Annotated in this window: 50 protein-coding genes; 45 read left to right on the forward strand and 5 right to left on the reverse strand. The window is 42.8% G+C overall.

Going from position 1 to position 57,671, the window contains the following annotated elements:
* Positions 1 to 153 precede the first annotated feature (153 nt).
* Positions 154 to 2,256 carry an ATP-binding protein gene (locus ACRD62_RS09100; protein ID WP_430819823.1) on the reverse strand — a complete coding sequence of 701 codons (2,103 nt, stop codon included), beginning with the start codon at positions 2,254 to 2,256 and terminating at the stop codon, positions 154 to 156.
* A 2-nt stretch (positions 2,257 to 2,258) separates the two neighbouring features.
* Positions 2,259 to 3,470: an SIR2 family protein gene (locus ACRD62_RS09105; protein WP_430819824.1), complete on the reverse strand. Its 1,212-nt coding sequence runs from the start codon at positions 3,468 to 3,470 to the stop codon at positions 2,259 to 2,261.
* A gap of 957 nt (positions 3,471 to 4,427) precedes the next feature.
* Between ACRD62_RS09105 and ACRD62_RS09110 the strand changes: the two genes are divergently transcribed.
* From ACRD62_RS09110 to ACRD62_RS09335, 45 genes are all read left to right on the forward strand, one after another.
* Complete coding sequence (locus ACRD62_RS09110; RefSeq protein WP_430819825.1) at positions 4,428 to 5,675, forward strand: tyrosine-type recombinase/integrase; 1,248 nt, start codon at positions 4,428 to 4,430, stop codon at positions 5,673 to 5,675.
* 212 nt (positions 5,676 to 5,887) lie between these two features.
* Entirely contained in the window at positions 5,888 to 6,868 is a 981-nt protein-coding gene (locus ACRD62_RS09115) for a hypothetical protein (RefSeq protein WP_430819826.1), read from the forward strand.
* A gap of 222 nt (positions 6,869 to 7,090) precedes the next feature.
* Positions 7,091 to 7,393, forward strand: a complete 303-nt coding sequence (locus ACRD62_RS09120) for a helix-turn-helix transcriptional regulator (protein WP_111446900.1) — start codon at positions 7,091 to 7,093, stop codon at positions 7,391 to 7,393.
* 177 nt (positions 7,394 to 7,570) lie between these two features.
* A complete protein-coding gene (locus ACRD62_RS09125; RefSeq protein WP_430819828.1) occupies positions 7,571 to 7,906 on the forward strand; it encodes a DUF4406 domain-containing protein in 336 nt (111 codons plus the stop codon).
* A gap of 71 nt (positions 7,907 to 7,977) precedes the next feature.
* Positions 7,978 to 8,271: a hypothetical protein gene (locus ACRD62_RS09130; RefSeq protein WP_319401698.1), complete on the forward strand. Its 294-nt coding sequence runs from the start codon at positions 7,978 to 7,980 to the stop codon at positions 8,269 to 8,271.
* Positions 8,272 to 8,273: 2 nt separating this feature from the next.
* Positions 8,274 to 11,384 carry a DNA primase gene (gene dnaG, locus ACRD62_RS09135; protein WP_430819898.1) on the forward strand — a complete coding sequence of 1,037 codons (3,111 nt, stop codon included), beginning with the start codon at positions 8,274 to 8,276 and terminating at the stop codon, positions 11,382 to 11,384.
* Positions 11,385 to 11,846: 462 nt separating this feature from the next.
* Complete coding sequence (locus ACRD62_RS09140; protein ID WP_430819829.1) at positions 11,847 to 12,065, forward strand: helix-turn-helix transcriptional regulator; 219 nt, start codon at positions 11,847 to 11,849, stop codon at positions 12,063 to 12,065.
* Positions 12,066 to 12,077: 12 nt separating this feature from the next.
* The gene (locus ACRD62_RS09145) at positions 12,078 to 13,670 is read left to right on the forward strand and encodes a site-specific DNA-methyltransferase (RefSeq protein ID WP_430819830.1); all 1,593 of its coding nucleotides are present in this window, start codon (positions 12,078 to 12,080) and stop codon (positions 13,668 to 13,670) included.
* A gap of 12 nt (positions 13,671 to 13,682) precedes the next feature.
* Positions 13,683 to 14,786 carry an AAA family ATPase gene (locus tag ACRD62_RS09150; protein WP_111446951.1) on the forward strand — a complete coding sequence of 368 codons (1,104 nt, stop codon included), beginning with the start codon at positions 13,683 to 13,685 and terminating at the stop codon, positions 14,784 to 14,786.
* On the forward strand, positions 14,783 to 15,439 hold the full coding sequence (locus ACRD62_RS09155; protein ID WP_430819831.1) for a DUF4276 family protein: 657 nt from the start codon (positions 14,783 to 14,785) through the stop codon (positions 15,437 to 15,439). The genes ACRD62_RS09150 and ACRD62_RS09155 overlap by 4 nt, the downstream gene beginning before the upstream one ends.
* 21 nt (positions 15,440 to 15,460) lie before the next feature.
* On the forward strand, positions 15,461 to 18,142 hold the full coding sequence (locus ACRD62_RS09160; protein WP_430819833.1) for a DEAD/DEAH box helicase: 2,682 nt from the start codon (positions 15,461 to 15,463) through the stop codon (positions 18,140 to 18,142).
* Positions 18,143 to 18,368: 226 nt separating this feature from the next.
* Entirely contained in the window at positions 18,369 to 18,782 is a 414-nt protein-coding gene (locus ACRD62_RS09165; protein ID WP_430819835.1) for a Fur family transcriptional regulator, read from the forward strand.
* 71 nt (positions 18,783 to 18,853) lie between these two features.
* Complete coding sequence (locus ACRD62_RS09170; protein ID WP_146260766.1) at positions 18,854 to 19,252, forward strand: DUF6769 family protein; 399 nt, start codon at positions 18,854 to 18,856, stop codon at positions 19,250 to 19,252.
* Positions 19,253 to 19,316: 64 nt separating this feature from the next.
* A complete protein-coding gene (locus ACRD62_RS09175) occupies positions 19,317 to 19,775 on the forward strand; it encodes a hypothetical protein (RefSeq protein WP_282592280.1) in 459 nt (152 codons plus the stop codon).
* 36 nt (positions 19,776 to 19,811) lie between these two features.
* Positions 19,812 to 24,155, forward strand: coding sequence for a CusA/CzcA family heavy metal efflux RND transporter (locus ACRD62_RS09180; protein ID WP_430819838.1), 4,344 nt, complete (start codon positions 19,812 to 19,814; stop codon positions 24,153 to 24,155).
* An 18-nt stretch (positions 24,156 to 24,173) separates the two neighbouring features.
* A complete protein-coding gene (locus tag ACRD62_RS09185; RefSeq protein ID WP_319401706.1) occupies positions 24,174 to 25,481 on the forward strand; it encodes an efflux RND transporter periplasmic adaptor subunit in 1,308 nt (435 codons plus the stop codon).
* A gap of 131 nt (positions 25,482 to 25,612) precedes the next feature.
* Positions 25,613 to 25,942 (forward strand): P-II family nitrogen regulator, encoded by a 330-nt coding sequence (locus tag ACRD62_RS09190; RefSeq protein ID WP_107823859.1) that lies wholly within the window; start codon positions 25,613 to 25,615, stop codon positions 25,940 to 25,942.
* 57 nt (positions 25,943 to 25,999) lie between these two features.
* On the forward strand, positions 26,000 to 26,797 hold the full coding sequence (locus ACRD62_RS09195; RefSeq protein ID WP_319401707.1) for a cation diffusion facilitator family transporter: 798 nt from the start codon (positions 26,000 to 26,002) through the stop codon (positions 26,795 to 26,797).
* Between the two features lie 12 nt (positions 26,798 to 26,809).
* Complete coding sequence (locus ACRD62_RS09200) at positions 26,810 to 27,706, forward strand: cation diffusion facilitator family transporter (RefSeq protein WP_319401708.1); 897 nt, start codon at positions 26,810 to 26,812, stop codon at positions 27,704 to 27,706.
* A 9-nt stretch (positions 27,707 to 27,715) separates the two neighbouring features.
* On the forward strand, positions 27,716 to 27,910 hold the full coding sequence (locus ACRD62_RS09205) for a GDCCVxC domain-containing (seleno)protein (protein WP_111446937.1): 195 nt from the start codon (positions 27,716 to 27,718) through the stop codon (positions 27,908 to 27,910).
* Positions 27,911 to 27,992: 82 nt separating this feature from the next.
* Positions 27,993 to 28,361 carry a hypothetical protein gene (locus ACRD62_RS09210; RefSeq protein ID WP_430819839.1) on the forward strand — a complete coding sequence of 123 codons (369 nt, stop codon included), beginning with the start codon at positions 27,993 to 27,995 and terminating at the stop codon, positions 28,359 to 28,361.
* A gap of 227 nt (positions 28,362 to 28,588) precedes the next feature.
* Positions 28,589 to 28,942 carry a DnaJ domain-containing protein gene (locus tag ACRD62_RS09220; protein ID WP_430819840.1) on the forward strand — a complete coding sequence of 118 codons (354 nt, stop codon included), beginning with the start codon at positions 28,589 to 28,591 and terminating at the stop codon, positions 28,940 to 28,942.
* A gap of 100 nt (positions 28,943 to 29,042) precedes the next feature.
* The gene (locus ACRD62_RS09225; protein WP_430819841.1) at positions 29,043 to 31,586 is read left to right on the forward strand and encodes a hypothetical protein; all 2,544 of its coding nucleotides are present in this window, start codon (positions 29,043 to 29,045) and stop codon (positions 31,584 to 31,586) included.
* A gap of 24 nt (positions 31,587 to 31,610) precedes the next feature.
* Positions 31,611 to 32,270, forward strand: coding sequence for a hypothetical protein (locus ACRD62_RS09230; RefSeq protein ID WP_430819842.1), 660 nt, complete (start codon positions 31,611 to 31,613; stop codon positions 32,268 to 32,270).
* A gap of 64 nt (positions 32,271 to 32,334) precedes the next feature.
* Positions 32,335 to 33,177, forward strand: coding sequence for a hypothetical protein (locus ACRD62_RS09235; protein WP_282592290.1), 843 nt, complete (start codon positions 32,335 to 32,337; stop codon positions 33,175 to 33,177).
* A gap of 137 nt (positions 33,178 to 33,314) precedes the next feature.
* On the forward strand, positions 33,315 to 33,713 hold the full coding sequence (locus ACRD62_RS09240; RefSeq protein ID WP_111447049.1) for a hypothetical protein: 399 nt from the start codon (positions 33,315 to 33,317) through the stop codon (positions 33,711 to 33,713).
* Between the two features lie 21 nt (positions 33,714 to 33,734).
* Entirely contained in the window at positions 33,735 to 34,511 is a 777-nt protein-coding gene (locus ACRD62_RS09245; RefSeq protein WP_430819843.1) for a hypothetical protein, read from the forward strand.
* The gene (locus tag ACRD62_RS09250) at positions 34,498 to 34,848 is read left to right on the forward strand and encodes a hypothetical protein (RefSeq protein WP_111447100.1); all 351 of its coding nucleotides are present in this window, start codon (positions 34,498 to 34,500) and stop codon (positions 34,846 to 34,848) included. The genes ACRD62_RS09245 and ACRD62_RS09250 overlap by 14 nt, the downstream gene beginning before the upstream one ends.
* A 7-nt stretch (positions 34,849 to 34,855) precedes the next feature.
* The gene (locus ACRD62_RS09255; protein ID WP_430819844.1) at positions 34,856 to 35,962 is read left to right on the forward strand and encodes a coiled-coil domain-containing protein; all 1,107 of its coding nucleotides are present in this window, start codon (positions 34,856 to 34,858) and stop codon (positions 35,960 to 35,962) included.
* A 101-nt stretch (positions 35,963 to 36,063) separates the two neighbouring features.
* Complete coding sequence (locus ACRD62_RS09260; RefSeq protein WP_170124437.1) at positions 36,064 to 36,240, forward strand: hypothetical protein; 177 nt, start codon at positions 36,064 to 36,066, stop codon at positions 36,238 to 36,240.
* Positions 36,240 to 36,716: a hypothetical protein gene (locus ACRD62_RS09265; protein WP_111447053.1), complete on the forward strand. Its 477-nt coding sequence runs from the start codon at positions 36,240 to 36,242 to the stop codon at positions 36,714 to 36,716. The genes ACRD62_RS09260 and ACRD62_RS09265 overlap by 1 nt, the downstream gene beginning before the upstream one ends.
* 14 nt (positions 36,717 to 36,730) lie before the next feature.
* Positions 36,731 to 37,354 (forward strand): hypothetical protein, encoded by a 624-nt coding sequence (locus tag ACRD62_RS09270; protein ID WP_430819845.1) that lies wholly within the window; start codon positions 36,731 to 36,733, stop codon positions 37,352 to 37,354.
* A 31-nt stretch (positions 37,355 to 37,385) separates the two neighbouring features.
* A complete protein-coding gene (locus tag ACRD62_RS09275) occupies positions 37,386 to 39,740 on the forward strand; it encodes a hypothetical protein (protein ID WP_430819846.1) in 2,355 nt (784 codons plus the stop codon).
* 7 nt (positions 39,741 to 39,747) lie between these two features.
* Positions 39,748 to 41,055: a hypothetical protein gene (locus ACRD62_RS09280; RefSeq protein ID WP_430819847.1), complete on the forward strand. Its 1,308-nt coding sequence runs from the start codon at positions 39,748 to 39,750 to the stop codon at positions 41,053 to 41,055.
* A 3-nt stretch (positions 41,056 to 41,058) separates the two neighbouring features.
* Positions 41,059 to 45,006 carry a strawberry notch-like NTP hydrolase domain-containing protein gene (locus ACRD62_RS09285; protein WP_430819848.1) on the forward strand — a complete coding sequence of 1,316 codons (3,948 nt, stop codon included), beginning with the start codon at positions 41,059 to 41,061 and terminating at the stop codon, positions 45,004 to 45,006.
* Positions 45,003 to 47,042, forward strand: coding sequence for an LPD1 domain-containing protein (locus tag ACRD62_RS09290; protein ID WP_430819849.1), 2,040 nt, complete (start codon positions 45,003 to 45,005; stop codon positions 47,040 to 47,042). Before ACRD62_RS09285 ends, ACRD62_RS09290 begins: the two co-directional genes overlap by 4 nt.
* Positions 47,043 to 47,076: 34 nt before the next feature.
* The gene (locus ACRD62_RS09295) at positions 47,077 to 47,967 is read left to right on the forward strand and encodes a hypothetical protein (protein ID WP_430819850.1); all 891 of its coding nucleotides are present in this window, start codon (positions 47,077 to 47,079) and stop codon (positions 47,965 to 47,967) included.
* 116 nt (positions 47,968 to 48,083) lie between these two features.
* Entirely contained in the window at positions 48,084 to 48,608 is a 525-nt protein-coding gene (locus ACRD62_RS09300; protein ID WP_430819851.1) for a P-loop NTPase family protein, read from the forward strand.
* Between the two features lie 2 nt (positions 48,609 to 48,610).
* On the forward strand, positions 48,611 to 48,943 hold the full coding sequence (locus ACRD62_RS09305) for a hypothetical protein (RefSeq protein WP_111447060.1): 333 nt from the start codon (positions 48,611 to 48,613) through the stop codon (positions 48,941 to 48,943).
* The gene (locus ACRD62_RS09310; protein WP_430819852.1) at positions 48,943 to 49,371 is read left to right on the forward strand and encodes a hypothetical protein; all 429 of its coding nucleotides are present in this window, start codon (positions 48,943 to 48,945) and stop codon (positions 49,369 to 49,371) included. The genes ACRD62_RS09305 and ACRD62_RS09310 overlap by 1 nt, the downstream gene beginning before the upstream one ends.
* Positions 49,372 to 49,412: 41 nt before the next feature.
* On the forward strand, positions 49,413 to 49,979 hold the full coding sequence (locus ACRD62_RS09315) for a glycoside hydrolase family 108 protein (RefSeq protein WP_430819853.1): 567 nt from the start codon (positions 49,413 to 49,415) through the stop codon (positions 49,977 to 49,979).
* Positions 49,980 to 50,122: 143 nt separating this feature from the next.
* Positions 50,123 to 50,254: a hypothetical protein gene (locus ACRD62_RS09320; protein ID WP_262328674.1), complete on the forward strand. Its 132-nt coding sequence runs from the start codon at positions 50,123 to 50,125 to the stop codon at positions 50,252 to 50,254.
* A 98-nt stretch (positions 50,255 to 50,352) separates the two neighbouring features.
* Complete coding sequence (locus ACRD62_RS09325; protein WP_430819854.1) at positions 50,353 to 51,261, forward strand: ABC-three component system protein; 909 nt, start codon at positions 50,353 to 50,355, stop codon at positions 51,259 to 51,261.
* 9 nt (positions 51,262 to 51,270) lie between these two features.
* Complete coding sequence (locus ACRD62_RS09330) at positions 51,271 to 51,507, forward strand: ABC-three component system middle component 6 (RefSeq protein WP_430819899.1); 237 nt, start codon at positions 51,271 to 51,273, stop codon at positions 51,505 to 51,507.
* Positions 51,498 to 53,234, forward strand: a complete 1,737-nt coding sequence (locus ACRD62_RS09335) for a DUF2326 domain-containing protein (protein ID WP_430819855.1) — start codon at positions 51,498 to 51,500, stop codon at positions 53,232 to 53,234. Before ACRD62_RS09330 ends, ACRD62_RS09335 begins: the two co-directional genes overlap by 10 nt.
* A 344-nt stretch (positions 53,235 to 53,578) precedes the next feature.
* Here the strand turns inward: ACRD62_RS09335 and ACRD62_RS09340 are convergent, their stop codons facing one another.
* From ACRD62_RS09340 to ACRD62_RS09350, 3 genes are all read right to left on the reverse strand, one after another.
* Positions 53,579 to 54,832: a DUF4062 domain-containing protein gene (locus ACRD62_RS09340; RefSeq protein ID WP_430819856.1), complete on the reverse strand. Its 1,254-nt coding sequence runs from the start codon at positions 54,830 to 54,832 to the stop codon at positions 53,579 to 53,581.
* Between the two features lie 193 nt (positions 54,833 to 55,025).
* The gene (locus tag ACRD62_RS09345) at positions 55,026 to 55,601 is read right to left on the reverse strand and encodes a hypothetical protein (protein WP_430819857.1); all 576 of its coding nucleotides are present in this window, start codon (positions 55,599 to 55,601) and stop codon (positions 55,026 to 55,028) included.
* Positions 55,602 to 55,763: 162 nt separating this feature from the next.
* Entirely contained in the window at positions 55,764 to 57,386 is a 1,623-nt protein-coding gene (locus ACRD62_RS09350) for an ABC-F family ATP-binding cassette domain-containing protein (protein ID WP_430819858.1), read from the reverse strand.
* Positions 57,387 to 57,671: the final 285 nt, after the last annotated feature.

Consider the following 57,671-nt stretch of genomic DNA (forward strand, 5'->3'; position numbering starts at 1 on the left):
TAGAAGAGCTAATCATTTAATACCCTTCCATCATTCTTATCAATCCCCATAGTCAGCTATTTCTACCCGGTTGTCGGCAACACGCGCGCTCAGCCATTGGTTTTCAACCAGGCAGAACGCTTAGTTGTTAGGCGCTGGGTTTTAATTTTTTATCTATTCTTTTCCTAACCATTTATCACACGTTTCTTTATACGGTATTTCTAAGTTATTTAACCATTTCTCTATATATTTTGGATTGTGACTGTTTGGTGTTGGATTTACATCATCTATTCTAACTTGGATTGGTGTTCTAACGCAATCTCCTGTAATAATTGCGTGTTGCTGCGGTATTATGGGTAATTGGTCTAATATGTCTGCACTTGCACTAGAGACCAGACCTTTTACATATTTCTGGTCTTCTGGATTTTGTAATCTATGAATTATGTACGAATTACATTGAGATAATACTGTCTTTGATAATTCAGATGGTCGTTGACTACATACAATTAATGATATTCCATATTTGCGACCTTCCCGTGCGATACGCTCAAATACTGTTTTAGCAACTGATTCAGATTTCTCAGCAATATAGTTTTGTGCTTCTTCAAGTACAATTACAATAGGATACTGCCCTCTTTGCTCGGGCATAAAGTTTGAAACAAATTCAATTATTAGTCGACCTAACAATGCAGTGATTGTCTCTAAAACTTCAAATGGTAATTGTGATACATCAACGATTGTAATTTGATTTGTTTTGTCGTTGTTTTGCTGAAATCTGATTGATGTGTTATTGTATTCCTTAATAAAGCTTTTTGGGTCTTCTAATTTACCAAAATATCGATTAAAGTCCCCAAGTAAGAATGCAATAAAATGAGAAAGTATGTCTCGATTATCCTTATTGGAATCTTTTAACATCAAAGGAATAGCCATTCTTTTATCGTTAAGAAAGCTATTCATTCGTAAGCGTAATGTCGAAACAAATTCAGAAATGCGATTATTGCCCGTTGATTCTTGAGCAATAGCCGCATCAATAAATTTTTTGCAAAGTTCTTGATAATTGAACCAAGTTGGAATATCAATATTTTGTTCACTAATTATTTGCTGACTTATATTTTCTTGCTGCATTTGTGCAACAAAACTTGAAAGGGCATTGACAACAGCATCAACTTCACTAGGTTTAACTTTTTGATAACTAGAACCATCTCTATTGGGAATTTGTGCCAAAATATCATTCAGTTTAGCCCCATCAAGTAATACAATACCTTTTGATTCCAAATCAGTTATGAGATCTTTATAATTTTTGATTTTCCAATAGTCTTCAGCACTTACCTGTAATTGATTAATAATGTCGTTTATTGAACCAATATATATTTGCGAATGTAAAGGTTTTTGTGTGCTATCATAATCATTTTTTGCTAATCCAATTGCTCGATTAAGCACAGGGGCTTGAGTTCCTTCACTTGGATTAAATAACGATTTTATATCTTCCCAATTCATAAACCAATATGGGACTTGAATTTTATCTATACCACCATAATAATATGCATTTATTTGAGCTAGTTGGGTTTGCTCAGGATCATCTAGTTTTTTATACTTTTCTTCGGCTGGTAAAAAAGCATCTTTATATTCTCCGTTTGTGTCTAAAATGATAAAATGAGCATTTTCTAACTTATTGTCATTTTTATAAGGGAATTTGAATATATTTCTGATAATAGATGTAAATGTGCAGGACTTTCCAGAACCAGTATTGCCAAGAATTGCTGCATGCTTAACGAAAAATTGGTCAGGACAAATTTTTACTTTATAATTAGAAAATGAGGGAGAAGTACCAATAGGTAAATAATAATCACTTTGATAATCAATTGAATTTATTTCCTGTTTGTCATCAAATATATGCCTCAAGTCTTTTTCTGTTACATACCAAACTGGATTATCAAGAGTTGGGAAATTGTAAACTCCTTGTATAAATGTTTCTTCTTGATTATTCTGAGTAATTGTACCCAACATTGTAGCAGAAATATATCTAGCAGATGTTGGTAGTTTTATGCTTGCAGAATTTTTTTCTAAATCAAATTCTTCTTTCATTGTAACTCTTGTAATTAAAGCTACAACACGGTCTGCACCAACTGGAATTATAAGGTATGAATTAATTCTTGCAATTTCATAAATATCTTTGACTCCACTTTTATAAGTACCTCTTAAATCGTCTTCAATTTTTATATAAACACGAAAATTGTCAACAGAAAGGACGCGACCAATTATTTTGTTCTGACTCATAATTAATCCTCCTTAGTTTCTTCTTCAATTGGTTTGCTTCCTTCTAATCCAGTTACCGTAGTTTCTTTTTTATGTTCTTCGGTATATAATTTTTGCATTGTTTCTGTGATTTGAATTTGTTCTTCTTCTTCGTACAAGTCAGGAAGTACATTTTTAACAAAGCCTACAAAAGAAGTTTGTTCTAAGTCTTCTTGGTCAAGGATTATTATTCTACTATCTTCTAATTTTTTTAATTCTTCAATTGGGGAGTCTGGGGCAATTGTCGGAGAATAATTTATAATGATTAACGTAAATGATGGGATTGATAAAGCTTGTTGAATTATGTCATTAATATGCTCATCATAAAACGAATATCCAACACAAAACAGAACAGATTGAGGTTGATTAATTGCTTGTGAAAATTGTCTAAATAATTCTGAATAAGGTAAATCTAATGTGAATGATTTCTTACTTGCACATGGATATATCATTATTTCATTATTCTCATCAGGGGTAAACTTGTCATTTAGTGGAATCTCTTTGATTCCATAAGTATTACTAACCGAGGGCTCTGTATTAACCCAAGATAGCGAACCATGAATTTTAAAATATTTCAGAACTTTTTCAGCCCGATGAACTTTCCCCGTTACACTTTGTCCAGGATAATAAAGGTCATAATCATATACTTCTGGTCTGAAGCATCTATTATGAACACCCATAAATCCATTAATGTAATGTACGCCCAAATTATCTAATGCATAGTCAAATGCCATATCATAATTAGTTGTAAACAAATTTACACGTTTGAGATTATTAGGACGTTGTAATAATTTTTTCAGAAATGCTTCGTGATAATGATAACGATTACGCTTTAACTTTTCATCGTCGGTATAATGTTCATTTATAGTTGTTTTATCTGTATTGCAATTTTTAAAAAGCCATTGTTGCATATTAGTAATTGATGTATTTATGTCTTTAACATCTTCCCCTTTTTTCTCTTTTATAAATCTATCAGCCTGCAAACAGTTAAATAAATCTTCGTATGAAGGATTTTTTCCTTTTCCAAAGTAGGTTTCAATATCTTTCTCACATTTACTCTTTAAACCATCAGGAATACTTCTAATAACAGGTGCTCCTATATGAAAACTTGTTCCAGCTCCTGTTAGAACACTTACATTTTCTAATTCAAGATATTTTTTAATCCTAAGTTTTTCTTTTTGTATTGAATTTTCCATTTAGTCCTGTTTTTTTTAATCAATTTTCAGTATGGTTTGATTATGTTACAGACTTCATTAACCTTGCGCCTAACGTTTGCTGGATGAAGTCGTAGCAGAATCACGGTGATTGCCGTCCGCAGGACGATTAAGCAATTTGCGAGATTCTGTGAAGATCCAGGACCTTGCGCACTGCTATGCTTTATGCCAGCGTGTTGCCTCGCGTTATTTGATCTCGCGTTACACTACGAAATTTAAATTAATATTTTGTCTTGAGTTACGTTTGTCAATCAACATTTAAAAAACTGGATTTTGTCCTTCAAAAATCCGAACTTGAAAAAGGATTTTCTTTCCGCTGTACAAAGGGTCCCTACACATATAAACGCTTCGTTTTTCAATTAATTTCTGCATGCTCTGTCAAGTTATTATTTGTCCGCGTATTCAAATCCTTTTTCAGTAATGACTTTATTTGTTGTCCTCATGCCGGACTGGCATTTACTTTTTTCAGCCATAAAAAAGTAAACAAAAAATCTCCGCTGCATCCCGATTTAGCTAAATTGTTTTGCCCTTCGCTAAAAACAAAGAACTCGTCCTTATAGTCCTTCATTCTTCAGGCCTAACGTTCCTCAAACAGCTTTGTTTTTTATACGCTTCGGTCAATCCAATTCTTAACGCAATCGGCCTGAGGCGGTGTCCCTACAAGATGTTCTCTAGGGTTCTTGCTATTTTGTGCGTTTTGCATAATGCGAGGCTAACGGTTGGCGGTATTAACCGTAGCCCTGTTTTTATTTGTTACCATTTGCTTTGATTTGGTTAGTTTTCAACAGTTTACCGAGATTCTGATTTTGATATAATACCGCATTTTCCTAGTTTTGGGATATAAAAGTATGGCAAATTTCATGGTACATGTTTTGGCGAACAACCATAGAAATCTGCCATACAAAGATTGAATGTATAACCAAAAATTGCTTTTCAGTTATGTCTCACAAAGTTAGCACAGCAATCGTGCTTTTCAAAAAACGGCAGAAGAAAAATGGTAAGTATCCGGCAAAGCTCCGTTTGACGCACGATAGGAAACAGATGTACTATAACATCGACACCAAAGACCGGGTGTATGAGTTCACCGACGAGGAGTTCGAGAAAATCACCTCTCCCAAACCAAGAGGCGAGTACAAGGAGATTCAGATTGAGTTTTCTTTGATAGAGGAAAAAGCCCAGAAGATTATCAAGTCCATGAGGGATTTTTCCTTTGACCGATTCAAGACCCACATCGGTATCACCGGGAGTGATATGAAAAACGTCTATCACTATCTGGACATCAAAACCAAGGCTTTTGAAAAGAACGGCTATGGGGATAAAACCGCAAAGCCCATGAAAAAGGCTTTACAGCAATTCTTCAAAAGAGAAAAAAATCTGGAATTTAAAGAAATCACTGCTACAAAGCTCCGGGAACTGGAGCAATACATGCGCAACAAAGGCATTAAGCCAACCACATATCACCGATACATAGATTCTCTTAAAAGCGTCTTCTTTATGGCACTAAGGGAAAACATGATTTCAATGGACGTGTTCCCCTTTGGCCGGGATAAGGACAAATATCTGGCTCCCCGTGTTGTGACCGTTAAACGGGCGTTGAAACTCAACGAGATTGAGAAAATCTACAACTACCAGCCTGAACCATTTTCACACGAAGACGAGGCTAAAGACTACTGGATGTTCACCTACCTTTGCAACGGCATCAACATGGTGGATTTGTGCAACCTGAAGTACAAGGATATTGGAACGGACTTCATCTCCTTCATCCGGAGAAAGACAGAGCATTCCTCTGCCATCAAACGTCCCATTACCATCCCCATCACCGATGATATTAGGGCAATCATTGAGAAACGGGGAAACAAGGACAAATCACCAGACAATTACGTCTTCCCGGTGATTACCGATGACCTGAGCCACAAACAAAAGGTGTATAAGATTGCTTGGAGGGTGCGCAAAACCAACGTCCACATGGGCAAAATTGGCAAAAAGGTGGGTGTGGATAAGCACATCACCACCTACACCGCCCGGCACAGCTTTGCCACCATATTGAAACGCTCCGGCGTGTCCACCGAGTTCATCAGCGAGAGCTTAGGCCACAAAGATGTGACCATCACGGAGACCTACCTTGATAGCTTTGAGAACGACCACAAACTAGAAATTGCCAAACACCTGACGGCATTTAAGAAATAAACCTGAAAGGCTTCCAAGTAAAAACGGAAGCCTTTCTTTTTCAATCTCTTTCTGTTTTGCCCTATTCATCGGCCATTGATACGAATAAAAGTTATTAACAAAGCCGAAAAAAGTGCGGCTCAGTTACGCCAATTCACCGCTGTTAGAACTATAATCATAAGTGAATATTTTAACATTTTAAAAAAGCAATTAAGCTTATGAATCAAAGAGAAATGACAACAGAGAATTTTGAAAGGGATAGCCTTACAGCATTTGAGAAGATGCTGCAAGGCTACAAAAAAGCGAAGCAATCATTGGTGTGGGAATCGAACATGGATGACCTGATTGAGAGAATGACCCATCTGCCAACGGCTCCGTTTCCCACCGAATTGATGAAACTTTTCGATTACAACTATTTGGTATTATCCGATGACATCAGCACCCTTGTCCAAAAAGCCCTGCAAATGCGTGAACAGATGCAGCACACGCAGCGATTTGTCCACATCGAGGAGAAATACTACTCGCTGCCCTTTTTGCCCAAAAACACCTTCCTGAAGAAACTGAAAGTCTTTAACAATGAAGGCGAACTGTGCTACCAACAGATTGGCAAGCTATACATCCGCTTTAACAGGTTGCTAATTTGGGTTCTTCCCGGAAGAAAGTCATTTTCCTTCCACGACATCTTCACCTTCAAGCAGAAATCCATACAGCTCCGTGATTTAGAAATCTACTATTACTCCCCTTTTCTGGATTTGACCACGACAGACCCCCAATGCTACTACGACTTCTTTTGCGACTACTACGGCAAAACCCAATTCCTCAAATATTTCAACACCAAGGACATTATCAGCTTTGCCCTCGATAGCTCATTTGACAACACCCTGCACAACACACCCAAGGCACTGGAGGAAATCCTTAAACTCACCAGCTCCCAGCAAGTACTTTGGGCATACTTCCTGTTCCGGCTCATGGGCATGAAACTCAGGCTGCATATTGATGCGGCCATGATGACACGATTCCTGCTAATTGTGAACCGGAATGACCTTGAGGACTACAAAAAATCCTATTTCTACAAATTGGTATCCAAAGCTCCGTTCGTGAAAGAGGACAAAAAACTGTTGGCCGATTTGGAGACCATCCGGCTCCATTTCCAAAAGAGCAAATTGCCCACCGGGGACATCGACAAAGAGATACTGAATTTGATTACCAATTAGCAATTTCAAAGGCCAATTACCATTTATTGCTATTTGGTGCAGTTTTCATTATCCGACACTTTTCAGGAAAATCGGGTTTTGAGGCTCAAAAGACCATTTGTATAAATCACAATATCAAAAGGATATGATTTTTCTTTAAAATATCGGACAGTCCGACGACGGAAATTACTGCATTGGTGACTTAAAATTGTCCCAGAATTTGGTTCACAAAACACATCAAATATGGACGAACAAAAGAACATCAATGCAGCGGCTTTAAGGAACCTTGAACTACTCAACAAACAGGTAGCGGAACTTCTTCAGGTGCAACGTAAGGCGGTTTCAGGTTACGACTACCTAAACGCAAATGAGCTGGCCGATTTATTAGGCGAAAGTATCAAGACAATTTATGCAAGGGTGCATAATAGACAAATCCCCTTTTACAAGCCGGGTGGAAAGATTCTGCTTTTCAAACTGGACGAAATACGGGAGTGGATAAAATCCGGTCGTCATGCGACTATGGATGAACTGCGTCAGAACGTGTAATTGGTCTTATAGCACCAAATCTATGAAAAAAGCGCAGAAACTAGGGGAGGAAAAAGACGGCAAACAGATAGTAAGGCTTTCACTGGTAAAGCTCTTTATGAAAAAACGGTCGCACATTCAGGCAGTACCGGAGAACAAGTTTTGCAGGTTTTTAAATCTAACAAAATAGCATTGATTATGGCAATAGTTTATATCTGTGGGGTTGTCAACCCCGATGATGAAAAGGATAGCTGTGTTGACACCGAAAAAGTAAAAGCCCGGCTCAAATCGTTGAAGTGTGCAGTGGTAAACCCATCGGAAATGGCTTTTTCTAAGATGAGCTGGTCGGATACCCTAAGCAACCGGGTAGAACTGCTTAAAAAGAGCCATGCCGTGTATGTCCTGCCCAACTGGAGGGACAGCATCATGGCACGCATCGAGCTGACCGTGGCAATGGATTTAAAGCTGCAAACCTTCTTTCATCCCATCAGCAACAAGGAATTAAAACAATTAGTAACCTCCCTTGACGGATAGCAATGGTTCCGGTGGGGCTGTACAAGGGCAGCCCCACCACTTTTTTTGTACTCAAACTTAGATTGACAATTATGGCAACAACATTGCATCCAAATACGGTCTCAAAGCTTTATTATCTCGACAACAGGATAAAAAGCTTCTATGAAAAAAACGGTTATTCATCCATCCCTTTCGATGGCCGGAAAGTGCAGGAAATGATTCAGGCATCGCAAAAGGAGCTGGCCGAATTGTTCCTCAAAATATGGGGAAAGAGCATGGGCGCACATCTGCTCGATAAGTTTTACGATAACCGGGGCAATGTGCTGGATTTCTACATGAGCCTTGATGGCCAGAACCGCCAGCTCTTATCACAAAAAGATTGGTGATGATGGATGCAACCCAAGTAATAGAACACATCAACGGAGAGATAGTCAGTGTCATCTCCAATTTTGTGGAGATGAAGAAAGCCGGAACCAACTTTTCGGCTCGATGTCCTTTTCACAACGAAAAGTCGGCTTCGTTCCATGTGAACCCGGCCAAAGGGATTTACAAGTGTTTTGGCTGTGGCAAAGGTGGCGATGCGGTAAGCTTCATCAAGGAACATGAAGGCGTTGATTTTAAACAGGCCGTTGAGATTGGGGCGAAAAAGCTCAAGATTGATTTTGAGTGGAAGAAAAGCAAGGACTTTGACCAAGCCAAATACCAGCACCGGGAAAGCCTGCACATTGCCTGCAACATTGTGGAGCGGTTCTTTGCCGAAAAGCTTTCCCATCCCGAAGCCCAGAAGTACCTCCAAGGCCGCAGTATCATTAACCCCTCACACGGTAGTTTTGAGTTGGGTTACGCCCCTAACGGCAATGAACTGCTGGCCTATGCCCGGCAAAATGGCCTCAAGACCGAAATACTGGAGGAAATCGGGGTTCTAAAGAGCAGTGATAACGGGTTGTATGATTTTTTTCGGAACCGTTTAATCTTCCCCATCTCCAATTCACTAGGCCAGACCATTGCTTTTGCCGGAAGGGATTTAACCGATAACTCCAAAGTCAAGTACCTGAACACGCCCGAAAGCAGCATTTACATCAAAGGAAATGAACTCTATGCCCTGAATGCCGCCCGGATGGCCATCAAAAACGAAGACCGGGTGTATATTGTGGAGGGCTATACCGATGCGCTGCGGATGCACGCCATTGGCATCACCAACACAGCGGCCACCTGTGGGACTGCCCTGACAAATGCCCAGTCTTTGTTATTGAAGCGGTACACAAACAAGGCCACATTAATCTTTGACGGGGACAATGCCGGACAACGGGCTACCGAGCGCAATGCCGAAATATTGATTAAAAACCAGTTCCATGTATCGGTGATGGTTCTGCCAGAAAAGCACGACCCAGATTCGCTGTTTACCACCAAGGAGCTGTTTCTCCAGCACAACAAACAGCAGACCGACTACATCATCTTCAAAACTCAGCAATTGGCTGAAAAAGCAGCTTCCGACCCGGTTTACAAGTCCGAGGCCATCAAGCGCATCTCCAAGCTGATTGCCAACTACGACAAGACCAAGCAGGAGGTTTACACCGAGTTTGTGGCCGAACACATTAAGCCCAAGAAGGCTTGGGTGGATGCCATTAAGGAACTGTCACAAAACGAAGCACAACCCACCCACCGCTACACCATTCCCCAGCATGTTAGTCTGAATGATTTTAACCGATGGGGTTTTTATGTAGAGGACAATTGTTACGTGTTCCGGAACAAGAAAGGCGATGACTTTGTGACCCACTCCAATTTCGTGATGGCACCCTTGTTTCACATCGAAAGCCCCATCAATGCCAAGCGACTTTACGAAATCAAAAACCGTCACAATCTGGTGAAGATTGTGGAGCTGCCCCAACGGGATTTGGTGAGCATCACCAACTTTAAACTACAAATAGAATCCTTGGGTAACTTCCTGTGGACAGGAGGAGAAAGCGAACTCAACAAACTGAAAGCATGGCTTTATGAAAAAACCAAAAGCTGCAAGGAAGTGGTTCAGATGGGATGGCAACGGGAAGGCTTCTTTTGTTGGGGAAACGGCATCTTTGACGGGGAACAGTTTATCAAGGCCGACAAGTACGGGATTGTGCAGCATAACGAACGCTATTACTACATCCCGGCCTGTTCCGAAATCTATGCCAGTGATGACAGCCTGTTTGAATTTGAGCGGCACTTCATCCACAACGAGGGCAACATCACCCTTTACGAATACGCCCAGAAATACACGGCTGTATTTGGCAACAACGGCATTATTACCTTGTCCTTTTTCTTTGCCAGTTTGTTTCTGGACATCATCTCCAGACGGTTCGATAAGTTTCCCATTCTGAATATGTACGGACAGAAAGGTTCCGGTAAGAACACCTGTGCCGAAAGCATTCTTTACATGTTTGGCCGCAAAGGGAAAGTCCCCAACCTGCACAACTCCAGTAAACCGTCCATTGCCGACCATGTGGCCACCAGCTCTAATGCCGTTTGTGTGCTGGATGAGTACCGCAACGACTTGGAAATGGAGAAACGGGAACTTCTGAAAGGTTTCTGGGACAAGACCGGGCGAACCCGGATGAACATGGACAAGGACAAGAAGAAAGAGACTTCCAAAGTCAATCAGGGCATCATCGTCTGCGGCCAGCAGATTGCTACGGCTGACATTGCTCTCTTTAGCCGCTTCATTGCTTTGGGCTTCTCCAAAACAATCTTCTCCTTTGAGGAAAAGAGGCATTTTGAAGAGCTGGAGCAAATCAACAAACAGGGATTGACCCAGATTACCCACCAACTGCTGAAACACCGGGAGACATTTAAAAAGAGCTACAACAAAACCGTGGATGCTGTCAGCGACCAGTTCCGGGAGCTGTTGGGGACAACTGCCATAGAAACCCGAATTTTCAATAACTGGCTGACGGTAGCCTCTGCCTATGCCACGGTAGCTCACATTGTCGAGTTGCCGTTTAAGTACGACAGCATCATTCAGCTTTTTGTAGAGCTGATGGTAACCCAGAACAGTGAAACGGCCAAGAATGACGACTTGGGTATCTTCTGGAAAACGGTTCAATATCTTATCAGTTCCAACATTCTCTTTCAGGAAGGTGATTACCGGGTGGTATATGCCGATAAGATAACGCACACCTTTAAGGAGAATGGTGAATGGAAGAAAAGTGATATCATTCTGCCAAGCCCTCAGAACATCCTCTATTTATCGGTTAGCCGGGTATTTGGGTTATATAAGTCACAGGCTTTGCGTGAAGGCGACAAGCCCCTGCCGGATGCTACGGTCGAGTATTACCTGAAGAACAGCCCGGCTTTTATTTGCGACACCAAGAAGGTGTACTTTAAAAAGTTCGATGCCAAGAATGGCTATCCCGAATTAGATGAGAAAGGAAACAAGAAATTCACCTATACCTCGGCTTTTGTATTCTATTTGGACAAGCTGAATCTGAGCATTGCCGATGAACATTTAAACGGGGAAAATTGAAAGGGGAAAGAATTAAAAGACGGAAGGGTTTCTGAACAAAAAACAGAAACCCTTTCTTTTTGCACTTGAAACCAAGTTTTACAATGCAAAACTGGTTACTTTAGTTACTTTAATTACTTTATTGAGTGATATTAATTGAATACTAACAGATTAGAAGGTGTTTGCCATTAAAGTAACGTTACTTTAGGTTACTTTAAGTTACTTTAAAAATCGGCTAAAGACGATTAGGGTACTTTAATTGAGGCTAGGGTACTTTAAGAACTTTGTAGAAACACAGGACTTATAAATTTATAAAACAGCAACTTAACCCCATTAAAGTAACTAAAGTAACTAAAGTTCGGGTAATGTAGGTTTATTTAGGATAAAAACTAGCTCCAAATTATTTTGCAGAGTATTTAGTATTTTCATTTTAGTTTTATAAATTAGCCTCATGGTTAAAAAAATACACGTAATTTGCGTATTATGGCTGAACGAAAGCAGATAAATAGGTTGAAAGTTGTTCTGGCTGAGCAGAATAAAACAAATAAATGGTTGGCTGAACAGTTGGGGAAAAGTTTAACCACGGTTTCGAGGTGGTGTACCAATGAATCGCAACCCGGTATTGAAACCATGATTGAAATAGCAGCGAAACTTAATGTTGATGCCAGAGAACTGATTGTATCAACCAAACATGAAAAATAACACGAAGCAACAATGCCAACGCTTAATTGGATAGGAAAAGACAAGGTGATTAACCACCACATGGATGTACCATACAAGATTTTAGACCATGTTTATGGATTCGATAATGGAGAGCAAGCCCCAAAGGAAACCAATTGCGGAAACAAAATCATTCATGGCGACAACTTAGAAGCCCTAAAAGCTTTATTGCCCGAACACGAAGGAAAGATTAAGTGCATTTATATAGACCCTCCATATAATACTGGAAACGAAGGGTGGGTTTATAACGATAATGTGAATGACCCCAAAATAAAAAAATGGTTAGGTAACGTGGTAGGCAAAGAAGCAGAAGACTTGTCTAGACATGATAAATGGCTTTGCATGATGTACCCCCGTTTAAAATTGCTTCATAAATTACTATCAGTTGATGGTGCCATATTTATTTCAATTGATGATAATGAGCAGGCTAATCTTAAATTGATTTGTGATGAAGTGTTTGGAGGTGGGAACTTTATAAACAACATTATATGGCAAAAGAAATTTAGTCCGCAAAATGACGCTAAATACTTTTCAGATAATCATGACTTTATTTTGTGTTATGCAAAATCCAAATCGGACTGGCACATAAACCAGCTAAAGAGAAATGAATCTCATAATGATAGGTATAAGAATCCAGATAACGACCCCAGAGGTGTATGGACTTCTAGTGATTTTTCAGTGAGAACCTATACTCCAGAATATGATTACGAAATTGAATCCCCTAGTGGCAAAGTGATTAAACCTTCAAAGGGTAGATGCTGGCAAACTTCAAAAGAAAACTTTTTAAAACTTCTTGCAGATAATAGAATTTGGTTTGGTCTTAATGGAACAAATGTTCCTAGGATAAAAACATTCTTATCGGAAGTTCAGCAAGGAATTGTACCTCTAACAATTTGGACGCATGACGAAGTTGGGCATAATCAAAGTGCAAAACAAAGTTTGAAAATGATATTTCCTGAGAAACGAACACCGTTTGAAACACCGAAATCGGTTGAATTAATAGCTAAGATAATTCAATTATCTACGCAGGAAAATTCAATAATTCTCGACTCTTTTTCAGGCTCAGGCACAACCGCTCATGCTGTTCTAAATCTGAATAAGCAAGACGGAGGTAATCGGAAATTCATTTTAATTGAAATGGAAGATTATGCCGAAAACATAACAGCCGAAAGAGTTAAAAGAGTTATTAAAGGTTATGGCGAAAATGGTAAAAAAACTGAAGGTACTGGTGGCAACTTTGATTATTACCAATTGGGTAAACCCCTTTTCCTTGAAAACGATATGCTAAACGAAGAGGTTAGCTTGGAGAAAATACGTGAGTATGTATGGTTTTCAGAGACCCGCCAATCATATAAGGCTGTCAACCAAAATGAAGAACATCTTTTAGGAGTAAGCAACTCATCGGCTTATTACTTTTATTATTACAAAGACGAACTCACTACTTTGGATGACAGTTTTTTACGAAAAATAAAAACCAAAGCAGAGCAATACATTATTTATGCCGACAACTGTGTGCTAGATGACAGTTTGATGCAGAAATATCATATTACGTTTAAGAAAATCCCAAGGGATATAACCCGGTTTTAAACCTGAACAGTTATGATTGAATATATTGAAATAAAAGGTTTTAAATCAATAAAGCATTTAGAGTTGGAACTAAAACCAATCAATGTGTTTATTGGAAGCAATGGTGCTGGGAAGAGTAATTTCGTGTCATTTTTTAAGATGGTACATGCCATTTTTAATCAGCAATTGCAACGATATGTGATTGAAGAAAAAGCAGACAACATCCTCCACTTTGGTCGGAAAATAACGGAGACAGTGTTTGGTAAAATGATTTTTACCGAAGATGCGCAAAACAATAATGCTTATCGGTTTAAGCTGGCTCAAACAAAAGATGGTGGATTATTTATTGCCCATGAAGCATCTGGGTATAATGTAGAAAGGACTGATAATTCAAAAGGATATTATGGAACTTCAGATATTCAAGAATCGAATATTCCAAGCTCGAATTCATTTAGAAATAACTATCTGAAAAAGTATTTATCCAATATTCAAATTTATCATTTTCATGATACATCGGCCACATCAATGCTTCGGCGTGAATGCGATATAAATGACAACGACTCATTAAAATCCGATGGACGCAATCTTCCGGCTTTTCTCTACTTTTTGCAAGAGGAACATCCTAAACTGTTTACCCGACTTGAGAAAACGATAAAGTCAATTGCCCCCTATGTCGAAAAATTGATTCTGCAACCTAAAAAACTGAATAAAAACGAAATAGAATTGCGTTGGATTGAGAAGGGCGACCCCAATTCAAGTTTTAATGCTTATCAGTTTTCTGATGGCACATTGCGTTTTATTGCGCTGGCAACGGTATTAATGCAACCGGAGCCGCCCAAAGTAATCGTCATTGACGAACCCGAATTGGGTTTACATCCTCAGGCCATAACCAAACTTGCAGCCCTTATTGAGATGGCATCTGGCAAAACGCAACTAATCATCTCAACCCAATCGGTAAATCTGGTCGATTGCTTTAAAACAAGTGATATTGTTACCGTTGACCGAAGCACCATAGAAAATCAATCCATATTCAAACGCCTAGATGAAGATAAGTTAAAAGGTTGGCTGGAAGAACACACCCTTGGCGAATTATGGGAACGAAATATTATTAACTCTGCTCAACCTTTTTCAAAATGAAGAGAATTATAATAATTGGTGAAGGGCCTACTGAGCAATTATTCTGCAATGATGTTTTGCAACCAGTCTTTAATGCTCATGACATATTTTTGGAAACGCCCAAAATTAAAAAGTCGAAAGGAGGCATAGTTGCTTGGGAGCATCTGAAAAAGCAAGTTGAACTGCACCTTAAAGATACAGGGGTTTATGTCACTACCTTAATCGACTATTATGGCATACATCCCTGTCACGCATTTCCTAAATGGGAAGAAGCAAAAGCAATTGTAAACAAAAGTGATAGAATAACATTTCTTGAGAATTCAATGCTTGAAGAAATTGACGAATCAATTCGATATAGATTTATTCCATATATCCAGTTACACGAGTTCGAAGCATTACTTTTCAGCGACATTACAGTCATAGAGGATAATTTTGAATCCGATGAGTTTAAAGACTATGACTATCTTTTGGAGACTGATAAAGCTTTTAGTAATCCTGAGAATATTAACGATGGAAAAACAACCGCTCCGTCAAAAAGATTGGGTAGAATTATTGATGATTACAGTAAGGTGGTATATGGTTCGTTATTGGCACAGGAAATTGGTCTGGATAAAATTCTGGAAAAATGCCCACGTTTTAACAATTGGATTGAACGGTTATTAACAATTGAATAGTAACGACAAACTCATAGAAAAGTGGAATTAAAACCATATCAACAACAAGTAATCAACGACTTAGACAAGTTTCTTGAATATTTAAACACCTTTCAGGATTCTGCAAAAGCGTTTAATCAATTTTGGGAAGATAAGGTAGGGAAATACCAAGCCAACTTAGATGGCTCCTATTCAGGCATGCGCCCTTACAAAAACAATATTCCGGGAGCTACACATATTGCTATCAAAGTCCCAACAGCAGGGGGCAAAACTTTTATTGCTTGTAATGCACTTCATTCAATTTTCAAGTCGTTTGATGTTACAAGACCTAAAGCAGTCGTATGGTTGGTTCCTTGGTCGAATCTTTTGCAGCAAACAGCCGGACATCTATCAAACCCTACACATCCTTACAGAGAGAAACTGAATGCTCTATTTGGCAATCGGGTCGAAGTCTTTGAAAAAGAGGAATTATTACAGGGCGCCGGATTTAATCCAACCTCGGCAAAAGAACAGCTGAATATTTTTGTGTTCAATTTTAGCAGCATCCGAATTAATTCAACAAAAAAGGATGACCGTAAGGTATATGAGCAAAATGGAGCTTTAGAACAATTTCGGGGTTTTGTTGATAAGGATTTAGTGATTGATGATACCGATGAAACGGCTTTGATAAATGTGATACGGTCATTAAATCCTGTTGTCGTTGTTGACGAAAGCCACAATGCCGAAAGCGTATTGAGCGTGGAGATGCTGAATAATCTGAATCCCTCTGTAGTTTTGGATTTAACAGCAACTCCTAAAGAAAACAGCAACATCATCAGCTTTGTAAATGCAATGGCTCTCAAGAAAGAGCACATGGTAAAGCTTCCGGTAATTGTTTACAATCACCATAAAAAGGAAGAGGTCATTACCAGTGCTTTGCATTTACAACGACAACTGGAGTTGCTGGCCATTGAGGAAGAAAAAGTGACAGGCAAATACATCCGCCCTATCATTCTGTTCCAAGCGCAATCGAACATTAAGGGGAAGGACAACACAACCTACATTCACATCAAAGAGCAATTAACGAAACTGAGGATTCCCGAAGAGCAAATCAAAATCAAAGTGAGTGGTTTGGATGAGTTAAAGGGTATCAATCTGATGGCCAAGGATTGCGAAGTTCGTTATATTATTACTGTCAATGCGCTTAAAGAAGGATGGGATTGTCCCAATGCCTATATCTTGGCTTCATTGGCCGATAAGTCATCAGCAGTGGATGTGGAGCAAATACTCGGTCGTGTTCTCCGCCAACCACATGTAACCAAGCACCAAAGCCCATTGCTTAACCTTTCATTTGTATTATCAGCAAGTTCCAAATTTCAGGAGACCTTAGATAATATTGTGAAAGCCTTACAAGATTCAGGCTTTAGCAAAGAGGACTATTATGCTGAAGAAGAGCCTGAGGTTGAATTGACCAACAATGAGGTACTACAACAAGAGCTATTTGGAACAAGCCCGGTGTCTTCTGGTAATTCAGAAGATGGTAAGGTTCCTGTTGACGAAATTAACATTGAAGAAATTGATTTTGACCCAAATGTCGAGTTGGATTCCAACCAGATAGGAAGTACAACTGATATTGTTAAGCAAATTACTCAAAAGGGCGAATCAGAGGGTAAATCATTCGAGCAAAAAGCAGAGTCCTACACAGAAGATAATACTGACTATTTATTACGGGAAATGGGTAAACAGCCAAAGAAATATAGAATTGAAGACCCTTTTGTTGATGTGGTAAACGACTTGGCAATTCCTCAGTTCTATCGAAAAGTTCCGGCAGATGAACTGCATGACACCATCATGTTTGAGGAATTGAAGCAGGAGGAGCAATTATTGAACCGCAACAGTCTTTTAAAAGGGTTTAAACTTGCTTCAAAAAGCACCGAAATCAATTTCGATGACACAGATACAGAAGTATTTCAGGTGGATTACAACGAATCGAAGCATACTGCAACAAAACAGAAAGTTTCAATTAGAGCAAAAGCCATTCTTGTTGATACAATTCTGTCAAAGCCCAAAGAGACTCAGATTAAAGACATCACACAGCTCATCGTCCGTAAATTGGGTGACATGACCCCTATTTCGCATGAAGACATAACAAAGTATGTGACCCGTGTTTTTGAGGATTTGCACAACGACCAGATACGAGACATTATCAACAATGAATTCTTGTACATCAGCAAGATAAAGGCAAAAGTAAAAGAACTTGAATCGGAATACGCAAGAGAGCAGTTTCAAAAGCTTTTAGACACCAATAATATCTTGGTAAAACCAAGCTTTAAGTTCCCCAATGAATTAACTCAAATAAGCCCAAGCAGTGCCATTGACAAGTCGCTATACGAAGCAGAAGCCTCAATGAATGGGTTTGAGCAGGAGGTAATCATGAATATTGCATCTCTTGAAAATGTTTTGTTCTGGCACCGGAATATTGAGAAACGGGGATTTGCCCTAAACGGATTTGAAAGCAACCATTATCCCGACTTCATCATTTTCACCAGAAATGGAAACCTGATTCTCATTGAAACAAAGGGAGACTATTTGGATAACGATGAAAGTCGAGCCAAAAACCTACTTGGTAAAAAGTGGGCAGAAAAAGCTGGAGATAATTTCAAGTATTTCATGGTGTTTCAAAAGAAGGAAGTGCCCGGTACTTATACGGCACAGTCAATTACAGAGATTGTTAGGATGTTGTAATTTAATCAGCAAAATAATGAGGAACAGAATCTGGGCATAATTAACACAAGCTAAACACAATGCCGAATTTGCTACACTCTATTCAGATAGGCAAAGAACGATTCTTCGCATTTTTAATATTGGAATATTAGCCTTTTCTTCTGCTGGCATTATGGGCAGGAAACTTTGGCAACATTTACCATTAATGGCTTGAATTATTAACTCACTGTTTTTTGTAATCTTGCAAATGAAAGAAGATATTGACAAACAACTCCAAACCCGGAACATCAAACCAACTTCTATGCGACAGTTGGTTTTGCAGGTCTTGAATGAACAAAAAACAGCCATAAGTTTACCGGAGCTGGAAAACAAATTTGAAAAGGCGGACAAGACCACATTGTACCGAACGCTTAAAACTTTTGTAGAAAACAAGCTAATTCACAGCATCGATGATGGCACGGGTTCGGTAAAATATGCTTTGTGCCAAGAAGCCTGTGAATGCCACCCCGAAGACCTTCATGTTCATTTTTTATGTACCGTTTGTGGGCAGACTTATTGCCTTACAGATGTAGCCGTTCCCAAAATTAATTTACCAGCCAAATTTCAACTAGAAAGTGTGAACATGGTAGTGAGAGGGGTGTGTCCCAGCTGCGACAAATAAACTTTGCAACCCGGTTGCATCAACTTTTTTATATCTTTGGCGTTATATAATTGATTAATCTTTAGAAGCAGGTGAATTTTAAAGGACAACATATAGAAAGGATATTTACCTTTTTGGCTGGGCTGATTATATTGGCTCATACTGTTGTGCCGCATCATCACCATTTTGAGATTTCGCACTCATCTGAAGAGGAATCGGCCTGTGAGGTGCCTGTTCATGGGCAAAATCAGGAAAAGCCAGACACACATTGTCACGCATTTAATATTCTGGTATCAGAAAGGACTAGCACCATATCTTTAAACAAGTCTTTATCTGACCATCTCAATTTTTTCACAGCTGGAGTTGTAATTCAAATCGAAACTCCACCTGTAATCGACATTCCCACAACCTTTTTTGGCAACCATGCCATTTTCAAAAAACAATATTTCTATACCGCCCACTTACTTCGGGCACCTCCTGCAATTGCTTAACTTTTGTTTCAATTAACAGGCCGGCAAAACAGCTGGTCTGCATGTTTATCTTAATCTTTTTGACATGAAAAAGAAGAAGTTAAGCAAGCATCAATTACGGGAAAAACAGGAAATCGAGGACAAAAAGTTTAATCGAACACTGATTATCAGTTTTAGCATATTGATAGTTGTCACATTTTCTGTTCTGACTTTCTACACCTATGGCTGCGATACCAGGTTTCTGTATCACAAATGGGCTTGGTATGGTAAGGAAATTCCGGGTGAATGGGCTTGTATGAATGGCAATAATTTAACGATGCATAAATCTTCAAAAGTCGCTTATAATAAAAAGGCATACTATTTCTGTAGCCAGGAATGTTTCAATCACCTAACAAAACACTTTGCAGAAGTTGGGATGGTTCCCGATGCTTTTTCAGGCGATTCAATCAACAAAGCCGATGCCTTAATCGGGTTAAAAGAAAAAGGAAAACCTGAATTGGCTTACTTTAAAAATCAGCAAACATTTAAAAAGTATTATGAGTAGGATAAATAGAGTTTTAACAAATAAAATCAATAAGAAATGATAAACAGAATCATATCTTTTTCAATAAAGAACAAAGCTCTCATTGGTTTAATGACCATAGGGCTTATTATCGGGGGCATTTGGTCAATGACCAAAGTACCATTAGATGCCGTGCCCGACATTACCAACAACCAGGTGCAGGTAATAACCACCGCACCCAATTTGGGAACCGAAGACATAGAGCAGTTTGTAACCTATCAGGTGGAACTTTCGGTGGCTAACTTGCCGGGGGTTACCGAAATCCGCTCTGTTTCACGGTTCGGATTGTCAGTGGTAACAATAGTATTCGAGGACAATATGGGGACATACCTTCCCCGGCAATTGGTAAGCGAGGCATTGGCCGAAATTAAGGAGAACATCCCTGAAGGATTTGCCGAGCCCTTTATGGCACCCATCAGTACCGGATTGGGTGAGATTTACCAATACACGCTGGAAGTACAGCCCGGCTACGATACTCTTTACGATGACATGGAGCTGCGCACCATGCAGGAATGGATTGTAAAACGCCAGATGGCAATGGTCCCCGGTGTGGTTGAAGTAAACTCCTTTGGCGGACGTGGCAAACAATACGAAATTTCCATAAACCCCGATAAGCTTCGCAGCATGAACCTGACCATTGCTGACATTTTTGAGGCTTTGGAAGATAATAATCAGAATACCGGAGGGGCTTACATTGAGAAAAAATTTCAGGCCAACTTTATCCGTGGCGAAGGTTTAATGCGTTCGATTGATGACATTCGAAATACCCCTGTTGCCAATGTAAACGGGCAACCTGTTTTTATACGTGATGTGGCTGAAGTAAAATATGGCAGTTTTGTTCGCTATGGGGCATTTACCAAAAATGGTAAAGGTGAAGCCGTAGGAGGTATTGTAATGATGCTTAAGGGCGAAAACTCCAACGATGTCATCAAGGATGTGAAGGAACGTATGGCCTTAATTCAAAAATCGTTGCCGGAAGGTGTGAAAATTGAATCTTTCCTCGACCGCAGCAAACTGATAAAAAGCACCACATCCACTGTAGCCGAAAACCTTTCACTGGGGGCGCTCATCGTAATCTTTGTCCTTGTCATCTTTTTGGGCAATTTACGGGGTGGTTTGCTGGTAGCTTCTACCATACCGCTTGCCCTGCTCTTTTCGTTTATCATGATGAAAGTTTTTGGTGTTTGGGCAAACCTGATGAGCCTCGGGGCTATCGACTTTGGGATTCTTGTCGATGGGGCGGTAATCATCGTGGAAAGCATGATTTTTTACCTGCACCGGAATGAATTTATCGGGAAAAAACTGGGGCTGCCCCAACGCAACGAAATTGCCTACAATTCAGCCAGTAAAATGATGAACTCCGCATTTTTCGGGCAGCTGATTATCCTTATTGTTTTTATTCCTGTACTGGCATTGCAGGGTGTGGAGGGCAAAATGTTTATACCCATGGCCATGACCTTTGGTTTTGCCGTGTTGGGTGTGATGGTGCTGTGTCTTACCTACATCCCTATGATGGCAGCACTTTTCCTGAAACCTCCGAAAACAGATAAAAAAACCTGGGGAGAGAAATTTATTATAAAGCTTGAAAACCTGTACGAACCGGTAATTGCCTGGGCTTTACGCAAAGGTAAGCTTGTATTGGGAATTGCCTTGGTGCTTTTAATTTCCGGAGGATTCCTTTTCTCACGTATGGGAGCCGAATTTATTCCTCAGTTGGACGAAGGCGATTTTGCTTTCCAGGCTTTTCTGAAGCCCGGAACATCGCTATCTGAGGTAGAAAAAGCCTCTACCCGTATTGAACAGATAGTATTGGAAAATTTTCCAGACGAGATAGAATCCATTCAAAGCCGTATTGGGGTGGCTGATTTACCTACCGACCCCATGCCGATTGATATTGCCGATATATTTGTCATTCTCACACCGGAAGATGAATGGACAAAGGTTGAATCAAAACAGGAACTGATTGATAAGGTAAAAGAAAAGGTAAGTGTTTTGCCCGGTATAAACTACGAATTTACCCAGCCAATCGAGATGCGGTTCAACGAGCTTTTAACCGGAATTCGTGAAGATGTGGCTATTAAATTGTACGGTGATGACCTGAATATGCTGGCTGATAAAGCCGAAGAAATTTCCGGTTTAATTGCAGGTATTGAAGGCATTGAAGGCATAAAAGCCGAAGCAACCCGTGGGCTGCCTCAAATAACGGTAAAATACAACCGTACCAAACTGGGGCAGTACGGGTTAAAAATAAAAGACCTGAATACCGTGGTAGAGACTGCTTTTAGCGGTGGCGTTGCCGGGGTTATCTATGAAGGTGAACGTATGTTCGACCTTGTGGTTCGACTTGATGAAGCACACCGACAGAGTATTGACGACCTTCGGAATTTATTTGTGAATACTCCCGATGGAAATCAGGTTCCCCTAAAGGAAGTAGCTGAAATCAGCTATCAACCCGGCCCGATGCAAATTAGCCGCGACAATACCAACAGGCGTACTTATGTAGGTATTAACGTGGAAGGCAGGGACATTAAATCGCTGGTAGAAGAAATTCAACAGACGCTCGATGAAAAACTGGAACTGCCTTCGGGTTATTACATTCGCTACGGTGGTGCTTTTGAAAACCTCGAACGAGCATCAAAACGTCTTACTCTGGTTGTACCGCTTGCGTTGGCATTGATATTTATGCTTGTTTTCTTTGCCATTAAATCGTTTAAACAAACCCTGATGATTTATGTGGCCATTCCTTTTGCAGCAGTGGGGGGTATTTTTTCGCTTTACCTACGCGATATGCCTTTCAGTATTTCGGCAGGAGTCGGCTTTATTGTACTCTTTGGTGTGGCAGTATTGAACGGGCTGGTTTTGATAAGCGGTTTTAACGAGTTGAAAGAAGAAGGAAAACTCAGTATTGGCGAAATTATTAAACAGGGTTCCCTTCGCCGGATACGCCCTATATTCCTGACTGCATCAACCGATATACTGGGTTTCCTGCCTATGGCTATTTCCACCTCAGCAGGGGCAGAAGTGCAACGCCCGCTTGCCACCGTGGTTATTGGCGGCATGTTAACATCAACACTTCTAACACTGGTTGTGTTGCCCATACTTTACAAGATGGTTGAATCAGGAAAAACCAAACTGAAAGTGCCAAAACTCAATACCACGGTAATAGCCGTTCTGCTCATCATAGTCGGTATTGGTGCTTCAGGCACCCTGAAAGCACAGGAAAATTCAGTTACCCTTGAGCAGGCAATTGAACGGGCAAAAGAAAACTACCCTTCGTTAAAAGCAGCTTCGCTCGATGTGGAGAAACAAAAAGCCCTGAAAGCTACAGCTTACGATTTGGGCAATACGTCCATCTACACCGGTAAAGAGGAAACCGGAAACGGAGCGGTGGGTATTCAAAACCAAATTGGGATAACACAATCGGAAATTGACCTGTTTGGCATACCTGCCAAAACAAAACTGAATAAATCACGTACCGGCCTTGCTGTTTCAAAACTTGAACTGACAGAGAATGAACTGGTCAGAAACGTGAGCCTTGCATGGTACAGGTCACTGGTTGCAAAAAAGCAAACAGAATTGTACAATCAGCTCGACAGTATTTATACCAATTTTCTGAAAGCTGCCGAATTGCGGTTTAAAACCCAGCAAACATCCAAAGTAGAGTACCTTTCTGCCTCGGCTAAATACAAAGAGTTAATGGTGAATATGAAACAGGCTGAGAGCGAATACCTGGCATCGCTGCAAATTCTGAACCAGTACCTGATGTACCCCGGCGGTGTAGAAATTACAGATGCCGGACAAGAGTGGGGTAAATCGATTCATGCTGCCTTTTCAGGTGATTCGTTAAACAATGTTCCTTTATTGAATTATTACAGGCAGCAGCTTGATGTTTCAGAAGCAGAGTGGAAAGCCGAAAAAGCAAATTTTTTACCTAAACTCGATTTGGGGTACTCGCGGCAATCGGTCGATGGTACTTCTGGTTTTTATGGTTGGGAAGCAGGTGTTTCCGTTCCTTTACTGTTCTTTTCCCAGTCGGGAAAAACAAAAGCCGCCCATATAAATTACCAGATTACCGGACAGGAATACAAGCAAAGGGAATTGGAGCTGAATGCCTCTTACAAGGAACTTTTAAGCCGTTACAGGGTAATGAGCGAGGTGCTGGAATATTATAGAAACGAAGCCCTTCCGCTTGCTGCCGAGCAAATTGAAGCTGCAAATCTTGGTTATCGTCTTGGAAACCTCAATTATATCGAGTTTATCCAAAACACCGAATCAGCCATAAAAACAAGGCAGGAATATTTATCACGGCTATCAGATTTCTTCGAAATTAAGGAGCAATTGGAATACATAACAGGTCAATAATTTTAAAAACAGATAAAAATGAAAACGAAAATATTTTTAGCACTTCTTGCAGTAGTAACGCTCATGTCGTGCAACAGCAACAAAAAGGAAAACAGTGAAGCCGGGGAACATGCAGAGCATGAAGGCCCCGAAGGTGTGGTAATGCTGAACGAACTTCAGCGTGAAGCCTTAAATCTGCAATTGGGTAATTTTCAAATGCGAAACCTTACCACACTGGTAAAAACAAACGGACAACTTGAAGTACCACCTGCTGCCAGTGCTGATGTTACGGCCATTATTGGTGGAAATGTAAAAGAAATAAAGGTTTTTCACGGCGATAAAGTAAATAAAGGTCAGGCGTTGGCCATACTGGAGCATCCTGATTATATTGTCCTTCAGGAAGAATTTGCCGAAACAGCCAACAAACTCGAATTTCTTGAACAGGAATATGCCCGTCAGAAAGAACTTTTCGAAAATAACGTGGGTGCAGGTAAAGACTTCCAACAGGTAAAATCGGAATACAACACAGCCAAAGCACGTTACGAAGGTTTAAAATCAAGGCTTCAACTGCTCAATCTTTCGCCCGATAAAGTAAAAGAAGGAAGCATTTCAAACACCATTTCCATACTTTCACCCATCAACGGCTTTGTTAATGATGTGAATATTAAGGTGGGAACCTATGTCGATGCCAAAGACCAGCTTCTTAGCATTACCGACAACCGGGAAATACATGCCGACTTTATGGTGTATGAAAATGATGTACACCTTATAGAAAACGGGCAAAAAGTTGATTTTACCGTTTCCAACCGTCCGGGCGAGGAATTGAGTGCAACCATTTTTGCCATCGGCAAAGAATTTGAACCCAACACCAGGGCAGTACACATCCATGCACGCCTCGATAAAAATCCGGGCAACCTGATTCCGGGCATGTATGTTTCGGGGCATATCCACACCGATGAAAATAACACCCGAACCCTTCCTAACAATGCTGTGGTTGCCGAAGGAACTAAATCCTATATCTTTATTTTGGATGAATCGGTTGAAGCAGAAGAACACGAGGGGCATGAACATGAAGCAGTAGCAGAAAACGAAGAAGGACACGAAGGACACGACCATGAGGCTGAGGAAAACCATGAGGAACATGAGGGCGAAGCAGGACACGAAGACGAAAATGGGGGTCATGTAATGGCTTTCCGCATGGTAGAAGTAATAACCGGAAAGCAAGACGGTGGCTACACCGAAATAAAGTTGCTCAGTCCCTTAGCTGATGATACTCAAATTGTAATGAACGCAGCATACTATCTGCTGGCCGATATGAAAAAAGAAGAAACAGAACACGAACATTAAAAATCAGGATTATGAAACGAACTTAAATTTTCAGCATTCTAAATTCAAAAACAAGAATGATTAAAATTTATGTGAGTTCCTGAATGGATTCAAATTTTTTAAACATTTAGAAATTAAAAAATTTTAAACAGATGAAAGAAATAAAAGCATTTATACGCCCCAATAAAGTGAATGATATTGTTCACCATTTAAAAGATGCAGGTTTTGAGAACATGACCATTTCATCGGCAGAGGGAACGGGAAAGTTGCAGGATGAAGCCGCATTTGTTTCCCAAAAATTTTCAATTACCGACAGCGAGGTGGCCAAACTTGAACTTGTTGTCAATAAAAACGATGTGGACAAAGTAGTACATATTATTTCGGAGCAGGGCAAAACCTTAAATCCCGGCGATGGTATTATTTATGTTTCGGATGTAAACCAAATTTACCGGGTGAAAGATGGTTTGAAAAATGGAAATTAATTAGATAAATAGCCGTGGCGGCTTCCGGGTTGCCACGGTTTTTATAATTTTAGTGCAATGCAAAAATCACATTACCATATTACAAAAATGGACTGCCCCTCGGAGGAGAACCTAATCCGCATGAAACTGGATGGTGTTGACGGCATCCATCAATTGGAATTTGATATTGAAAACCGTAAGCTTTCCGTCTTGCATTTGGGTAAAAATGAAGAAATCACAAAACAACTGGAAAGCCTGAAGCTGGGTGCAAATCTTATTGAATCTGAGACCATAACTGATGCTGACTTTCAACCGGAAAGCACGGGCAGTCAGTCCAAATTACTATGGACGGTGCTGATTATCAATTTCAGTTTTTTTATTATTGAAATTACTACAGGTTTTATATCCGGCTCAATGGGATTGGTTGCCGATTCGCTTGACATGCTTGCCGATGCTGCTGTTTATGGCTTGAGTTTATGGGCTGTGGGGACAGCGGTTGCCCGTAAAAAGAAAGTAGCAACATTAAGCGGATATTTTCAACTGGCACTGGCAGCTATTGGCTTCATTGAAGTCATCCGAAGGTTTATCGGAGTGGAAGAAATACCTGATTTCAGGATGATGATTGGAATTTCGATATTGGCACTTATAGCCAATTCCGTTTGCCTGTACTTGCTTCAAAAATCAAAAAGCAATGAAGCACACATGAAAGCCAGCATGATTTTCACCTCAAACGATGTGATTATTAATACAGGTGTTATCGTTGCCGGGGTTTTGGTATTGCTTACGCAATCGAAATACCCCGACCTGATTATCGGAGCAATCGTCTTTTTGATTGTGGTAAGGGGAGCTTTCAGGATTTTAAAACTAGGGAAATAAATTTAAAATCTTATGGCACATTCACACGGACATTCACATGCAACAAACAAAAGTTACGGAAAAGCTTTTGCCCTGGGTATTGGATTAAATGTAATCTTTATTGCCGTTGAAATCATTTATGGTTTAATTGCCAACTCATCTGCTCTGCTCGCTGATGCAGGACATAATGCCAGCGATGTGCTCGGCCTTGTTTTTGCATGGACGGCCATTTGGCTTGCATCCATCAAACCGCGGGGCAAATACACCTACGGGCTTCGAAAAACAACCATCCTTGTTTCAATTTTAAATGCCCTTCTGTTGTTTGGTGCGGTAGCTGTTATCGCATGGGATGCCATTGGTAAATTTAAAAACCCTGAACCTGTGGCTGGCAGTCAGGTAATGATTGTTGCCGCCATTGGTGTAGTCATCAACACCTTAACTGCTTTGCTTTTTATGAAAGGCCAGAAAGACGACCTGAACATAAAAGGTGCATTTCTGCACATGGCAGCCGATGCCGGGGTATCGCTGGGTGTTGTTGTGGCAGGTTTGTTAATCAACCTCACCGGAAAACAATGGATTGACCCACTTACAAGTTTTCTTATCATTGCGGTTATCGTTTGGGGAACCTGGCGTTTGTTTACCGATTCAGTCGATTTAGCCTTAGATGCCGTACCCAAACATATTAACCTTGAAAAAGTCAGGGAATTTCTGCTGGCACAAAAAGGAGTGGAAAACATTCACGACCTGCACATTTGGGCAATGAGTACTACAAAGGTGGCATTGACAGCACACCTGATAATACCTGAAGGCATTAATGACAATTTTATAGGCGATTTGCAACATGAACTCGAACACGAGTTTGGTATCAACCATACCACGCTTCAAATCGAAAATAAAAGTATAGAAGAAGATTGTGAAATAGATTGCTAAATCTGGCTTATGGAAATAAAATATAAATCAACAATCACTTGCCCCGACTGCGGATACCAAAAAGAAGAAACAATGCCCGAGGATTCCTGTCAGTTCTTTTATGAATGTGAAAATTGCAAAACCATACTAAAACCAAGGCAGGGAGATTGTTGCGTGTTTTGTTCGTATGGTTCAATTATATGCCCAGTATCCACAAAAAAATAAAACATTACTATTTTTCACTTTCGTAGTTTCTATTTTTCTATATCTTAGCTACGCTATCCGTCAAGGGTATAATTGGAAAATTATGCCCCACATACTCGATTATTGCCTGCAAGCAAGTCCTATTTCGGGGCTTTTAGTTGTTTGCATCCACCAATCACACCGAACACTTTCGGTTTTTAGTGCCAATTCCGGCAAAGTCCACCAAAGCATCTCAATTTTCCAACAAAGCTGGATAATTCAGGCTGATTATACCCTTCAAAATCGGGTCTGCCCTAAAAAGCAATTGAATTATCCTCTGGAAGCACCCAAAAGCATTTCGAACATCCTCAAAAGTCCTGAAAAGGAAGAAAAAGCAGTGTCAAAGCACTTGACAAGCCTGCATTTTCAAGCTTTTTCAGGGCTTTTTGCATTGTATTCACCGCTTTATCCGACCGCTTATGACCTTCCGTAGAACCGTATTGAAGCAGGATTTGGTAAAAAAACTGTACCCGGACAGCATTTCCATTAGAAGTGCCTTGCAGTTACTGCGCAATGAAATCGACCTATGCCCGGAACTAAAGGAACGAATCAGCCGGGCTGGCCACATGCGCAAGCACACCTACAATTTTGAGCAGTTGCGGCTCATACTGGAACACTTTAGCCTCACACCCGAAGATTACAACCAACTATAACAGACGAATGAACTATTTTCAGAACATCACCGACTTGGAACAGGCCAAGCAAAGATACCGCACCTTGGCCAAAGAACTGCACCCGGATAAAGGTGGTTCTGCCCTTCGGTTTCAGCAAATGCAAGAAGAATACAAAACCCTGCTATTGGAACTGCAACGCAAGCAAGTAGCCCCTACCGGACAAAACAATCCCCAGCAATCCGATATTATGGCCGAGCTGGGCAAACTGGCCAAAGTCCTCATTCAGAAACAAGTCCCCCAGCGATACCTGCAAGAGAAAATCAAAAAGAGCCAATCCCCAATAGAAAAAAGTCTGTTCTCCAAACTGGTGGATTTTCTCAATGAACTTGAAATTAAATAGCCACCATCGGTAAAAAATAAACCGCTCAAACCATTACCGCACAAGGCCAGCCAATAACGGCCAAACCCTTACGTGCCTGCTGTTTTAAGTTTGCTTCCCTATGGAATCAAGCACAAAGAAAATAGTAGGCACATTGGCCGTTGTGGCAGCCATCGGAGGCGGTTTCTACCTGTTCACCAAAGGCAAAAAGCTACTGGCCGGGGCAAAGATGAACTTCGCCCTTTTGGGTTTCCGCATCCATAAGCTCACCTTACAGGAAGTCCAGTTTGCAGTAAAGCTCCGCTGTTACAACCCCACCAACGCACCCATTACCCTTGCCATCAATCAGGTGGTGGCCAAATACAAGGGTTCCGACATTGCCTATTCCACCCCCGACATTAAAGGATTGACCATTCCAGCCGGACAAACCAAAGAGCCGGAAATCACCTTTCAAGTGCCTTACCTGAACCTCATGGGTAAAGGCTTGTCAACGGCTGTACTCCAAAACACGCAGCAGCTCAAGGCCGATATGACCTTCACGCTCACCCTCAGTATCAACGGGGAAACCATCACCACCACGCAAAACCTAACAGACGAAAATATGAACGGACTAGCATCGGGACAACTCGGTATTGTTTCCGGCCCACGCAATACAAAAGACGGACGACAGTTCAACCACCTGATAAAACGGGCTGCCGGAGCCAGTACCTTTATCAAGAACGGCAGTGTGCTGGAGACGGTGGAGAGCTGCATCAACATCATTGCCGACCACTACCGGGAAGTCGAGGAACTGGCCGCAAACCTAAAAGCGGATTCGGTAAAAGACACCTGCCGCAACATCTTTAATTTTGCCTACACCTACCTGCAATACCAAAAGGACGAGGACGGAACCGAACAGCTCCGCACACCAGCCCGAAGCTGGTTGGACGGGCAGATTAAGTTCCGGCAACAGGGAAACACAGATTCAGGAATCGACTGCGATGATTACAGCATCTTTTGCGGCTCCATCCTCAAATGTCTGGGCATCCCCTTTAAGTTCCGCATCACCAAGTATGACGGCAAAAGCTACTACCAGCACATCTATGTGATTGTTCCGGCACAGGGCGACAGCGAAGATGAGATTGTCATCGACCCGGTACTTTCCAAGTTCGATTACCAGAAGCCATACAGTTATGAGAAGTCCGACTTCAACATGTCGCCGTTGCAAATGCTCGGTGGCCTTCGTGGCATCAACGGACTGACCGGAACGCTGGGGCTGGGCTTGCCCATTTACGCCCTCTCCGGTCTGGATATGGCTGGCGGACGCATTGCCGATGAAGACCACCCCGAACTCATGGCCATCATATCAGGGGTTGACTTTGATGATGCCATCAACGGGCTTGGCAGTGCCGATGATGCCACACTCAACTACCTGACACGCACCCGTGACTTCCTGTTGAAAAGCAAGGAGAACAAGGGCAAGATGTCACACATCCAGAACCCCGATCAGTTCATCAGCATGATTGACCAAGCCATCAAGTTCTGGAACACCCCTCAGCGTGACCAAGTGCTGGACAAGCTGGCGACCATAGAAGACAAGCTGGCCAAGAGCGGCTTTATCAAATACGATTCGGAGGCCATGCAGGGATTGGCTGAGCTTGACAATTTGGACGAAGAACTGGATGGGTTGAACGGCCAAAGAAGCCTTGGCGGCTTTTTCAAGTCCCTCAAACGCATTGGCAAGAAAGTGGGCAAAGGCATTAAAAAAGGAGCCAAAGCCGTTGCCAAAGTCGGCAAGAAAGTGGTGAAAGCCATCGTTCGCTTTAACCCTTTGTCCATTGCCATTCGCAATGGACTGCTGGCTGCCATGCGCCTGAACATGTTCGGCATTGCCAAGAAGTTGCAATATGCCTTTTTGCCAGATAATCTGGCCGCTAAGCACAACATCGACCCACAAAAGCTGGCCGACTTGAAAAAGCGTTACGCCAAGGTACGAAAGCTCTTCGATGGTTTACAGGGCAAAGAGAAGAACCTTCGCTCGGCCATTTTGAAAGGGGCAAAACAAAAAAGCCCGGACTTTTCGGTGAAAGGGGTTCAAGGCATCGTGGCCGGATTGCAGGGCTTGGAAGCCATTGGCCAGTTGGCCGAATTGGGCAGTCTGGGTGTGGCGGCCACCGCAGCATCGGTGGGTGCAGCAACCGGGGTGCTGGCAAAAATCAAGAGCTGGCTCCAGCCAGTTACCAACATCTTCAAAAAAGCCAAAGAGAAGATTGTCGCCCGTAAGCAAGCCAGACAACAGGCAACGCAGGCACAGCCGCAACCGCAAGCATTGCCGCAACCCCGGAACATCATCGACACCAGCGAGGCATTCACAGAGAACCTCACACCAATAATGCCGATTGTGCCAACGGCCAGTTACACCATCCCCAGCCTTAGCCCGGCAAATGCCAACACACCGTATTTGCCATCGCCCACCCCCACGAATATGGCACGCACGCCCACAGCGGTCAGCCCGACCAAGGGCATCAGCAAGGGAGCCAAAGTGGGCATCGGATTGGGACTGGCCGCACTCATCGGAACCGGGGCTTACTTCATGTTCCGGGACAAGGGCAACAAACCCAAGACCACCACTTCCCCCAAGGAAACACCCAATAAGAAATCGTTGGGGCGCATAGAACTCAGTTAAAACCAGTACTTAAATTTTATAAACATGGCAGTAAGAAAAAAGACTTCGAGAACCCCGACCACTTCGGCACGGGCAACCAAGATTGACTTTATGAAAGCCACCAACAACATTGGAAAACCCGTTGCTGCCATAGCAGGGTTTGCCGTTGGCAAGTATGCTTTGAAAAAGTTATCGAAAAGCCAGACCGTAACCGGGCTGATGGGAACAGATATGAAGGATTACATCCTTCCGGCAGCCGTCACGATGGGCGGTTTGATTGGCACACAGTTCACCAAAAACGAATACATCCAGCTAGGCTTGGTGGGTGCGGCAGGTGCAGGCGTGGAAGCCATCATCAAGAAAGCCACCGGGAAGACCATCCTGCAAGGATTGGAGGGCTTAATCGGTGACGATGAAACCCCCGACTTTGAGGATATGAGCGGCCTTCGTGCCTTGAATCCGGTCACCCAAGCACTTCCGGCAGCCGATATTGACATCGAGCGGGAAATCCAACGCTCGGTATCGGGTGCAGCAGACTTCTCCATGTCGGACGAACCCATTGGAAACATCACCACCGATTATTCCATGTCGGATGACCCCATCGGAAATATGGACTATTCGGATGATGTGGTTGGCTCACTGGCCAAAATCAATCCCGACAGCATGGACTTCGACATCTTTTCGGGCGACATGATGGAATCCTGAAGCCTTGGGGCAAAGCAATTCAATACAGTAACTCAATTTTTAAACACAAAAAAAAGTAAAAATCATGGCAGACATTAATGAGCAGAATGATTTGTACCCTTCAATGGAAGAAATTGAAGGTTTGGAAATAGCGATTCTCAACAAGGAAGAGGACGCTTTGGAGAGGGATGAAGACCAAGACGATGCCGTTGAAGGCATTGGTGACTTGGGACGTGCAAGGCGCAAACAAAAACGTCAGGTGCGCAGGGTCAAGCGCAGCGTGAGCCGCAAGAATGCGGTGAAGCGTTCCTATAATGCCGGGGCAAAAAGCACCGCAGTCAAAACAGGTTTGACCCGTGACTTGACCTCCAAAGGCCAGTTTGAGTTGCGCCGCCAGCAGTTGCCCCCTGAAATCCAGAAGGCCTTGAAGGATGCCCGGATGCAGACGGTGGATGCCGCCATCTACACCATTAAGAGCATCAAAGACCGCTCGGACATCGACCTGATGGAGGCATCGGACGACAAGAAGACAGGCCGCACCAACCTGAACCGGGCGCAGTTGGATTCGGGAAAGTATTTCCTGTTGACCGACATCGTGCTGGAATACGCACACGGCTCATCGGAAGACGACAACGACCCGGCTGATTACTCTTTCGGACAGTTCGCCTTCCCTCCGCAGATGATTAACGGAACCTTTGAGATGACTTTGGGAACCAAGGTTATTCTGCCCGAAATCTCCTGTGCCGTGTTCGATGACAGCGACACCAACAAGCGCAAGTTCCTTTACAAGCTGGCCAACCCCAAATGGTTGAAGCCCTCGATGGACATCACGCCCAAGCTGAACATGCCCAAGGCGGTGACCGGGGACAAGGTGTTTAATCCGGCGGTAAAGATTACCCTGTTGGGAACCATGACCGAGAAAGCGTAGAACCATCCTGTTTGCCGTCAGAACCAAGAGCAAAACCATACTAAACTTTGGCTCTGTGATGACCGCAAACGATGCGTCCATAAATCTTCAGGGACGGTGATTAAAGCCGTCCCTTTTTTCTAAAACCAATTCAAGCAATGGAAACAAAAGAGATAAAAACGCCCAGCCCCATCAAGAAGCTTCAGGTCATCAAGTTTGAGGTGAAAAAAGGCCAGACCTATGAGTTTAACGGCAACACCAAGACCGAACACGACCGCATCAAAGGCATCTTCCTTCGTCTTTCCAACCCCAATGCTTTGCAGGGCGCCACGCTCCGGGTATGGATTGATGATACCGAGATTATCCCTGACGATACCGAAGTCGCCCTGCTGCACCACAACGATGACCTCTCCATTCAGGATGTGGCCTTTCCCTTGGATGAGAAAGCCAAGAACAGCCCGGTTCGCATCATCTACAAAGACGACAGTGCCAACCTTGCCGTGGCCGACAGCTACCACGTTAGGGCTTACCTGCTGGCCGAAGTAAGCAAGAAGTAACCTTTCAATCCCCTCCAAGAAATGAAACGATACTTTGTCATCACCCACCAGTCGCAGCACAACGGCCATTTGAACGTGCAGGACTTACTCCCTGCATCGTGCAAACTCATTACCGGGGTGACGGTCGTTGCCACGGTGAAGCAAGCCGGAGAGATGGAAGACACCACCCGTGAATTGGTCTTTCCACAGGCGTTGATTACCAACCTGACCAAACTGGACGGCATTGCCGGGCTGTTCTATTCCTACCTGCGCACCCGCTCCAGTGAAGCGGAAAGCCGTGAGTATTTTGATGCTTCCATCTTACCTGAGATTACCAGCGTGTTGGCTCAAAACATCCTGTACACCTGTTTGGATGCCACTCAACAACAACAGTTGACCGACAACCTTTCGCAGCTCTTTCTGTCCGGGTTTGCCGATTACCTCTACAACGAAGTGGGGCTTTACGAGAAAGGCAAAGGCATGAGCAATACGGACTTTGCCGATTTCATAGCCCAGCACATTTTGATGTTTGCCTACCTGAAAAAGGAAGAGGTTTTCTTTCATACCAAACAGGCATACAAGCAACCCGAACCATACGAGTGTGGCAACATCAGTCTTTTAATCAACGGGAACAGCTTTTTGCTCCGGGATTACATGTTGACGGCCAACCGCAAGGTGCGCAACCTCAAAAAGGAGATTATCCCTTTCCACGAGCCTCTGGAGGTGAACTCCAATATCCACACGGTTTTTAAAAGCAACAAAAACAGCGATGGCAGCACCCTGACCATTAGAATCTATATCGAATATGAACACAAGTGAGTTACTCCATACCATCGCCAAAGACCGCATTGCCGGGCTGAGAACCATCGACAGCTACCAGCTAAAGCCTGTGGTGGTCAATGTAACCAAGGCCGACCAGACCATCGACCTGAAAAACGACATGTGGATTCTCAACACCCAAAGGATTCCGGCATCCATCACCGGGCTGGAGCTGGTCAGCAGCGACAACGTGTTCACGGCCACCCCCGATGAATACGAGTTCATGGATGAGTACCGCTATCAGGTTTTTACCGATTACATCGACATTAGAACCGAAACGGATGAGTTCAAGCCCTTCCGGTTGGAATTTGTAAAGATTATCCCTCACCGCAATTGATTAAGCTATGTTAGATTACAGAGAACAGATAAGCAGCATATACAACTTTTTAAAGCGTTCGGAAGCCGAACAGAAGTACCCTTACGCTTACGAGATAGTCCTTTTAACGGGCATTGATGAGACCGCCCTGACCTCACGCACTTCCGGCAGCAGCAAGTTCAATCAGGACATTGAAAATGCCGTGGAAAAAGCCAAACAGGCTCACGGGATGCTCCGGGTGGACGTGTATGGCGGCAAAAGCCCCAATGCCCGGAAACTCAACACCTACACGGTCAATGTAAGCGGCTTATTGAACCCACCCAAACCAAGTTTGGAGAAGGAAGAAATCCAGAGCCTCATTAAAGCAGAAATCAGCCAGATACCCAAACCACAAAGCGGGTTGGGTGACTTGAACAGCCTATTGGGCATGTTCACCGGGAACAGCGAAGGTTTGCAGGGCATTGAAGGGTTGTTTGGCCTTTTCAATACCATATCGGGCAACAACAAGGAGATGGACAGAATCAGCTACCAAAAGCAGTTGGACGACTTCAAGTTCGAGACCCGGTTCAACACCCTTCAGGAACGCTACGAACAGCTCCGAAGCGAGAATGCCGAACTACGAGTGGAGAAAGAACGCTTCCTGAACGAGAACAAGGAGCTGAAAAGCGAAAAGATAGACCTTGAAAACCGTCTGGCCGGATACGCCCCCAACGAAATCATGAAGCGTGTGGCCATTGGTGCGGTGGCAACCCTTGGCGGACGGCTTCTGAGCAACAGTCCCAAAACGGCAGAACTCCTTGGACTGACGGCCAACGAACTCAAAGGGGCATTGGGCTTTGTGGATGAGCCAACCGACAACACGGGTATGTCACAGACCAATGTGGAAATAAGCGAGATAGGCGCACCCCAATCACCGGAGGACAAGAAGAAAGCCGAAATCATCAAGAACCTTTCCGATGCCCTCTCTACATGGGAATTACAGGACGTGGCCAAGATAGCCAACATCGTGGGCTTGTGCCTCGACCGGGCTGAACTCATCAACAAAACGCTGGCCTTTTTGAGCCAATCCATCAAGGGAACCCCGGCAGGCGAACCCGAACAGGTGGAACTGGAGAGCGAGGAACTGGACAACTAAAAACCCAAGGATATGAAACGAGCCATGAGCAACCCTTGCTCACACAGGAGGAAGATTATTGGCGAGTTCCATCTGGCCGATAAAAATCAAATTACAAACAGATGAAAAAATTCAAAGTAGCCATCACCATCGAAGCCGAAACGCCCGAAACGGTTCAAAAAGTAGGCAACCTCATTCAAAATGCCGTCAACAAGGTGGAGCAAAAGGACATCATCCGACTGCTGGAGAAGGTGTCACAGAATCCGGGCATTGTTAAAACCGCCTTAAAGTTCATCTAATGGATGCAGCGCAAGCAAATAAGGCGGCCATGATAACCACTGGCATCAAAATCGGTGTCCCGGTGGTGGCCATTGGTGTGGGCATTTACCTTATCCGCAGGGCTATCAAAAAGAGAAGCAACCCGGACGGGACTTCCTCACGGGTAGCCCCATCGCTAAAGGATACGGTCATCGAAACGAAAAACCTGACCATCACCCCATCCGATGCCGCCCTGTTTGCCAACACCCTCTATGGAGCCATGCTGGACTTTGGAACGGATGAGAAGACCATTTACAGCACCATCGACAAAATAGCCACCAAGGATGACATGCTGCTGGTGATAAAAGCCTTTGGCATGAAGCAATACCTCTGGGGAACCCGTGCGGCATTCATTGGTCAGGATTACAATCTGGTCGGCTGGCTGCGCTTTGAGTTAAGCGAGGGCGAGCTGGCCAAAATCAAACCCAAGTTCGACCAGTGGGGTATTCCGCTATAAACACCGATACAACTATGGACAAGAAGCACAAGAAGATATTATTTATTTCGGGAGGGGTGTTGACCACCGGGGCAATAGTGACCACCGTTTTGCTGATTCGAAGACGAAACAAGCGCAAACGTGGGCTATTGCCCCCAAGTGGTTCCGATACACGGCCAGCCAATATCCTGACCACCAACAGCAACACCTTGCCGTCCAATTTCCGCAACTGGAACGGTGGCAGTGATTACCTGTCTTCGGCTCCAAGGGGCATCCGCAACAACAATCCGGGCAACCTGATTTTCACCAACATCAACTGGACGGGCAAACTGCCCAAAGAGCAGAACAAGGACAGGCGTTTCGAGATGTTTATCGCCCCTGAATATGGTATCCGTGCCATGATTAAAGACCTGAAAAACGACATCGAAAAGGGTAAGAACACGGTTCCGGCATTGATGACCGAATACGCCCCCCGGTTTGAGAACAACACGGATGCTTACATCCAGATGGTATGCAAGGATTTAAAGGTCAGTGCCACGGCCAAGCTGTTGCCGACCAAGAATACCCTGCGGCTATTGGTTCACTCCATCAGCCGGGTCGAAAACGGGGGCAATTTCATCACCAACGAGCTTTTTGACAAGGCTTATGCAATGATTTGAATTAGAGTATTAACGATTTATCACGACATAAATGGCAACAATAAAGATGTTCAGTGGAGACACGCCTCCACTCTTAAAGCAAGGAGAATGGGCTAGTGACGGCAACTATGCGTATCTGGGGATGGAAAACGGGGAATACAAGGTCTTTCAGGGTGTGTTCGACATGGCCAAAGACCAGAAGGTGACTGGCTTTAAATACAGTCTGGATGAAAAAGCCATCATCATCCCCAAAGGCACGCCCTTTTCAAAGCTCCAGCGATTGTTCAACACCCTGCCCAAAGCCTTGAAGTACCACACCAACGAAAAGGCCAGCATCGACATCATGTTTGAAAACGGAACCTACGTCAACGACTTGGGGACTTGGCTGGTGTTGCGTGACTTCTCTTACCAAATCAACATCAAATCGCTTACCAACAAGATGGACGGCACAGTTGGTTCTTACGTCAAGCCTGTGGTTTTCCAAAGCGATAAGGCCATCGAGGTGTACAACAGTGCCGTCAACTTTGCGGACATACGCTTTGAGTATTTTGATGCGGTCAGCGGTGCAGTGGCCTTCCTGAACAGCACCATCAATATTGACGATTGCTGTTTTGATGCCAAGGTTAACCAGTGTTGTGCCTTAGACCGGGGTTACAACAAGATTGTGTTTTCGGATACCTACTTCAAGATGAACCGGGACGTTCAGGATTCCATTTTGGACAAGGCTTCCGTGGGTTCGTTCATCAACATTGCCAGAAGTAAGTCGGCAGCGGAGTTCCGTCCAAAGACCATTGTGAAATCCCTCAGCGGTGGGATGATTATTGCCGGGAACGTGGAAGACCTTTTGATTGCTGAGAAAAGCCCGGTGTATATGCCCAATGGCGGTGTGGAGATTCACGGTGGATTTGTCACCAACCCCAATGGCAACATCGACATTGCCGTACCTACCAAGCTTTCACAGTTGGAAAACGACCTGAACCTGACCAACGATTACACCCGGCTGGAAAACAGGCCCACTACCATCACCCCGGAACAGGCAACAGCCATCGAAGCCTCAAAAAGCAAAAACAGCTATCCACAAGCTGATGCGCAAAAATTGGCAGGCATTGAAGCCAATGCCACCGTTGGAGCCGATTGGAACACCAATGTGCAAAACAAACCTGTCACCATCACGCCTGAACAAGCAGCGGCCATTGAAGCCAATACCGCAAAAAAGAGTTACCCGGAGGCTGACAAGCAAAAACTGGCAGGGATTGAAGCAAATGCCACCGTTGGAGCGGACTGGAACACCAATGTGCAGAACAAACCTGTCACTATTTCACCCGAACAGGCCGCAGCCATTGAAGCCAACACGGCCAAAAGAAACTACCCGGAAGTCGATGAGCAGAAACTGGCCGGAATCGAGGCCAATGCCACCGTTGGAGCGGACTGGAACACCAACGTGCAGAACAAACCTGTCACCATTTCACCTGAACAGGCCGCTGCCATCGAGACCAACACGGCCAAACGAAACTACCCGGAAGGGGACGAACAAAAACTGGCCGGGATTGAAGCCAATGCCACCGTGGGAGCCGACTGGAACACCAATGTGCAGAACAAACCTGTTACTATTTCACCCGAACAGGCCGCAGCCATTGAAACCAACACGGCCAAAAGAAACTACCCGGAAGCTGACGAGCAAAAGCTGGCAGGGATTGAAGCCAATGCCACCGTGGGAGCTGACTGGAATACCAATGTCCAGAACAAACCAGTCACCATCACCCCGGAACAGGCGGCAGCCATCGAGACCAACACGGCCAAACGAAACTACCCGGAAACGGACGAACAAAAGCTGGCCGGAATTGAAGCCAATGCCACCGTGGGAGCCGATTGGAACACCAACGTGCAAAACAAGCCCGTTACCATTTCACCCGAACAGGCCGAGGCCATCGAGACCAACAGCCAAAAACGAAGCTATCCACAAGCAGACCAAGAAAAACTGGCCGGAATTGAGGAAGATGCAACCGCAGGAGCTGACTGGAATACCAACGTCCAGAACAAACCCGTGACCATCACCCCGGAACAGGCCGCAGCCATTGAGGCGAACACTTTAAAGAACAGCTATCCGCAAGATGACAGGGAGAAGCTTGTCAGCATTGAGCGCAACGCCACCGTTGGGGCAGATTGGAACCAGAACCTTCAGAACATCCCCGATTTTCTGAAAAAGTTCATCCAGATATATGCCGACACTGGCTTTTTTGCCGGGGAAGATTGGGAAGCCAAACTCACCGAGATTCTCAATTTCCAAATCAACTTCATGAAAAACTTCGTGGATGCCGATGTGCAAAGCCTTTCGGTCAACATTGCCGGGAACAACCTGAAGCTGACATTCAAGGATGAAACGGATAAAACGATTACCCTTCAATAAGATTTGAATGGATAAAAATGGCTACATATCCAAGGTTCGGGAAGAACTAAAAGCAGGCCACAGGCATTCCAAGACCACCATTGAAAGCCTTGCCAAGGGGTTTGGTATCACCAACAAAAACTTGGTTAAGGAGTTCACTGAGCTGGCCATTGTGCTGAATGCCCGTGAGATTGCTCACGACAGCTCCCTTACCACCTATGAGAAGTATCTGGATATTGTAGCCCTTTACCAATCACAAGTCAACCTCTCCATGCGCACCAGCATGAGCGTGCTGATGCAGCAATATTCCACGCCTGCACCCATTTCGTTACTGGCTTCCAGCTATGTATTGAAACAAGATGGGCTGAGTGGCTACAAGGCGTTTAAGAACATTGTCAAGGGCGACAAAAACGCCAAGATAGTAGGCAATGCCCATTTGCAACCGGAGCGCAGCCATCAGGAACCACTCTATCTGGAGCCATCGGCAGGAAACGGATTGTTGACCATAGCCTTGCCCTATCACCAGACCTATGTGAACGAGCTGGATGATGTGCGCTTGAGCAATCTACAAGACCAGCCTTTTGCCACGGTCAGCAGTTGGGATGCTTTACAACCTCCCTATGCTTTTCGTCAGAAGTTTGATGGTGTGGTGACCAATCCGCCTTTTGGTGCATTATCTGAACCCATCCTGTTTGGCAACTTCCGGATTAAGCGGATGGAACATGCCATGTGTCTGGCCGCTTTGCGCTGCATGAAGGACGATGGCCGTGCCGCCATCATCATCGGTGGCCACACCACTTGGGACGAGCAGGGACGGGTGACAGCCGGGCATAACCGCATTTTCCTGAACTACCTCTACCATTTTTACAATGTGGATGACATCATTCCCATCAACGGTAAAAAGCTCTATTCCCGTCAGGGGACTTCCATCAACACCAGATTGATTCTTATCAACGGGGCAAAAGACAAACCCGAAGGGGCAGCACCACTTGTAAAGACGCATGGCAATGCGTCTCTAAAAACCGTGGTCAACACCCACGAGGAACTATGGGAACGGGTGGGCTTGGACAAATCAACCAGCAACGACATGACAAAAATGAAACTTCGGGCAAAGGCCATCCTGCTCAAACAGAAACAGCAATCCTTGGGCGGTCTCCGTGCCAGAAAAGATGAGTTCTGGACAGAGGTTAAAGGCGACATCATCCTAGTGAAGAAGCTCCCCAACGGGATGATTGAATACGATGATTTCTTCAAAGGAAAGGTTCGGAACATTCGCATGAAAAGCGAGCTGTTCAAGCGCAAGGCCGATGCCACCAAATATTTTAAACACTCCTAAGCTATGAAGTCGAATATTTTATTTCAAAAGCAAAGCATTACCATCAAATTCAACCAAAAGCCACCCCGACATGTTGGCTCCCGGTTGGTTGAATTGGGCTTTTCGACCAAGGACAACAAGAGCTTTGTCCGCTCCAAGAAGTTGGCGCAAAACGAACATGAATACCTGCAAGGGATGCTTGGTCACAAAGGGTTGGGCATGGCCTATATCCCGGCAGCCGAAAAAGGGTTTATTCTCGATACCACCGTACCTGACAGCATGGGACATGAGATGCACATTGCCATCCGTAAAATCAAAAAGAGCATCGGTCAGCCGCTATTCGATTACGTAGCCGGAAAGTTGGATTATTCCAATGATGAGCTGGTAAAGGCATTGAGTTGTGAGCAGATTGATGCGGTTTCACTGGCTATCTACAATATTGAAAAACGCCATCAGGGTATCATCGTGGGCGACCAGACCGGGATTGGCAAAGGCAGAACCGCAGCCGCCCTCATCCGCTATGGCGTGAAACAAGGCTTGCAGCCAGTGTTCCTTTCCGAAAAGCCCAACCTGTTTACGGATTTGTACCGTGACCTCTCCGACATTGGCAGCTCCGCCCTTGTGCCGTTCATCGTGAATGCCAAGGAGAGCAAGACCAACATCATGGACAAAAGCGGTGAAGTGGTCTATTCAGCACCGGAAAAGCCCACACAGGACAGAATCATCAACAACCAGAACGTGCCGGGCAGTTACAACTTTGTGTGTGCCACCTACTCGCAGTTCAACCAGCCCAAGAAGCCAGCCAAACAGCAGTTTTTGAGTGCCGTTTCCGGTGGTAACATCATCATTATGGACGAAGCGCACAACGCTTCGGGCAGCTCCAATACAGGTGAGTTTATGCAGGACGTGCTGCGCCAAACTAAAGGCGTGTGTTTCCTGTCGGCCACCTTTGCCAAGCGGCCTGACAACATGCCCATCTATGCGCAAAAGACCTCCATGAGCGATGCCAACATGACCAGCGAGGATTTGGTGGAAGCAATCACCAAGGGCGGTGTGGCCTTACAAGAGATATTGGCCGCACAATTGGTTTCAGAAGGTCAAATGATTCGCAGGGAACGCTCCTTTGAAGGTGTGGAAGTCAACTACATTGAGCTGAAAGAGAAAGCCGCCCAGCAAGCCGATACCGCAGATAAGATAACTTCCATCATCCGGGACATCATCGGCTTTCAGGAAAAGTACATCAACAAACAGGTGGAGCAGCTCGATAAGATTGCCGCAGCCGAAAGCAAGGAAGTGGAAACACGCAAAGGAACCGAGAAAGCCGGGGTTGACAACATCCCCTATTTCTCCAAGGTGTTCAACGTGATTAACCAGCTCCTTTTCAGTCTCAATGCCGAAGATGTGGCCGAACATGCCATCAAGCGGTTGAAGGAAGGCAAAAAGCCAGTGATTGCCTTTGCCTCCACAATGGGCAGTTTCTTGGAGGACATGGCCAAGCCGGATGACATTATTAACGGTGATTTCTCCATTGTGCTGGAGAAAGGTCTGGACAGTGTGCTTCGCTACACCGAAAAGGACATTGACGGCCAGAGCGAAGGCAAGACATTCAACATCTCCGACCTTTCGGAAGATGCCCAATTTGCTTACCGGGATATTCTCAAACGCATTGAGAAAGCATCTACAGGAATTACCATCAGTCCATTGGATTTGATTATCCAGAAAATTCGTGAAGCCGGGTATTCAGTTGGTGAGGTGACCGGGCGCAAGCTTTGTGTGCAGTACAACTCCACAAAGAAAGGCAATACCACTGCCTTAGTGTTGAACCGCAAAAAGGAAAACACGGCCAGCCTATTCCGCCAGTTTAACGACAACGAAATCGACTGTTTGCTCATCAACCAATCCGGTTCCACCGGGGCATCGGCTCATGCCATTGTCACCGACAAGGTTCCGGCAGAAAAGGTCAAGCAACGGGTGATGATAATCCTCCAGCCGGAGCTGAACATCAATACCGAAATACAGAAGCGTGGCCGCATCAACCGCACCGGGCAAATCATGAAGCCGATTTACGACTACATCATCTCATCCATCCCGGCACAGAAGCGGTTTATGATGATGCTCAAAAAGAAGCTCAAATCACTGGACGCTAACACCACCTCCAACCAGAAAAACAGCAAGTCGCAACTGGAATCGGATGACTTCCTGAATAAGTACGGAGACAAGGTAGTCCGCCAGTACATGCTGGAAAACCCGGAGCTGAACAAAGCCTTGGACAACCCCTTGAAATTTGAAGGCAAGGACGGTGATGAAACGCCATCCGAAGGCGATGCTTCCAAAGTGACCGGGCGTGTGGCCGTGTTGTCGGTGAAGGAACAGGAGAAGTTTTACGGAGAGGTGATTGAGCGGTACAACGACTATGTGGAGTACCTCAAACAATCTGGCGAGTATGACCTTGAGGTGGAAGTCTTAGACCTGAAAGCAGAGACTTTAGACCGCAGAGTGGTGATTGCCGGGAAAGGTGGCCGTTCGGTATTTGGGAACGATACCTTTCTGGAAAAATGCGAGTGCAATGTTTTAAAGAAACCTTATGGCAAAGCAGAACTGGAAAAGCTCATCCAGAAACATCTGGAAGGAAAAGACACCGATGCCATAGCTGAAGAAATCATCCAAGGCCACGAAAAGCATCTTCAGGCCAAACTCAACGAGGACTTAAAGGAAATTGAGACCAAATACAAGGAGCTGGTTGCGGATATTGTCAATGAAAAGTCGTTCCAGAAGATTCCGGTATTTGACAAGGCCGCCCAGAACGCATACTTGGCCGAACGCACCGAGGAACTTGAAACGGCCAAACAGGAAGCCATTTCCCGGACACATACCCAGAGCGAGAACCGCAAAAACTATCTCAATAGCTTCTTTCGTTTCTTTCGCACCGGGCATGGTTATTTCTACCCGGCATTGAGTTTTGAGGCCGACAGTAGCGACAATTCCTATTGCATCTTCCTAGGCTTCGACATCAATCCCAAACGCAAAAACCCGTATGCACCGTCAGCGGTGAAGCTTCGCTTTGCCATTGCCGACAGCCGTAAATACATTGTCCTTCCGGCTTCGGGTGACACGGCCAAGGAGATTGAGCGCATTCAGGCCAGAAGTTTTCAGCTCACTACCTCCCAAAAGGAAAACCTGATTAACCGTTGGGACGAAGCCATCAAAGCCTACACCTCTGACCGACAAATCCGCTACATAGTTACAGGCAACATCCTGCAAGGTTCGGCTGATTTTTCCGGCAAACTGGTGAGCTATACCACCAAGGGCAAAGGTGTTCAAAAAGGCATCCTGATGAGTGAGGCATGGTCGCCCGACAATGGCGACAGCAAGGCCAATGCTTATGTGGTGGCTCCCATTGCCAAGCTGCAAAAGCACATCATGAGCCTTCGCAGCGGTGCGACCATCAACACCGAGAACAAAATAAGCATCGTGCGCCATTACGATGGGAACTTCCAAGTAATCATGCCCAAGACCAAGAGCCACATTCCCATCTACACCGACAAGGATGTGGTAAAGCTTCTGGTCAATAACCGGGACGGCTTTGAAATGGTCTCCGGCAACATGAAAGCTTCGGTGACGGAAAGCAACATGCCCAAGCTGTTGCAAATCTTTGGGGAACGGTTCAGCCTTTCGGTGAAGATTCCCCGGCATTACTTCGATGAATACCTTGAAAAGGATTCAACCCGAACTGACACCGTGGACAGCCTGACTAAGGAGGCGATGGAACTATTCGAGCTGGATAAAAAGGAGTTTCCTGAGCGGCTGGCCAAGCAAAAGCAGGGTTTTCAGAAAAGCAAAGCGGACAACGAGGATAAGACCAAAGCATTAAAGTTGGTCAAGCTCAGGGCTAAAGCCATCCTGATTCTACAAAAGCAGATGCGCAACGTGGCCGGATTGGGTTCCCATCCTAAAATCAAGACCATCCTATGAGCAAGGCAAAGAAGATTCAGCTCCGCACTGACCGCTTTCCTGAACTTCGTGGCCTGCCTGCCGCTTTGGTAGGTATTGACGATGAAGTGGAAAAAGCCTTACAGGAGAAGCAAAAGAACCGTCAATACAAGGATGCCGGAAAACGGGTGCATGGCTCACGTAAGGAGCAGGCCATGTACAGCAAGCTTATCAGCTCCAGCGACCTGCAAAGCATCGAACAGGACGAGGCCACGGCTATCGAGCTGGTGAAAAAAGACAAGGTTTTCCCAAAGGTTGACCCACAACTGGAAAAGGAAAACGGTACGGATTCAGGGTGCGCTTTCCTGAAGGTAAAGCTTCGTCAGGCATTCCCGGCCACACCCCATGCCAACACCAAGCTGGCACGGGAGCAATACGTGAAAATGGCTGAGGCTTTCAATACCGTCTTCAACGAGGCCGTGACCATTGAAGACTTAAAGAAGCTCTTGCCCATCGCTACCGATGGGCAAATCGTACCTAATACAGACTTCGGGATGCTGTTCGGAAAGCAGCTCCGAAATCTGGTATTCGTGCTATATGGCTATGGCAACGGTGTGGGTGCAGCCAAGCAAACGTTGATTGATGCACGCAGGTATTCAGGCATTTCCAGAGAGAGAGCCTTGCCGCACTACAACAACCTAAAAGCCTATTACGACCGGATTATCGAACGCCAGCAACATTGCATTGATTCGGCCAAGCAGATAATCTCCGAGGCAGACATGAGGCAGCACCGGACAAATGACCTGACCTTTCGGGGCGGTATGCTCAGTAGTGTTCGCACCGTGGAGCAGTACGTCCAGTATGTCACGCAGGTGTGTACCCGGTTTATTGGCGACCACCAAAAGGAGTTCAACCAGAAAAAAGAAGAGTTCCCCAACAAGGAATTTGAACCGGACTGGTCATGGGCGAACATCAAGAAAACAGCAACCACCCAAAGCAGCTCCAAGCCCAAGATGGAGGCCGTACCCTTGGCCTACATCAAGCGCACAGGGGGATTCTTGATTGAGGAAGCGGATGAAAAGACGGTCATCGAAAAGCTGCATTTCAAATCGCTCACATTGGGCAACTATGTGAAGGACAATGAAGCGCAGGAACATATCCGTCATTTTGTGGCTGCCATCGTGGATTTGTGCGAAGTGTTGGACATCAACCTCTCCATCAATGAAAAACTTGCCATTGCCTTCGGGGCTTTTGGCCGGGGCGGTAAAGCGATGGCCACTTATCACCCCACACGCCAGCTCATCAACCTGACCAAGCGCAACGGGGATGGTTCGGTAGCCCACGAATGGGGGCATTTCTTCGACCATTATCTGAATGGTTTTGCATTGACCAAACCAGCCTTGCGCTCCGAGCAGTATTTAGACCTGTTAATGGATAAGTTTGGCAGCAGGCGCAAATACCTGACCAGTTCACGCTCCTCTATGAGCTGGGATTATTTCATCAGTGAGATGGAGTACAACCTGAAAAACCATATCCCGGACAGCCCCCTGCTTAAAAGCATGGCCGGAATGGTAGCCATGCTTCGCTTTGGGTATTACCACATCGAGGGGACGATGGTCAGCTACCATCAGGACGACATCAAAGGCAAAAAGCCAACTGACAGTTTCCTGTATTACCATTCAAAGCTGCAAGGTTCCTATTGGAGCAACATCGCCGAAATGTTTGCCCGGAGCTTTGAGTGTTATGTGGCCGATAAGCTCAAAGAGCAAGGCCGGGTGAACAACTATCTTGTTTCGGGAAGCTTATTTGGCTTCCCGGTCTATCCGCAAGGCAAGGAACGGGCGTGCATCAACAAATGCTTCGACCACCTGATAGCTTCCATGAAAAGTCATCTCTCCGTCAAATCCTTTACCCCATTCACCACCCAACGAGCCGATGAGTACATCGACCTAAACCAAGAGGGAAAGGTCAATAAAGGGGTGATTGTCGGTAAAGAGCGCAAGCTGAAGCTGGCCAAAATACGGGCTAAGGCCATTATCATCAAGCAAAAACAAGCCCTTTCCAAGGGCAGCGAATAATATACAAACGTGTTAGAACTTAATATCATACAGCATGAAACTGACAATAACCAATTACAAGGAAGCCACAAAGAATATTGATTTCAAGAAACTGCCCGAAGCCGCTCAGGAAGCGCACAAGGAGTTCAGCTCCTTTGCCGAGTTCTACAACGATGACAAGGACATCAAGGAGATGCTGGATAACCACTTCCGCATTGTGGAACCCTTTCTGAAAGATGCACCCAAGAAGGCTTCGGACAAGAAGAAATCCACGGCTTCCAAAAAGTCGCCAAAGAAAGCCTCTCAAAAGTCTGAAAGCAAGAAGACGGCTTCCAAGTCACGCCAGAAAAAGACTGCAACCCGGAAAGCGACAGCCCGGAAGAAGGCCGCACCCAAACAAATCAAGCGCAAGCCTAATGAGGTAGCGTTAATGCCTTTGGAGATAAAAATCATCAAACGCTATCTGTCCATGCACGGGCAAAAGGTCTCCGAACGGCAGGTGTCGCTTCTTTACAAGGTCATCCAGAAGGCGGCCACCGAAAAGACCATTCGCAAAACCAGCAAGTATGCCGATGAAATCAGCAAGATTGGAAACGACCTTGCCAGCACTTACAAACAGATGGGTTCGTCCTGCACCTTTGAGATTCCGGATGCTTTGCACAGCAAGCTGAAAAACATTGTGGACAGCTACGGTGTCAGTCCGGCCATTGCCCTTATCAAGCGGTTCATCAACCTGTATGGCAACATCACCATCCAAAAGGCGCAACGCCTGTTGGCCAGCATCAAGAATGCCAAGAAAAGCGGTAAGGTCAGCTCCGGAGACAATGCCTATGAACGGGTCAACCAAGTGCAGAAACATCTGGAGGACTACCTTGACAGCGACAAACTGTTGGTGACCAATATCCAACTAAACGGCCTGAAAGGAGTTGCCGGAGTGGGAAAGTAAAAGCCACTTCTACCAAGCCCTTGCGTAGGGGTGGCAATGATTTACAGGGGTTAACAGGAACCACAAGTCATGTGGTTTCTCCGGGACAGGTGGTATCGGCTGACCAATTGGCGAAAATGAAGTTCTCCACCTTCGCCATTGGTGGAAAGTTCGGCAAGCTGTTGGGCAAACCATACAAGCCTTTTTACCTGATGATTTACGGCAACCGCTTTAACGGGAAAAGCTCCGTGGCCATGCTCTTGGCCGATGAGCTGGTCAAAGGCGGGTTGAATGCTTTGTATGTCTCCAACGAGGAAGGTGTGAAAGGCTCACTTCAGGAAAAGTTGTTGCGCTTAAAAATCGGCAGTCCCATTCATTTTGTGGAGGACTACAACCCCAAGCAGTTCCGGGGTTATGATGCCGTGTTTCTCGACAGTACCCAGACCGTAGGCATGAAGCCCGATGAGTTCAAAGCACTCAAAAAGCAGTACCCGGATACGTCCTTCATATTGGTGTTCAAAGCGAACCGGGACGGCAGCTCCAAGGGTGGCAGCGATTGGGAACATGATGTGGATGCCATCATGCACATCGAGAACCAGAGTGCCACGATGGAAAAGAACCGCTTTCCGGGCGGCAGTACCGAAACCATTAAAATGTTTTAGTCATGGAGGAAGTAGCCGTCAAACTGTTTTGGGTGACCGTGGGAACCACCGGGTCGTTGGTGGTGGGTGTTGTCTCCTTTCTTATACGGAATGCCATTTCAAAGAATGCCACCAAGGAAAATGTGAATGCCAAGACCGATTTACTGGAGAAGGACATTTCGCACCTGACCAAAGAGATGGATGCTTGTGAGACCAAGTTTGCCATCCTGCACAAACGCATATCCGATTTACGGGACAGCTCCAAGGAGATTTACGTCAGCAAGGAGCTGTTCCACCAAACCATTAAGCAGCTCAATGAGAAGCTGGATACCATCTTAAAATTCGTAGAGAAATAATGAGACTATTTGGAAAACTAACCAATGCCGGGGTGACAGAAACCCTCAAAGAAGGCACGAAACTCATTGATGAGATATTCACCACGCAGGAAGAAAAGCTTCAGGGAAAAATGGAGCTTTTCAAAATGGCGGTTGCCGACAGGGATTCTGCCAGAAGCATGTATGCACAGGATAGCTGGCTGCAAAAAGCATTTGCCATCTTCTTTCTTTTGTCATGGTGTGGCCTGACTTTTATAATGCTCAACTACTTTGTTTTTCGGAATATCAAGCTTGATGATTGGCAAATAGCTTTTGTGAGCAGTATCAATGGAGGTATTTCAACGAAGTTAAGCACCATCATCGACTTCCTTTTTGGAGGGGCAATTTCCGGAGTAAACCAAGTAAACCTTAAACCTAAACGTAAGAATGAACCTTCCAAATTTGAGTAGTCTCAAATTTGGAAGCTCTTTCTGACCAATAAAAAATTAACATGAATCAGAAAAAAAAGACATTTGATGAATTGTTTGATACCGTAATCCGCCATGAAGGATATTATGCCAATGTAACCGGAGATAAAGGTGGCGAAACCTACATGGGTATCGCCCGAAATTTACACCCAGAATGGGAAGGTTGGGCTGTGATTGACGTTTACAAAACGGAAGTGGGGAAAATAAAGCACAACGCCAAAATTGAAATTACCGGGTTAACCTTCTTGGTAAAGGAATTTTACAGACATACTTTTTACCATACATACCGTATTGAATCCATCAACAGCGGGGCTTTACAGGAAATCATTTTAGACTGGTGTGTCAACAGCGGTTATTGGGGAAGCACAGGCGTACAAAAAGTCCTGAACCGCTTTTTTGATTGTGACCTTAAAATGGATGGGATAATCGGAAACCAGACTATTGCTGCAATTAATTCCTCTGACCCGGAATCACTGTTTAATGCCATCAAAGCAGCTCGGATTCACTACTATCACGTTATTGCCAGAAAAGACGAAAATGCAAAGTTTTTGGTGGGGTGGTTGAGAAGGGTGGAGACAATAAACTTTTGAAGGTTTTGAGCTAATAAATATCTCCCGGTTTATTTAGTCAAACTTAAAGTGTTAATTAAAAATTTTGTCATATTTTAGTGGGAAATTTAGTTCATAATCACGAACTTAAAAGCAAATTACAACATTAACAAAGGAGGTATGTCATGGGAATTAAACCGGGTCCAAAAAGAACTGCGAAATCAACAGGAAAACCAGATAGACGTCAACGGGATAATAAGGAAACTCCCGGCAATACACCATCACTAAAGCCACACAAGCATAAGAAAGGTGATTAGAAGTTTAATGTGCATTGCGATAAATCTTGATATTGATAAATTGAAAAAATGAGATTGAATTATCCTTAATAAGGATTTTAAAGTTGTATTTTTATCGCATGAATTCACAAGAAAAAGCTTTGGCTAGGATACTGTTTCAAAACAGAGTTTACAAATCAGATGGACAGGCATTTGAGGATCTGTTTACTGATGTAATGTCCTATGCTGTAAGTGATTTCCGAAAAATTAAAGCTTGGGGTAATATAGGAGACAGAAAAAATGATGGCTATATCGCAAGTAAAGCTATTTATTATCAAGTATTTGCCCCTGAAGATATAAGAAAAAGCTATACGCAAGCTGTGTCAAAAATAAACACAGACTTTAATGGATTGATACAGCAATGGAATCCAGTTAAGGAGTTTTATTTTGTTGTAAATGATAAATTTAATGGCGTAAATGCTGATTCAGAACAAGCATTAAAAAGTATTGAAACTAATTACTCACTTGATGCTTCTGGCTTTTTCACATCTACAAATTTAGAAAGTGCTCTTTTTCAATTAGAAGATGACCAAATTCAAGCAATAATTGGATTTCTTCCAAATCCAGACTTGCTGCACCTTGATTATTCAATATTAAACGAGGTTGTTGGTTACATCATGCGAATGCCCTTAAAGCCGATACTTGGAATAATAAAATTTCCAGATTGGAATGAGAAGATTCAGTTTAATAATCTAACCGAGCATCCAGCATTTCTATTAAATCATGGTTCTCAGCAATTAGGCGCATTGAGTATTTATTTAAATCAAAACATAACCCTAGCTGAAGAACTTCAAAAGCAACTTTCAGGTGTATATGCTTCAATCAAGGCTGAATGGAAGGATTTTAATATATCTGGGGACAATATATTTTGGGAACTTATCAATAGATGTTCTCCAAAAGCAGAACAAGCTTACCAAAGTGCTGTAATTACTATTATGGCTAAATATTTTGAGTCATGTGATATATTTGAAGAACCGATTAAAGAGTAGGATATGATAATGCCATCAAAACACTTAAATTTTTCTCAATCACTATTGGGTTTTGGCAGTTATCTTCTATCAAAGCTAAAAACACCCAAGAGTGTTGATGACTTATGGTCAGAATATCAGAACGATTTAAAGAACGATTTATATTCAGCTCATCATGGCTTTGATAATTTAAATCTAACTCTTATTTTTTTATATAGCATTAATGCTATTCAAGAGGAAAATGGAATAATATCAAGATGCAATTAATATCGTTAACAGCCAATAGAGACTCATTTAAACCTGTTGTTTTTAATAGTGCAACCGGGATAAACATTATTGTCGCTAAGCAAAAGAATCCTGAAAAATCTGATAAAGGGGATACTACAAATGGAGTTGGCAAGTCCTTACTTATTGCCATAATACACTTTTGTCTTGGGTCATCTTCTAAAAAAGCATTTAAAGATTCGCTATCTGGGTGGGAATTTACCCTAAAATTCAGAATTAAGAATTTAGAATATACATCAATTCGTAGCACTGATAAACAGAGTAAGATTAGACTTAACGGAGAGGAAATAACCACACGAGAATTTAACGGGAAGTTAAAAAAACTTGTTTTCGAAATTCCTGATGATATTGGTGAATTATCTTTTCGCTCCTTGATTCCTTTTTTTATTCGACCGACAAAAGCATCTTATAATGATGAAAGAAACCCAAAAGCGGTAAATAAGCCGTTTCAGGTTCAAATGATAAATGCCTATCTTCTAGGCTTAGATGTTCTTCTTGCTCAAGAAAAATATCATTTAAAATTAGAAAAGGATAGAATAAAAGATTTAGTAAAAAATCTTAAAAATGACAACTATTTAAAGGACTTCTTTACAGGCAAGAAGGATGTCTCTTTGAGCAAACAAGAATTATCTGATAAAATTGACCAACTGGAATACAATCTTAAGAATTTTAACGTTGCAGAAGATTATTACGACATAAAACAACAAGCAGACCAGTTAAAACAAGACATAGAAAGGCTTCATCAGCAATTGGAGTTAATCAAAATTCAAATTTCAAATATTGATGAAAGTCGAAAAATATCTCCAGATATTGAAAGAAACAAAATAGAACAGGTATATAAAGAAGCCTCTGTATTACTGCAAGACCAAGCCATAAAACAATTAGCAGAGCTTGAAAAATTCTATGAGCATCTTTCTCGAAATAGAGAAAAAAGGTTGTTAGACCAAAAAAATGAACTGCTACGCAAAGCTAAATTATTTGAAATTACGAAGCATAGCAAAAGTGCTGAGTTGGACGGAAAACTGAAATACTTAGATGCCCATCAAGCACTTGACATGTTTACTAAGCTTTCTAATAATTTATCTGACTTAAAGAGTAAAAAAGAAAATTTGGAGCAATATGAGGAATTACTAGAAAGCTATTCGGAAGAAAGCCGTAAAATAAGCAAATTGCAGTTGGATGAATCAGAAAAAACAGCTATTTACTTAAAAGATGCAAGTGAAGTAATTGCTCGAACAAACGATTTTTTTAGAACTCTTGTTAAAAGGTTTTATCCCAAAGCAGCAGCAGGTATCACAATCCATAATAATGAAGGAGAAAATCAAATACGCTTTGACATTGATGCTAAAATAGAGTTTGATAAATCTGATGGTATAAGTAATGTAAAAACATTCTGTTACGACATGACCCTTTTATTAAAAGGATATGGTCACAATGTTGATTTTATTTTCCATGATAGCCGATTACTTGAAGGAATAGATCCAAGACAGAAATTTGATCTAATAACGATACTAAAAGAATATATAGAAGGAAGCAGTAAGCAATACATTATAACAGTTAATTACAATCAATTAGAAGAAATTAAACCATTATTTCAATCAGAGGATGATTATTATAAGTTTGTAAAGGAAAACACTATTCTTGAACTAAAAGACAGTAGTGCTTCGGATAAACTTTTGGGTATTCAGGTTGATATGGATTACGAATAATTCCTTCACTTCATCTTAATTCAGCAAGTTTCATATCGATATCTTGTCAAAATAAATGGTAAAATCAAAAAGTTATCAACACCTATACTTTTATTTTTTACCAGAAAAAAAAGGGCAAAATGTATGTCCACCCCATTTGAGAATGGGTATTAAAACCCACTGCAAATATCTGTATTGCAACTGATTAAAAAAACGCTTTTATAGACTGTCATGGTTTGCGGTATGACCAGTAAGGGATTGCGGGCGATTTCCTATCAAGATACATGAAAAGATAGAGCGGGCTACAAACCTCCGCATACCACTGAAACTCTTATTGGCTATACCGCGTGTTGTGGGTATGTGCTTTAATCGTTGACTTCATCAGATTTATTAACAACCTCTAGTATTTCATTTTCCTCTAAAGTTTCTAGAGCATCCGCTTCAATATTTTCAACTTCAAGTTCTATTTGCAGATCTTGACTTATTGGCTCAGGCAAAATATCAGCATAGATTTTGACTTGAAAATTAATTTTCCCAGAGATTTCTGCACCAATCAACATTGTTTGCTTCGGTACAACTTCTCTTTTAGGCTGTAGAGCTCTTATCTCAACACTACTTATCCATCTACCATCATTATCCTTTATCTGTAGACTTTCACCTTCTATTAAATCACCTAAGGAAAAACCAATCCCCATTGGATCTCCTGTTTTAGATGGCTTTTTAATCGAAAAGCGAGTATTACTTTTAATATTTAGTTCTTTAATATCTGATGTTATAATTATGTCCAAGAAAATATCTCGAGCACCAATTATACTATTATTCTTTAACCAAAAATTAATAGGAACATACATTGAAGAGTTTACTAAATACTCAAGATATTCACGATAATAGTCAGTATTCTGCCTGTCAAAAAGGTATCCTTTACTTTTCTTATTGTCTTCTTTAATAGCTAACTTAAAATCAGGCACTTTATCTAAATTTTTTAGTTCAATAAATTTAGATTTCAGTTTAATTGATTGTCCTAAAGTTTTTTCGTTCTTTTTATCAAAAAACTCTAAGGATATATTTGAAGTCGAATTATTTTGGTCTCCATTATTTGAATTTAATGTTGCAATTAAATTTCTCAACTGTATTTCAATTTGCTTAGCTAGTTTATCTCGAAATTCAATTTGGCTATTATAATTTTCTACAAGTGCTTTTGGGAAAGTTTTTTCTTTAAAATCTCTCAGCTTTTTCAACTGATCCAAATCTAACGAGTTTGGATCCTTTTTGACTTGTGAAAAATATAGCATTACAGGCTTCCCTTGATTTGCAATTCTTTCAATTTCCTCCAATGTTCCGCTATCTGCAACACCTGTTGGGCTACCAATTCGCGTCCAAAAAACACCGATCAACAAATCTGAATGGTCTACAACCTGTCTATTAATTACTTCTTGAGGTCTTTTTCCATATTCTGGTGCTGAATGAGTCTCCCATCTTAATGGTAATAACACGATCTGTCTTTCATGAGAATTTAAGTCATTCCATTCTTGAATGGTTTTTACTGCAATTTCTCTTTCTTCTTCTACATCTGAAGGAGATGCTATAAGTATCCTAAATACCTTTGCTTCGTATGCCATGTATTAATATTTTATCATTCTTGTTTAATTATATTGAACCTTTGTTTGCATTACCCACAACGTTTGCTGGATGAAGTCGTGGCGACTGGTCGTGGTGTCGTGTCACCCGTTAGGGGGACTAAGACGCTAGACAAAGGCGTCAGGACGAGCAAACCCAGCCATGCTTTATTCCAGCGTGTTACCTGCTGTTTTTTTATTTTTTATAGGTGTCCCAAATTAGTTTTCCGTCAAAATCGATTTTGTACTTTGTTTTGCCAAAATCTGTAAGTAAGATTCCATCACTTTCAATTTTAAATTCTTCTTCGTTGTCTGTAGATACAAAAATGTCTGCACCACCAAATTCCCATTTTTTATTACCTTCTTTGTCAAGTTTTGTTACTTGAAATTCTCCATGTACAATGTAGTCGTCTTGCTGTCTGAATATTTGAAAACAAGTCGCTTGGTCTGATTGAGTTTTCCATTTCAATCTAAGGTCAGGTAGTGTCAAGCAAAAAATTGTATCACAACAACATAGTAGCAGTTGGTCTTTGTCGAAAAGTAATGAATTTTGATGGATATATGTGGCTCCGCCTGAACCAATAATTATGCAACTGTCAATAATTTGGTCGTCCTGATAAATTTTAATTCCATGTTTGGATGTTGGATAATCTGTCGCGCCATTACCAAAGAAATGCTTTGAATAATGAAAACTGTTATCTGTCGAACCAAATTTGTATGTCGGTTCGTCTAGTACTTCAATCGTTAGGTCTTTATATTGTTGTCGATTCATTATGTTGTCGTCCCAAAATAGCAGGTAACGGTAAATTGTATGAGTAGTGGCAGATTGCGTGGCACTTTCCTGTCAAACCGCTACGCAGTTTGAGCGGGCTACAAACCTTGATATTTACCACATCGCCTGCCATTACTTATACAAAGTGTTAGTTGCTGTATTTTATAAATTAATTGTTCTTTCTATATTTATTTGCTCCAAAAAAGTCTCATCGTGCGAAATGACAATCAATGTACCCTGATAATCATTGATGACATTTGTTAGTATTTCTATGTTATAAATATCCAAATTATTGGTTGGTTCGTCCAAAATTATGATGTCTGGCGATTGATTGTAAATGCTTAAATAACATAACATCAAACGCATTCTTTCCCCACCACTTAAAGCACTGCAAGGCTTGTCCCAATCTTCTTTCGGGAACAAGAACCTATTTAGTCTTATTTTTATTTCGTGTTCCTGCAATGCAAAAGTATTAAATTGCTGTGACTGCTCATAAACTTTTCTGTTATTGTCTATTAACGAATAATCTTGGTCAATATAAACCGATTTGTTTTCTGCAATAAAGACTGTGCCGATTTGGGGTACAAGATGCCCCAAAACCATTTTAATCAAAGTCGTTTTTCCTGAGCCGTTCGCCCCTTTTATTGCTATTCGTTCCCCACTGACGATTTGAAAATTCAGATTTTCTCTCCATAAATACTTTTCAGTTGTGTACCCAAAATTAATATTGTTTGCAATAAAGAGATTTTTGCCTTTGTGCAGTTTTGAATTGTCAAATCCAAACCTCATTTGATTAATTTCAGAAAGGGAAGAACGCAACTTTTGTAATTCTGTTCTAATATTTCCTATTTTTTCTGTGTGAACTCCTGCTATTTTAGCAGTACTTAATTCTGCACTGTTTTTCATTGTATTGGAAACTATTTTAGGAAGACCTGCTTTTCCACTACTCTTTTTGGCTCGTGCGTCCAATTTCCTTTGACGTTCCAAGGTTTCACGTTGTTTCTCTTTGGCTTTTTTCAAATCCTTTTCCTTGCTTTGGATATTTTGGTTCAGCGCATTTATTTCAATTTGTTTTTGTTCCTTATAAAAGTCGTAATCACCACCATAGACTTTAATTCCATTTGAGTTTAATTCGCAAACGGTATCCAAAAGGTTCAGTAATTTTCTGTCGTGGCTTACAATAACCAAGGTGCTTTCTGTTGATTGAATAAAATCATACAACAGTTGCCTGCCAAAAATGTCCAAATGATTGCTTGGTTCGTCCAATAAAACCAACTCATATTGATGGATAGAAATGCCTGCAAGAAAAACTTTTGTCTTCTGTCCGCCACTAAGGGTCTCCATTTTCTGAGACAGGTCTAAATTGGATAAATGCCAATATTTCAGTGCATCTTTACAACGGTCTTCTATTGTCCAATCATCATTGAGTGAATTGAAATTGTCTTCACTCATATTTCCGTTTAGAATTTCTTTTAAGGCTTTTAGTTTATTTTCAATCCGTAATGCCTGTGCAATAGTCAAATGGTTAAATTGTCCGAAAATTTGTGGTATATAATACGGCTCAGTATCAATGTTTATTTTACCACCTGACGGGTCTAACTCTTTAGCAATAATTTTTAACAACGTTGATTTTCCCACTCCGTTGCTACCAATCAAGGCTATTTTGTCGTGGTTGTTTACTGCGAGGTTGATGTCGCTAAACAGCAAATCTTTATTAGGATGTGTATATGATACACTATGTAAAGTCAACATAATTTCTTTCTTTGTAAAAAATGAAACACTCACAGCAAAATATTCTGCCGTGCTTTTTTATCTATATGTGAAAGAAATTATTTTTTCATCCCTGCTGACTGTTTAGTTTTTGATTTTGCAAATATATAAAATTGCGTGGTAGTCTCCTAATATTGCAACTAACGGATTGGCGGTATGTTTTTGTTGCCGATTTCGAAGCACTGTCCTGTCAAGTTACACGAAAGTTTATTAGATGTAGAAACGCTGAAACCCGCACTATCTCGGCAATAAAATATACCGCCTGTTGTGCGTACGGCTTTTATTTTTTTCATTTTTTTT

The organism is Carboxylicivirga caseinilyticus (genome assembly GCF_050589785.1).
GTDB lineage: Bacteria > Bacteroidota > Bacteroidia > Bacteroidales > Marinilabiliaceae > Carboxylicivirga > Carboxylicivirga caseinilyticus.

Coding starts and splice junctions, on each gene's coding strand:
- ACRD62_RS09235 (WP_282592290.1), top strand. CDS start 32,335: ATGGCAGACATTAATGAGCAGAATGATTTGTACCCTTCAATGGAAGAA.
- ACRD62_RS09320 (WP_262328674.1), top strand. CDS start 50,123: ATGGGAATTAAACCGGGTCCAAAAAGAACTGCGAAATCAACAGGAAAA.
- ACRD62_RS09145 (WP_430819830.1), top strand. CDS start 12,078: ATGCCAACGCTTAATTGGATAGGAAAAGACAAGGTGATTAACCACCAC.
- ACRD62_RS09200 (WP_319401708.1), top strand. CDS start 26,810: ATGGCACATTCACACGGACATTCACATGCAACAAACAAAAGTTACGGA.
- ACRD62_RS09180 (WP_430819838.1), top strand. CDS start 19,812: ATGATAAACAGAATCATATCTTTTTCAATAAAGAACAAAGCTCTCATT.
- ACRD62_RS09205 (WP_111446937.1), top strand. CDS start 27,716: ATGGAAATAAAATATAAATCAACAATCACTTGCCCCGACTGCGGATAC.
- ACRD62_RS09265 (WP_111447053.1), top strand. CDS start 36,240: ATGGATGCAGCGCAAGCAAATAAGGCGGCCATGATAACCACTGGCATC.
- ACRD62_RS09275 (WP_430819846.1), top strand. CDS start 37,386: ATGGCAACAATAAAGATGTTCAGTGGAGACACGCCTCCACTCTTAAAG.
- dnaG (WP_430819898.1), top strand. CDS start 8,274: ATGGATGCAACCCAAGTAATAGAACACATCAACGGAGAGATAGTCAGT.
- ACRD62_RS09185 (WP_319401706.1), top strand. CDS start 24,174: ATGAAAACGAAAATATTTTTAGCACTTCTTGCAGTAGTAACGCTCATG.
- ACRD62_RS09295 (WP_430819850.1), top strand. CDS start 47,077: ATGAAACTGACAATAACCAATTACAAGGAAGCCACAAAGAATATTGAT.
- ACRD62_RS09255 (WP_430819844.1), top strand. CDS start 34,856: ATGTTAGATTACAGAGAACAGATAAGCAGCATATACAACTTTTTAAAG.
- ACRD62_RS09155 (WP_430819831.1), top strand. CDS start 14,783: ATGAAGAGAATTATAATAATTGGTGAAGGGCCTACTGAGCAATTATTC.
- ACRD62_RS09280 (WP_430819847.1), top strand. CDS start 39,748: ATGGATAAAAATGGCTACATATCCAAGGTTCGGGAAGAACTAAAAGCA.
- ACRD62_RS09195 (WP_319401707.1), top strand. CDS start 26,000: ATGCAAAAATCACATTACCATATTACAAAAATGGACTGCCCCTCGGAG.
- ACRD62_RS09305 (WP_111447060.1), top strand. CDS start 48,611: ATGGAGGAAGTAGCCGTCAAACTGTTTTGGGTGACCGTGGGAACCACC.
- ACRD62_RS09230 (WP_430819842.1), top strand. CDS start 31,611: ATGGCAGTAAGAAAAAAGACTTCGAGAACCCCGACCACTTCGGCACGG.
- ACRD62_RS09345 (WP_430819857.1), bottom strand. CDS start 55,601: ATGAATCGACAACAATATAAAGACCTAACGATTGAAGTACTAGACGAA.
- ACRD62_RS09140 (WP_430819829.1), top strand. CDS start 11,847: ATGGCTGAACGAAAGCAGATAAATAGGTTGAAAGTTGTTCTGGCTGAG.
- ACRD62_RS09245 (WP_430819843.1), top strand. CDS start 33,735: ATGAAACGATACTTTGTCATCACCCACCAGTCGCAGCACAACGGCCAT.
- ACRD62_RS09105 (WP_430819824.1), bottom strand. CDS start 3,470: ATGGAAAATTCAATACAAAAAGAAAAACTTAGGATTAAAAAATATCTT.
- ACRD62_RS09210 (WP_430819839.1), top strand. CDS start 27,993: ATGCCCCACATACTCGATTATTGCCTGCAAGCAAGTCCTATTTCGGGG.
- ACRD62_RS09110 (WP_430819825.1), top strand. CDS start 4,428: ATGTCTCACAAAGTTAGCACAGCAATCGTGCTTTTCAAAAAACGGCAG.
- ACRD62_RS09130 (WP_319401698.1), top strand. CDS start 7,978: ATGGCAACAACATTGCATCCAAATACGGTCTCAAAGCTTTATTATCTC.
- ACRD62_RS09285 (WP_430819848.1), top strand. CDS start 41,059: ATGAAGTCGAATATTTTATTTCAAAAGCAAAGCATTACCATCAAATTC.
- ACRD62_RS09310 (WP_430819852.1), top strand. CDS start 48,943: ATGAGACTATTTGGAAAACTAACCAATGCCGGGGTGACAGAAACCCTC.
- ACRD62_RS09290 (WP_430819849.1), top strand. CDS start 45,003: ATGAGCAAGGCAAAGAAGATTCAGCTCCGCACTGACCGCTTTCCTGAA.
- ACRD62_RS09335 (WP_430819855.1), top strand. CDS start 51,498: ATGCAATTAATATCGTTAACAGCCAATAGAGACTCATTTAAACCTGTT.
- ACRD62_RS09120 (WP_111446900.1), top strand. CDS start 7,091: ATGGACGAACAAAAGAACATCAATGCAGCGGCTTTAAGGAACCTTGAA.
- ACRD62_RS09100 (WP_430819823.1), bottom strand. CDS start 2,256: ATGAGTCAGAACAAAATAATTGGTCGCGTCCTTTCTGTTGACAATTTT.
- ACRD62_RS09300 (WP_430819851.1), top strand. CDS start 48,084: ATGAAGTTCTCCACCTTCGCCATTGGTGGAAAGTTCGGCAAGCTGTTG.
- ACRD62_RS09225 (WP_430819841.1), top strand. CDS start 29,043: ATGGAATCAAGCACAAAGAAAATAGTAGGCACATTGGCCGTTGTGGCA.
- ACRD62_RS09250 (WP_111447100.1), top strand. CDS start 34,498: ATGAACACAAGTGAGTTACTCCATACCATCGCCAAAGACCGCATTGCC.
- ACRD62_RS09125 (WP_430819828.1), top strand. CDS start 7,571: ATGGCAATAGTTTATATCTGTGGGGTTGTCAACCCCGATGATGAAAAG.
- ACRD62_RS09220 (WP_430819840.1), top strand. CDS start 28,589: ATGAACTATTTTCAGAACATCACCGACTTGGAACAGGCCAAGCAAAGA.
- ACRD62_RS09260 (WP_170124437.1), top strand. CDS start 36,064: ATGAAAAAATTCAAAGTAGCCATCACCATCGAAGCCGAAACGCCCGAA.
- ACRD62_RS09175 (WP_282592280.1), top strand. CDS start 19,317: ATGAAAAAGAAGAAGTTAAGCAAGCATCAATTACGGGAAAAACAGGAA.
- ACRD62_RS09340 (WP_430819856.1), bottom strand. CDS start 54,832: ATGGCATACGAAGCAAAGGTATTTAGGATACTTATAGCATCTCCTTCA.
- ACRD62_RS09190 (WP_107823859.1), top strand. CDS start 25,613: ATGAAAGAAATAAAAGCATTTATACGCCCCAATAAAGTGAATGATATT.
- ACRD62_RS09165 (WP_430819835.1), top strand. CDS start 18,369: ATGAAAGAAGATATTGACAAACAACTCCAAACCCGGAACATCAAACCA.
- ACRD62_RS09150 (WP_111446951.1), top strand. CDS start 13,683: ATGATTGAATATATTGAAATAAAAGGTTTTAAATCAATAAAGCATTTA.
- ACRD62_RS09315 (WP_430819853.1), top strand. CDS start 49,413: ATGAATCAGAAAAAAAAGACATTTGATGAATTGTTTGATACCGTAATC.
- ACRD62_RS09330 (WP_430819899.1), top strand. CDS start 51,271: ATGCCATCAAAACACTTAAATTTTTCTCAATCACTATTGGGTTTTGGC.
- ACRD62_RS09115 (WP_430819826.1), top strand. CDS start 5,888: ATGACAACAGAGAATTTTGAAAGGGATAGCCTTACAGCATTTGAGAAG.
- ACRD62_RS09325 (WP_430819854.1), top strand. CDS start 50,353: ATGAATTCACAAGAAAAAGCTTTGGCTAGGATACTGTTTCAAAACAGA.
- ACRD62_RS09240 (WP_111447049.1), top strand. CDS start 33,315: ATGGAAACAAAAGAGATAAAAACGCCCAGCCCCATCAAGAAGCTTCAG.
- ACRD62_RS09270 (WP_430819845.1), top strand. CDS start 36,731: ATGGACAAGAAGCACAAGAAGATATTATTTATTTCGGGAGGGGTGTTG.